At 70.9% G+C, this 56,365-nt stretch carries 51 protein-coding genes, 1 tRNA gene and 1 pseudogene (2 of these 53 cut by a window edge); 27 read left to right on the top strand and 26 right to left on the bottom strand.

Translation table 11 applies throughout. The annotated features are described in order from the left end of the window. A protein-coding gene (locus RIC31_RS06610) for an Ldh family oxidoreductase (RefSeq protein ID WP_350104508.1) crosses the window boundary here: on the top strand, positions 1-220 show its 3' portion. Its footprint begins 812 nt before the window's first position; the window shows 220 of its 1,032 coding nt (coding positions 813-1,032); the start codon falls outside the window, past its left edge; its stop codon occupies positions 218-220. A 9-nt stretch (positions 221-229) separates the two neighbouring features. On the opposite strand, the gene RIC31_RS06615 is transcribed toward RIC31_RS06610, so the two are convergent. Then, positions 230-1,219, bottom strand: a complete 990-nt coding sequence (locus RIC31_RS06615) for a S1C family serine protease (RefSeq protein ID WP_350104511.1) — start codon at positions 1,217-1,219, stop codon at positions 230-232. A 127-nt stretch (positions 1,220-1,346) separates the two neighbouring features. Between RIC31_RS06615 and RIC31_RS06620 the strand changes: the two genes are divergently transcribed. Then, entirely contained in the window at positions 1,347-1,721 is a 375-nt protein-coding gene (locus tag RIC31_RS06620) for a hypothetical protein (protein WP_350104513.1), read from the top strand. 115 nt (positions 1,722-1,836) lie between these two features. On the opposite strand, the gene RIC31_RS06625 is transcribed toward RIC31_RS06620, so the two are convergent. From RIC31_RS06625 to RIC31_RS06645, 5 genes are all read right to left on the bottom strand, one after another. Continuing rightward, positions 1,837-2,478, bottom strand: a complete 642-nt coding sequence (locus tag RIC31_RS06625; protein ID WP_350104515.1) for a hypothetical protein — start codon at positions 2,476-2,478, stop codon at positions 1,837-1,839. Between the two features lie 181 nt (positions 2,479-2,659). Then, positions 2,660-2,995, bottom strand: a complete 336-nt coding sequence (locus RIC31_RS06630; RefSeq protein WP_350104517.1) for a hypothetical protein — start codon at positions 2,993-2,995, stop codon at positions 2,660-2,662. A 58-nt stretch (positions 2,996-3,053) separates the two neighbouring features. Next, positions 3,054-3,590 (bottom strand): transcriptional regulator, encoded by a 537-nt coding sequence (locus tag RIC31_RS06635; RefSeq protein WP_350104519.1) that lies wholly within the window; start codon positions 3,588-3,590, stop codon positions 3,054-3,056. A gap of 9 nt (positions 3,591-3,599) precedes the next feature. Then, positions 3,600-4,094: a response regulator gene (locus RIC31_RS06640; protein WP_350104521.1), complete on the bottom strand. Its 495-nt coding sequence runs from the start codon at positions 4,092-4,094 to the stop codon at positions 3,600-3,602. A gap of 150 nt (positions 4,095-4,244) precedes the next feature. After that, positions 4,245-5,168, bottom strand: a complete 924-nt coding sequence (locus RIC31_RS06645) for a DMT family transporter (RefSeq protein WP_350104524.1) — start codon at positions 5,166-5,168, stop codon at positions 4,245-4,247. Positions 5,169-5,249: 81 nt separating this feature from the next. Between RIC31_RS06645 and RIC31_RS06650 the strand changes: the two genes are divergently transcribed. The 3 genes from RIC31_RS06650 (at position 5,250) to RIC31_RS06660 (ending at position 7,956) form a co-directional block, all read left to right on the top strand. Continuing rightward, positions 5,250-6,248 (top strand): D-2-hydroxyacid dehydrogenase, encoded by a 999-nt coding sequence (locus tag RIC31_RS06650; protein WP_350104526.1) that lies wholly within the window; start codon positions 5,250-5,252, stop codon positions 6,246-6,248. A gap of 77 nt (positions 6,249-6,325) precedes the next feature. Next, the gene (locus tag RIC31_RS06655) at positions 6,326-7,162 is read left to right on the top strand and encodes a DUF1194 domain-containing protein (RefSeq protein ID WP_350104528.1); all 837 of its coding nucleotides are present in this window, start codon (positions 6,326-6,328) and stop codon (positions 7,160-7,162) included. 80 nt (positions 7,163-7,242) lie between these two features. Next, the gene (locus tag RIC31_RS06660) at positions 7,243-7,956 is read left to right on the top strand and encodes a gamma-glutamylcyclotransferase (protein WP_350104530.1); all 714 of its coding nucleotides are present in this window, start codon (positions 7,243-7,245) and stop codon (positions 7,954-7,956) included. A 116-nt stretch (positions 7,957-8,072) separates the two neighbouring features. On the opposite strand, the gene RIC31_RS06665 is transcribed toward RIC31_RS06660, so the two are convergent. Continuing rightward, complete coding sequence (locus RIC31_RS06665) at positions 8,073-10,121, bottom strand: hydantoinase/oxoprolinase family protein (RefSeq protein ID WP_350104532.1); 2,049 nt, start codon at positions 10,119-10,121, stop codon at positions 8,073-8,075. Further along, complete coding sequence (locus RIC31_RS06670; protein WP_350104534.1) at positions 10,118-11,779, bottom strand: hydantoinase B/oxoprolinase family protein; 1,662 nt, start codon at positions 11,777-11,779, stop codon at positions 10,118-10,120. The genes RIC31_RS06665 and RIC31_RS06670 overlap by 4 nt, the downstream gene beginning before the upstream one ends. A gap of 168 nt (positions 11,780-11,947) precedes the next feature. On the opposite strand from RIC31_RS06670, the gene RIC31_RS06675 reads away from it, so the two are divergent. After that, positions 11,948-12,481: an isochorismatase family protein gene (locus RIC31_RS06675; RefSeq protein WP_350104537.1), complete on the top strand. Its 534-nt coding sequence runs from the start codon at positions 11,948-11,950 to the stop codon at positions 12,479-12,481. Positions 12,482-12,636: 155 nt separating this feature from the next. Here RIC31_RS06675 and RIC31_RS06680 read toward each other — a convergent pair whose 3' ends face one another. The 4 genes from RIC31_RS06680 to RIC31_RS06695 form a co-directional block, all read right to left on the bottom strand. Further along, positions 12,637-13,722: a mandelate racemase/muconate lactonizing enzyme family protein gene (locus tag RIC31_RS06680; protein ID WP_350104539.1), complete on the bottom strand. Its 1,086-nt coding sequence runs from the start codon at positions 13,720-13,722 to the stop codon at positions 12,637-12,639. Positions 13,723-14,156: 434 nt separating this feature from the next. Further along, on the bottom strand, positions 14,157-14,873 hold the full coding sequence (locus RIC31_RS06685; RefSeq protein ID WP_350104541.1) for an SDR family oxidoreductase: 717 nt from the start codon (positions 14,871-14,873) through the stop codon (positions 14,157-14,159). Between the two features lie 4 nt (positions 14,874-14,877). Further along, a complete protein-coding gene (locus RIC31_RS06690; protein WP_350104544.1) occupies positions 14,878-16,290 on the bottom strand; it encodes a dipeptidase in 1,413 nt (470 codons plus the stop codon). Between the two features lie 53 nt (positions 16,291-16,343). After that, entirely contained in the window at positions 16,344-17,273 is a 930-nt protein-coding gene (locus tag RIC31_RS06695; protein WP_350104546.1) for a hypothetical protein, read from the bottom strand. A 357-nt stretch (positions 17,274-17,630) separates the two neighbouring features. Here RIC31_RS06695 and RIC31_RS06700 point away from each other — a divergent pair, with 357 nt between their 5' ends. Beyond that, a complete protein-coding gene (locus RIC31_RS06700; protein ID WP_350104549.1) occupies positions 17,631-20,669 on the top strand; it encodes a DUF4347 domain-containing protein in 3,039 nt (1,012 codons plus the stop codon). Between the two features lie 409 nt (positions 20,670-21,078). Here RIC31_RS06700 and gltB read toward each other — a convergent pair whose 3' ends face one another. Together gltB and RIC31_RS06710 are read right to left on the bottom strand one after the other, a co-directional pair. Then, entirely contained in the window at positions 21,079-25,620 is a 4,542-nt protein-coding gene (gltB, locus tag RIC31_RS06705; RefSeq protein ID WP_350104551.1) for a glutamate synthase large subunit, read from the bottom strand. A gap of 69 nt (positions 25,621-25,689) precedes the next feature. After that, positions 25,690-27,135: an NAD(P)-dependent oxidoreductase gene (locus RIC31_RS06710; protein WP_502990072.1), complete on the bottom strand. Its 1,446-nt coding sequence runs from the start codon at positions 27,133-27,135 to the stop codon at positions 25,690-25,692. 303 nt (positions 27,136-27,438) lie between these two features. Between RIC31_RS06710 and RIC31_RS06715 the strand changes: the two genes are divergently transcribed. Further along, the gene (locus RIC31_RS06715; protein ID WP_350104553.1) at positions 27,439-28,239 is read left to right on the top strand and encodes an undecaprenyl-diphosphate phosphatase; all 801 of its coding nucleotides are present in this window, start codon (positions 27,439-27,441) and stop codon (positions 28,237-28,239) included. Between the two features lie 13 nt (positions 28,240-28,252). Here RIC31_RS06715 and RIC31_RS06720 read toward each other — a convergent pair whose 3' ends face one another. Further along, on the bottom strand, positions 28,253-29,206 hold the full coding sequence (locus RIC31_RS06720; RefSeq protein WP_350104555.1) for a complex I NDUFA9 subunit family protein: 954 nt from the start codon (positions 29,204-29,206) through the stop codon (positions 28,253-28,255). A gap of 198 nt (positions 29,207-29,404) precedes the next feature. Between RIC31_RS06720 and RIC31_RS06725 the strand changes: the two genes are divergently transcribed. The 8 genes from RIC31_RS06725 to ptsN all read left to right on the top strand — a co-directional run bounded on the left by RIC31_RS06725 (position 29,405) and on the right by ptsN (position 35,491). Further along, positions 29,405-29,491, top strand: a tRNA-Leu gene (locus tag RIC31_RS06725). 23 nt (positions 29,492-29,514) lie between these two features. Then, the gene (locus RIC31_RS06730) at positions 29,515-30,126 is read left to right on the top strand and encodes a ribonuclease D (RefSeq protein ID WP_350104557.1); all 612 of its coding nucleotides are present in this window, start codon (positions 29,515-29,517) and stop codon (positions 30,124-30,126) included. Positions 30,127-30,276: 150 nt separating this feature from the next. Then, a complete protein-coding gene (gene lptC, locus RIC31_RS06735) occupies positions 30,277-30,939 on the top strand; it encodes an LPS export ABC transporter periplasmic protein LptC (protein ID WP_350104559.1) in 663 nt (220 codons plus the stop codon). Further along, the gene (locus tag RIC31_RS06740) at positions 30,936-31,763 is read left to right on the top strand and encodes an LptA/OstA family protein (protein ID WP_350104562.1); all 828 of its coding nucleotides are present in this window, start codon (positions 30,936-30,938) and stop codon (positions 31,761-31,763) included. The genes lptC and RIC31_RS06740 overlap by 4 nt, the downstream gene beginning before the upstream one ends. Positions 31,764-31,830: 67 nt before the next feature. Continuing rightward, a complete protein-coding gene (gene lptB, locus RIC31_RS06745; protein WP_350104697.1) occupies positions 31,831-32,601 on the top strand; it encodes an LPS export ABC transporter ATP-binding protein in 771 nt (256 codons plus the stop codon). Between the two features lie 12 nt (positions 32,602-32,613). Then, complete coding sequence (gene rpoN / locus RIC31_RS06750) at positions 32,614-34,182, top strand: RNA polymerase factor sigma-54 (protein ID WP_350104564.1); 1,569 nt, start codon at positions 32,614-32,616, stop codon at positions 34,180-34,182. 203 nt (positions 34,183-34,385) lie between these two features. Beyond that, positions 34,386-34,967, top strand: coding sequence for a ribosome hibernation-promoting factor, HPF/YfiA family (hpf, locus tag RIC31_RS06755; RefSeq protein WP_350104568.1), 582 nt, complete (start codon positions 34,386-34,388; stop codon positions 34,965-34,967). A 59-nt stretch (positions 34,968-35,026) separates the two neighbouring features. Then, on the top strand, positions 35,027-35,491 hold the full coding sequence (ptsN, locus tag RIC31_RS06760) for a PTS IIA-like nitrogen regulatory protein PtsN (RefSeq protein ID WP_350104570.1): 465 nt from the start codon (positions 35,027-35,029) through the stop codon (positions 35,489-35,491). 30 nt (positions 35,492-35,521) lie between these two features. Here ptsN and RIC31_RS06765 read toward each other — a convergent pair whose 3' ends face one another. From RIC31_RS06765 to RIC31_RS06795, 7 genes and pseudogenes are all read right to left on the bottom strand, one after another. Then, positions 35,522-35,728, bottom strand: a complete 207-nt coding sequence (locus RIC31_RS06765; protein WP_350104573.1) for a DUF1150 family protein — start codon at positions 35,726-35,728, stop codon at positions 35,522-35,524. Positions 35,729-35,813: 85 nt separating this feature from the next. Further along, positions 35,814-36,260 carry an Hsp20 family protein gene (locus RIC31_RS06770; RefSeq protein WP_350104575.1) on the bottom strand — a complete coding sequence of 149 codons (447 nt, stop codon included), beginning with the start codon at positions 36,258-36,260 and terminating at the stop codon, positions 35,814-35,816. A gap of 162 nt (positions 36,261-36,422) precedes the next feature. Next, complete coding sequence (locus RIC31_RS06775; RefSeq protein WP_350104578.1) at positions 36,423-37,118, bottom strand: trypsin-like serine peptidase; 696 nt, start codon at positions 37,116-37,118, stop codon at positions 36,423-36,425. Positions 37,119-37,182: 64 nt separating this feature from the next. Beyond that, entirely contained in the window at positions 37,183-38,010 is an 828-nt protein-coding gene (locus tag RIC31_RS06780) for a phosphodiesterase (protein ID WP_350104580.1), read from the bottom strand. Between the two features lie 80 nt (positions 38,011-38,090). Continuing rightward, entirely contained in the window at positions 38,091-39,410 is a 1,320-nt protein-coding gene (locus tag RIC31_RS06785; protein WP_350104583.1) for an ABC transporter substrate-binding protein, read from the bottom strand. A gap of 12 nt (positions 39,411-39,422) precedes the next feature. Continuing rightward, positions 39,423-40,271 (bottom strand): annotated as a pseudogene (locus RIC31_RS06790) (carbohydrate ABC transporter permease). Beyond that, entirely contained in the window at positions 40,261-41,193 is a 933-nt protein-coding gene (locus tag RIC31_RS06795) for a carbohydrate ABC transporter permease (protein ID WP_350104586.1), read from the bottom strand. Before RIC31_RS06795 ends, RIC31_RS06790 begins: the two are co-directional and overlap by 11 nt. A gap of 333 nt (positions 41,194-41,526) precedes the next feature. On the opposite strand from RIC31_RS06795, the gene RIC31_RS06800 reads away from it, so the two are divergent. After that, complete coding sequence (locus RIC31_RS06800; RefSeq protein WP_350104589.1) at positions 41,527-42,579, top strand: ABC transporter ATP-binding protein; 1,053 nt, start codon at positions 41,527-41,529, stop codon at positions 42,577-42,579. A 65-nt stretch (positions 42,580-42,644) separates the two neighbouring features. Continuing rightward, on the top strand, positions 42,645-43,061 hold the full coding sequence (locus tag RIC31_RS06805) for a RidA family protein (RefSeq protein WP_350104591.1): 417 nt from the start codon (positions 42,645-42,647) through the stop codon (positions 43,059-43,061). A 210-nt stretch (positions 43,062-43,271) separates the two neighbouring features. Here the strand turns inward: RIC31_RS06805 and RIC31_RS06810 are convergent, their stop codons facing one another. Then, complete coding sequence (locus tag RIC31_RS06810; protein WP_350104593.1) at positions 43,272-44,165, bottom strand: sulfurtransferase; 894 nt, start codon at positions 44,163-44,165, stop codon at positions 43,272-43,274. An 80-nt stretch (positions 44,166-44,245) separates the two neighbouring features. Here RIC31_RS06810 and RIC31_RS06815 point away from each other — a divergent pair, with 80 nt between their 5' ends. Continuing rightward, positions 44,246-45,190, top strand: a complete 945-nt coding sequence (locus tag RIC31_RS06815) for a DMT family transporter (RefSeq protein ID WP_350104595.1) — start codon at positions 44,246-44,248, stop codon at positions 45,188-45,190. A gap of 60 nt (positions 45,191-45,250) precedes the next feature. Here the strand turns inward: RIC31_RS06815 and RIC31_RS06820 are convergent, their stop codons facing one another. From RIC31_RS06820 to RIC31_RS06830, 3 genes are all read right to left on the bottom strand, one after another. Continuing rightward, on the bottom strand, positions 45,251-46,330 hold the full coding sequence (locus tag RIC31_RS06820; protein WP_350104597.1) for a hypothetical protein: 1,080 nt from the start codon (positions 46,328-46,330) through the stop codon (positions 45,251-45,253). 165 nt (positions 46,331-46,495) lie between these two features. Further along, a complete protein-coding gene (locus tag RIC31_RS06825; RefSeq protein ID WP_350104599.1) occupies positions 46,496-46,996 on the bottom strand; it encodes a MarR family winged helix-turn-helix transcriptional regulator in 501 nt (166 codons plus the stop codon). Further along, positions 46,959-47,456: a flavin reductase family protein gene (locus tag RIC31_RS06830; RefSeq protein WP_350104601.1), complete on the bottom strand. Its 498-nt coding sequence runs from the start codon at positions 47,454-47,456 to the stop codon at positions 46,959-46,961. Before RIC31_RS06830 ends, RIC31_RS06825 begins: the two co-directional genes overlap by 38 nt. A 124-nt stretch (positions 47,457-47,580) precedes the next feature. Between RIC31_RS06830 and RIC31_RS06835 the strand changes: the two genes are divergently transcribed. The 8 genes from RIC31_RS06835 to RIC31_RS06870 all read left to right on the top strand — a co-directional run. Beyond that, positions 47,581-48,627, top strand: a complete 1,047-nt coding sequence (locus RIC31_RS06835; RefSeq protein WP_350104604.1) for a 2,5-dihydroxypyridine 5,6-dioxygenase NicX family protein — start codon at positions 47,581-47,583, stop codon at positions 48,625-48,627. After that, complete coding sequence (locus RIC31_RS06840) at positions 48,624-49,400, top strand: alpha/beta fold hydrolase (RefSeq protein WP_350104606.1); 777 nt, start codon at positions 48,624-48,626, stop codon at positions 49,398-49,400. Before RIC31_RS06835 ends, RIC31_RS06840 begins: the two co-directional genes overlap by 4 nt. 156 nt (positions 49,401-49,556) lie before the next feature. After that, positions 49,557-50,849 carry an acyl-CoA dehydrogenase family protein gene (locus tag RIC31_RS06845; protein ID WP_350104607.1) on the top strand — a complete coding sequence of 431 codons (1,293 nt, stop codon included), beginning with the start codon at positions 49,557-49,559 and terminating at the stop codon, positions 50,847-50,849. Further along, a complete protein-coding gene (locus tag RIC31_RS06850; RefSeq protein WP_350104608.1) occupies positions 50,849-52,372 on the top strand; it encodes an AMP-binding protein in 1,524 nt (507 codons plus the stop codon). The genes RIC31_RS06845 and RIC31_RS06850 overlap by 1 nt, the downstream gene beginning before the upstream one ends. A 31-nt stretch (positions 52,373-52,403) precedes the next feature. After that, on the top strand, positions 52,404-53,435 hold the full coding sequence (locus tag RIC31_RS06855) for a TRAP transporter substrate-binding protein (protein WP_350104609.1): 1,032 nt from the start codon (positions 52,404-52,406) through the stop codon (positions 53,433-53,435). Beyond that, positions 53,432-53,944, top strand: coding sequence for a TRAP transporter small permease (locus RIC31_RS06860; RefSeq protein WP_350104610.1), 513 nt, complete (start codon positions 53,432-53,434; stop codon positions 53,942-53,944). The genes RIC31_RS06855 and RIC31_RS06860 overlap by 4 nt, the downstream gene beginning before the upstream one ends. Before the next feature lie 187 nt (positions 53,945-54,131). Next, positions 54,132-55,421: a TRAP transporter large permease gene (locus RIC31_RS06865; protein ID WP_350104611.1), complete on the top strand. Its 1,290-nt coding sequence runs from the start codon at positions 54,132-54,134 to the stop codon at positions 55,419-55,421. An 88-nt stretch (positions 55,422-55,509) separates the two neighbouring features. Further along, positions 55,510-56,365 carry the 5' end (the start) of a multicopper oxidase family protein gene (locus tag RIC31_RS06870; protein ID WP_350104612.1) on the top strand. The gene runs 860 nt beyond the window's last position, so only the first 856 of its 1,716 coding nucleotides appear in the window; its start codon is at positions 55,510-55,512; the stop codon falls past the right edge of the window.

Here is a 56,365-nt window from a genome sequence, read left to right on the forward strand (position 1 = left end):
GCCGTCGATCGGCCACCTGATCCTGGTGATCGACCCCGCGGCCTTCGGCGGCGGTGCCGGCACCGCCGCCCGTGCCGAGGAGATGTTCGCGGAGATCCTCAAGCAGCCCGGCACACGGCTGCCGGGCGACAGCCGCCTCGCCAGGCGGGCCGCCGCGCCGCAGGGAATCGTGATCCCCGACGCCCTGGCCGCCGAGATCGAGCAGCGCGCCGCAGGCTGACCGGTCGGGTCAGTAGGTCCGGTCCAGGCGCAGCCAGCCGCGCCGGTCGCGCGACTTCACGGTCACATCGCGCACCGCGCCGCCCGACAGGATCTTCAGCGGCACCTCGACCCCGGCCGGGCCGAGCGCCCGGACCCCGCGCCACAGCGCCTCCATCCGCCGGACCGGCTGGTCGCCGATCCCCAGGATCACGTCGCCCGGGCGGATCCCGGCGGCGGCGGCCGGCCCGCCGGGCGATACCCGGGCCACGACCAGCGCGCCGTTCGCCGGCTCCGGATACAGGCCGATCCAAGGGCTGGCCGGCGTGGTGGACTTCCCGAAGGCGAGCAGGTCGGAGAGGATCGGCGGCAACAGGTCGATCGGCACGAACATGTTGCCGGGCGGTCCGACCCCGTCGCCGGCGGCGTCGCCGACGATCAGCGAGCCGATGCCGACCAGCCGGCCTTCGGCATCGAACAGCCCGGCGCCCCCGAAATTCGGGATCGGCGGCGTCGTGAACAGCGCTTCCTCGAGCAGGTATTCCCAGCCGCCGGCGAAACTCCGGCGACCGACCACCAGGGTCTGCCCGCTGATGCCGGGGGCCGCCGCCACCGCGCGCTGCCCGGCGACCAGGCGGTCGGCGCTGCCGAGCCGGGCCGCCGTGCTGCGCAGCGGCCGCAGGGCCCGCAGCAGGCCGAAGCCGGTGTCGTGGTCGTAGGCGACGATCTCGGCCGGGACCGGGCCACCGCCGCTGTCGGCCACCGTCACCTCGATCGCCTCCATGATCAGGTAGCCGATGGTCAGGACCAGCCCGCCCTGGTCGATGACGACGCCGCCGCCGCGCCGCTCGGTGCCGAGCGAATCCGCGGTCCGGGAGTCCGCGGGCACGCGCGCCGCCACGGTCACCACGGAGTCGGCCGGGCGCGCGGCCGCCGCCGTCCCGTCATTCGCGGACAGCGGCAGAAACGTCAGGCAGAAAGCCAGGAACAGCAGGCGCGGGAACCGGGACGCAGCGGCCATGGCTGACCTCCGGTTAGATGGTTAACATCGCAGATGGTCCCGGCCGTCGCCGGAATCCAGCCCCGACGTGGCGGATTCCCGCCAAGTCTGGTAGCCTAGCATCAGGGAATGGCGACGGGTATCGACGATGGCGCGCGGACAGGAATACGTAAGGGCCAAGGCCCAGGAGGCGCTCGACGCAACCGACGGGAACCGCCACGAGGCAAGCCTCCTGCTGCGGGTCTGGGCGGAAGCGGACGCCAAGCTCTACAAGGCCCTGACCGCGCCCCTGCTGGGCAACCTTGCGGCCCTCGCTGTCCAGCGCGTGGTGGCGCCGCAGACCCAGGTCGGGCGGCAGCGCAAGCCGATCCGCGAAGCCGAGTTGCTCGCCGCGATCGGCTCCCGCAACGGCCAGTCGATGGCGAGCACCCGTACGGTCGGGGCGCCGCCGCAAGGCAGCGTGCGCCACAAGCAGGCGGTCACCCTGCTGGCCTCGGCCTACCGTCGCAAGCCGGCGGGCTGACCCTTCGCGCCCGCACGTCGTGCGGCACCTCAGGACGGGGGAGCGAATGACCGAAGCGATTGTTATTCTGTCATCCTGAGGTGCCCGCCGCCCCGCGGCGAGCCCCGAAGGACGCTCACTTCGGCCGCGCCACCAGCATGTTCTCGTAGAGCTTGGCGATATAGGCCGGGTCGGCACCGATCTGCTGGTTCGTCCGCGAGCGGTGCTCGGCGGTCTCGGCGACGCCGGCCGACACCATGATCGGCGCCGGCTCGTCCGGGACCACGGCCAGCCCGGTCTTCTCGAGCCCGCCGAGAATGTCCTGGCTCTGCTTGCGGAACCGCTGGAACGACGCGTCGAACATCGAGGAATCGCGCCGCGAGCCCGGGTTCGAGGCGCGCGACAGCGCCATCGAGAAGATGTCCAGGATCAGGTTGGAATTCCGGCTATCCAGCCAGGCCGCGATCATGGCGTTCCAGACCGCCGTGACATAGGTCCGCGAGCCCGAGCCCATCAACCCCTTCGACAGGGTCTGGTCGGCCGCCGCGACCATCGCGTCACTCGGCATCTGCGGAACGATCACGAAGCCCGCGAGTTCGAGCGACTCGATGACGTCCTTGGCGTCCTTCTGATACTTCTCCCACTCGTTCTCGATCAGGAACGAGCCGAGGATGTCGACCTCGTTGTTCTGGACGTTGTTGAGGAACTTCGCGAACTCCTTCGCGAAGTGCTCAATGATCGAGGGCTGTGGGCGTGGAGCCTGTGTCCTGCCGCGCATGCCGTGTTTCCTCTTCGAGAGCGATCACCGGATCGCCACTCACATCACTGAAAAGCTGCCGGCGTGTCCGCGATACCGTCGCCCGACGGCACACCGGCCATTCCACTCACTATAGACGAAAGCCGTTGTTTTTAAAATGCCAACGCGGCGAAACCATGGCAGCCACAGATCGCTTCGCCGGTCAGCGCTGGGGCTTCGGGCGAAGGAAGCGCGGCGGTGTCGGGATCGTGATCCGTTCGTCGCCGCCCGGCAGCTCCCGCCAGTCGCGGGCCGTGCCCTGCAGCAACCGGGCCTTCAGGCGCCTGGCGCGCCGCGCCGCGTCGCCCCCGATCCGGTCGCGCTGCCACCCCGGCAGGGCGTCGAAAGCCGCGCTGGCGGTGCGCAGATCGGCCTGCCGGCCCGACTTGTAGGCCCGGTTGACCTCGCGCGCGACCACGCTGGCCGGACCGAGTTCGGCAGTGACGGTCTCCGAAAGCAGTCCAAGGGCCTGGCGGTCCCGCCCATCGATCTCGGTCATGCTCGCCCCGTCCGACACCTGTCCGACCTCGAATAGATAATGCAGCCGCGGACCGCTGTCATGCTTCTCGCTCATGGCCGTCCGCCGGCTCCCCGTCGCCCGGTTCCGCCCGGAACTTGCGGCGGGCCTCGCCGAATGCCTGCACGATCGCGCTCTCGACGATGCCGCCGCGGCCGGTGATGCGGTTCGCCAGCACGGCGTACAGCGCATCGATGTGCAGCCCGACGACGCGTGCCTGACGATCCTCCAGCGTCTCCAGTCCGGAGACGAAATCGTTGAGAGACTTGCCGATCTGGCTCAGCAGATCGTAGCCGATGGTCCCGCCGGCCCCCTTGATCTCCAGCGAGTTGTCGTAGATCTCCGCGATCATCGCCCGCTGCTGCTCCGGCTCCGGCCGCGACTCGCGCAGCAGGCGCCGCATGGCCACCAGCCGCTCGGCGATGTCCGCGGTGAACGCGTCGCGCGACTTGTGGACCACCTCCTCGAGCTTGCGGACCACCTCGGGCGTGAGCCGCAGGTCGAAGCCGTCGCGGAAGTTGACCGCCTTCTGCTTGAGGTCGGCACGGGGCGGAATGATCTTGGGACGTCGCGCCACGGTGCCGCCTCAGCTGTCTGTCCGGCGCCGGTCCGGCCCGGTATACGGCACCTGGCGGCGCCGCCGGTCCGGCCCGAAATAGCCCTCGGCGCTCACGAAGGCCCGCGGCCGCGCGATCACCGCCACCAGCCGCCGGTACAGCCCCTCCACGTGGAACGGCTTCGCCAGGAACTCGGTGACTCCCATGTCACGCGCCTTGACCACGTAGTCCTCCTCGGAATTGGCGGTCAGCATGATGATCGGGACCATGCGGTCGTCCGATTCCGGCGAGTTCCGGACCCAGTCGATCAGGACCAGCCCGTTCTCCGGTACCAGGTGATAGTCGGTGATGATGACGTCGGCCGGCGAGCGCCGGAGCTCCTTGCAGGCATGCTCCACCGACCCCGCGATCCGGATCGCGGTGGCCCCCAGGACGTGGAGGATGTCGCGGATCAGCTGGCCCGACAGCGGGCTCCTGTCGACGACGAGGAAGCTCACCTTGGAGAAGTCGATCTTCTCGGGCATTCGCCTCCATCCCCCGCCGCGGCACCGCGCGCTCTGCTTTCACCGAAGGAAGCCGAAGTGCGGCTCCCAAATCGTCACGCGTACATCCCATGCATCAACGATGCCATGGTTGTCCACAGCGGCATACCCCGCGGTTTCCGCGCCTCCCGGTCACGCTCCGTGCCGCACCCGCTCGCGCAGCGAGATGTAGATGCCGCTGGCGACCAGGATGGCGATGCCGACCCAGGTCCAGCCGTCCGGGAAATCGCCGAACCAGTAGTAGCCGATGATCGTCGCGGTCACGATCTCGGCGTAGCCGAACGGGGCGATCAGCGCCGCCGGCGCCTTCTCGAAGGCGCGGATCATCAGGTAGTGGCCGCCGGCCCCGATGATGCCCATGGCCGCCATCTTGGCAAGCTGGACCGGCTCCGGCGTCACCCAGACCATCGGCATCGCGAGGCTGCTCGCCGACAGGCAGACCAGCGAGGTCCAGGCCAGGGTGACCAGCGGCGGCGCCGCATGGCTCAGCCGTCGGGTCAGGAGCACGTAGCCGGCGAAGCTGACGCCGGCGCCGAGCGCCAGCAGGGCGCCCGGCTGCAGCACGGTCAGCCCGGGCCGCAGCACCACCAGGGCGCCGGCGAAGCCGACCAGCACCGCCGACCAGCGGCGGACGCCGACCGCCTCGCCCAGGACCAGGGGCGACAGCGCGGTGACGATCAGCGGGGCGATGAACAGCAACGCCAGGGCGTCGGCGATCGGCATGGTGCGGATCGCCCCGAAGAACAGGAAGGTGCCGCACAGGATGCCGAAGCCGCGCGCCACCTGCAGCGGCAGCCGGATCGGCCGCAGCATGGCCCGCGGGCTGGTGGCCAGCGCCAGCGGCACGATCAGCATCGACTGGAACAGGAAGCGCGCCCACACCAGCTGGGCCGCCGCGAACACCTCGGTCATCGACTTGGCGAATCCGTCCATCACCGGCAGCAGCGCCACCGAGGCCAGCATCAGCCCGATGCCCAGCAGCGGCCGGTCGGGCGGCGGCGCGGCCGGCGCGGCCGGGTCCGGGGCGTTGGCGAGGGCGGCGGCGGGACGGGTCATGCTGTGCCAGCGTTCTTCTTGTGGTTTGCGGCACCGCGTCCCGGCGGCCTAGCATGGCCGGCCACGGTGGGGAGGATGCGGGTGTCCGGTCTCGAACGGGTGCGGCTGCACGTCAAGAACAATCGCGCCGGCGAGGACATCTTCCGGATGACCGAGGCGCTTGTCGCCGAGGCGGCGGCGCGCCGTCCCGAGGTCGCCGGGCGGGTCGACACCCTGATCGACTTCGACCTCGACCGGTTCTCGGAATCGATGCGGACCGCGCACGCCCTGGTCACCTGGGACCTGCCGACCGAGGACCTCCGGCGACGGGCGCCGGCCCTGCGCTGGATCCATATCATCGGCGCCGGGGTCGAGCATCTGCGGCCGCTGGACTGGCTGCCGCCCGGCGTGGTGCTGACCAACAACCGCGGCGTCCATGCCGAGAAGACGGCGGAGTCGGCGCTGATGGCGGTGCTGATGCTGAACAACCGGATCCCGGCCTACGTCACCGACCAGCGCGCCCGGCGCTGGGCGCCGGTGTTCGCCACCCCGGTCGCCGGCAAGACCGTCGCGGTGGTCGGGGTCGGCGAGATGGGCCACGCCGCGGCCCGCGCCTTCAAGCGTGCCGGGCTGCGGGTGCTCGGGGTGCGGCGCGGCGGCCGGCCCCGGCGCTCGGTCGACCGCATGGTCGGGCCGGACCGCCTGCACGAGGTGCTCGCCGAGGCCGATTTCGTGCACGTCGCCACGCCGCTGACCGAGGAGACCCGGCACCTGATCGACGGCCGCGCCATGGACGCCATGAAGCCCGGCGCCGGGCTGGTCAATTTCGGCCGCGGCCCGGTGGTCGACGTCGACGCGCTGGCCGAGCGGCTGCGCGACGGCCGGCTGGGCGGCGCCGTCCTGGACGTCCACGACCCGGAGCCGCTGCCCGCAGGTTCGCCGCTGTGGGACGTGCCGAACCTGATCCTGACCCCGCACGTCTCGTCCGACGACGACGTCAGCTACGTCCCGAAGACCCTGGACCTGGTGTTCGACAACCTGGGACGGCTGCTGGCCGGGCGGCCGCTTCGCAATCGCGTGAGACCGGCGCTGGGATACTGAGCCGGGGCTGCGACGCGGACCCGACCGTCTGCTACAGTCGTCGCAGGGGCCGGCATGGGCTGCGTCGGAGGTGACGGATGCGACCTCGAGGATGGCTGTGGGCCCTGCTGGCCCTCGTGGCATGGCCGGGCCCCCAGGCCCTCGCCCAGGCCCAGGTCGCGCCCGGCGCGCCGCCCGGCCGCACCCCCGTCGACCTGGAACTGGTGCTGGCGGTCGACGTGTCGCGCTCGATGGATGCCCACGAGCAGGCGCTGCAGCGCGCCGGCTACGTCAACGCGTTCCGTGACGCCGAGGTGCTGCGCGCGATCCGGTCGGGTCCGATCGGGCGGATCGCCGTCACCTATGTCGAATGGGCGGGTGCCGGCCTGCAGCACGTGGTGGTGCCGTGGATGCTGGTCGAGGACGCCGCCTCGGGCGACGGCGTGTCGCGCGCCCTCGAGTTCGCCCCCTACGACGCGAGGCGCCGGACCTCGATCTCCGATGCCCTGCTGTTCTCGGCCGCGCTGTTCCAGACCAGCGGCTTCGCCGGGTCGCGCCGGGTCATCGACGTGTCCGGCGACGGGCCGAACAACCAGGGCGTGGCGGTGGCGCTCGCCCGCGACCGCGTGCTGGACCAGGGCATCGTCATCAACGGCCTGCCGATCATGCTGAACCCGCGCCAGCCGTCGGGCTTCTTCGACGTCGCCGAGCTCGACCTGTACTACGAGGATTGCGTGATCGGCGGGTTCGGCGCCTTCATCGTGACGGTGACCGACCCATCCGAGTTCGTCTCGGCGATCCGCCGCAAGCTGATCCTGGAGATCGCGGGGCGGGTGCCCCGGGTGATACCCGCGCAGGCCAGCGGGCCGCTCGCCCCCACGGACTGCATGATCGGCGAACGGCTCTGGGAGATGTGGCTGCAGGGCCTGGAATGACGTGATGCCCTCGCGTCACCAATCCGTTTCCGGCCGACCGGCTCGCGCCGCCGCGCCGATCCCCTATATTGCATAGCGACATGTCCAGCGACCGCCCGATACCGCCTCCCGACGACATTATCCCCCTGACCAGGGAGAACATCCGCTCCGGCCGCATCCGCGACTGGGTGTCCAGGCATGACGGCAGCTTCAAGCCGCTGAGCGACGACGAGCTGCGCCGCACCCGTGCCGCCATGTTCCCGCCGGACGGCCGGCCCGACGGCCCGGTCTGGCTGTTCGGCTACGGCTCGCTGATCTGGAACCCCGCGATCGAGTTCGTGGAGAAGCGCCCGGCGACGGTGCACGGCCTGCACCGCCGGTTCTGCCTGCAGACCTATCTCGGCCGCGGCTCGCGCGAGCGCCCGGGACTGGTGCTGGCGCTGGACCGCGGCGGCTGCTGCCGCGGCGTGGCGTTCCGGATCGCGCCGGAGCATGTCGAGAGCGAGCTCGACATCGTCTGGCGCCGCGAGATGATCAGCCACGCCTACCTGCCGCGCTGGCTGACCGCGACGACCTCCGACGGCCCGGTCAGGGCGATCGGCTTCGTGATCAACCGCGGGCACGAACGCTATACCGGCGCCCTGTCGGAGGAGGCGGTGGCCGACACCATCGCCCACGCCGCCGGCTTCCTGGGGCCGTGCTGCGACTACCTGTTCAACACCGTCGAGCATCTCGACGAGTTGGGCATGCCCGACGCCGGGCTGTCGCGCCTCGCCCGCCGGGTGAAGGAGATCCGGGCCGACGGCCCGGCCTGAGCGGGCCGGAATGACGAGGGACGGGACGTGCGGACGCGCTCGGGCATACCCCCCTTTACCGTCATTCCGGACGGACGCGCCGCCCTCGGCGCGGCCGATCCGGAACCCCCGGTCCCTCAGCCCTCCCTGACCGCGATGTCCAGCCAGCCATGCACGGTCGCCGTCGCGCGGTCGCCGGCCCGCAGCAGCACCGTGGTGGTCTCCGACTCGACCAGCGCCGGCCCTTCCAGGGCCTGGCCGGCGGCCAGCTCCGGGAAGGCGTAGACCTCGGCCGCCGTCCAGCCGCCCAGATAGACCTCGCGGCGGCCCTTCGGCGCGGCCGGCCTGCGGTCCTCGACCGTCGGCTCGCCCGGCAGGCCCGGCAGCACGCCGACCGTCGCGACCCGGGCGTTGACCAGCACCGGCTGCTGCTCCGGCAGGCTGTAGGCATACAGCTCGTCGTGCCGGGCCTCGAAGGCGCGCTTCAGCTTCGCCATCGCGTCCGGCGCCTTCAGGTCGATGTCGCCGAGGGCCACGTCGATCTCGAACACCTGCTCGCCGTAGCGCATGTCGGCCGATCGCCGGGCGACGATCTCGCCGTCGAACCAGGTCTCCATGCGCGCCCTGCCGTCGCCGGCCATGCGGGCGTACAGCGCGTCAACCGCGTCGACGTCCAGGGTGTCGGCCTCGCCCAGGAAGGACTGCACGGCCTCCAGGCGCAGCGCCGTCGTCAGCATCCCCCAGGCCGACAGCACCGAGGCCATGCGCGGCACCACCACCCGCTTCATGCCGAGCATGCGCGCCAGTTCGGTGACGTGCAGGCCGGCCGCCCCGCCGAAGCCGAGCAGGCCGAACCGCCGCGGATCGACGCCGCGGCGCACGGTGACCGCGCGGATGCCCTCGGCCATCTGGGTGTTCATCACCCGGTGCACGCCCTCGGCCGCCGCCAGCGCGTCGACGCCGAGCGCCGCCCCGAGTTCCCCGAACGCCGCCAGGGCCGCGTCGCGGTCGAGCCGGCTGCGGCCGCCGGCGAAGTTGTCCGGGTCCAGGAAGCCGAGCACCACGCTGGCGTCGGTGACGGTCGGGCTGGTGCCGCCGCGACCGTAGCAGATCGGCCCCGGCCGCGAGCCGGCGCTCTCCGGGCCGACCGTCAGCAGGCCGCCGGCGACCGGCCGGGCGATCGAGCCTCCGCCGGCGCCAAGGGTGACGATGTCCAGGCTCGGCATGGCGATGCGCTCGTTCGCCATGGTCCGGTTGCTCGACAGCACCACCTCGCCGTTCATGATCATCGAGATGTCGGTCGAGGTGCCGCCGACGTCGAAGGTGATCAGGTCGGGCGCCTGCATCATCTCGGCGATCCGCCGGCCGCCGGCCAGCCCGCCGGCCGGGCCCGACAGCACGGTGCCGGCGGCGATCCGCACCGCCTCGCCGACCGGCGCCACGCCGCCATGGGAGAAGATGATGAGCAGCGGCCCGGCGAAGCCGGCCCGCTTCAGCCGCCGCTCCAGCCCCTCCAGGTAGCCCTTGATGAGCGGCGCCACATAGGCGTTCACCACCGTGGTCGAGACCCGCTCGTACTCCTTGATCTGCGGCAGCACGTCGGAGGACAGCGAGACGTTGACGCCGGGCATCGCCTCGCGGATCGCCGCCAGGGTCTCCCGCTCGTGCGCGTCGTTGCGGTAGGAGTGCAGGTAGGCGACCGCGACCGCCCCGACGCCCTCGGCCTTCAGCCCGGCGATCGCCGCGTCCAGCGAGGCGCGGTCGAGCGGGGTCTCGACCCGGCCGTCGGCGCGCATGCGCTCGCGCACCCCGAACCGGAGGTGACGCGGCACCAGCGGCGCCTGGCGCGCCAGCCGGAGGTTGTAGCGCTCGGGCTTCAGGCCCTCGCGCATCTCCAGCACGTCGCGGTGGCCCTGAGTGGTCAGCAGCCCGACCTTGGCGCCCTTGCGCTCGAGCAGGGCGTTGGTGGCGACCGTCATGCCGTGCAGCACCTGGTCGGTCTGCGCCAGCAGGTCGGCAAGCGGCAGGCCGACCGCCTCGCTCAAGCGGTCCAGCCCGTCCATGAAGCCGATCGCCTGGTCCTCGGGCGTGCTGGCGGCCTTGACGAAGGTGACCTTGCCGTCGCCATCGACCGCGACCAGGTCCGTGAAGGTGCCGCCGACGTCCACCGCGATACGATAGCTCATCGCCCGCCCCCGTTTCCGGTCACCAGGCCGTCCCGCCGGTCGCGCTCGCGCGCCGCCGGCTCCCGCTCGCCGGGCGGCCCCCAGCCGCCGCCACCGCCGGAATGGATCTCGAAGACGGAATGCGCAGGCACGGGGACTCCTTCGGACTTGCTGGCCAGGACAACCGGGTCGGCCCCGGGCGGGTGCATGAGGTAGTGGTGCGGTGCGCCGTCCGCGCCGCCCAGCATGCCGCGGGCGCCGTGGCGCAGGCCGTCGCCGGCGGTGTTGGCGACCGCCGGCTCGTCGGTCTCGACCGTCATCTCCAGGTCGACGCCCTCGCCGCCCACGAACCGGCCGTCGCCGCCGGAATCCGGACGGAACTCGTGGCGCCCGAAGAACAGCGGGAAGCGCGCCTCGGCGACCTCGACCGAGCCGAACTTCAGGCCGCCGGCGGAGTGCCACTCGCCGGCGTTGTGCCAGCCGTCGCCGCCGGACGAGGCGCCGCCGCCGGGCCGGGCGTGGAACATGTGCCAGATGAACGGCCGGCCGCTGCGCGGGTCGACGCCCTTCAGCGCGATCCGCAGCCGCCGGCCCCAGCCGCCCATGGCCCGCTCCGGGCAGGCGGCGGACAACGCCACCACCACGGCCTCGATGATCTCGTTGCTGCAGTGCGAGGTGCACATGGTGACCGGCGCGCCCGGCTCGGGATCGACGATGCTCCCGCGCCGCGTCAGGATCGTCAGCGGCCGCACCAGCCCCTCGTTCTTGGCGATGCCGGCGTCCAGCAGGAACGACAGGGCGATGATCACTGCCGAGCGGGTGTTGGCGACCGAGGAGTTGACGAAGCTGGTCACCTGCGGCGCGCAGTCGCGCAGATCGACGGTGATGTCGGAACCGCTGACCGTCACTCGGGCGCGGATCGGGATGTCGTCATTGCCGCGCCCGTCGTCGTCCAGCCAGGCCTCGCCGAGATAGGTGCCGTCCTTCCAGCCAGCGATGTTCTCGCGGGTCTGCGCCTCGGTCGCGTCGATCACCCGGGTAACCGCGCCCATGATGGTGTCGCGGTCGAACTCGCGGGCCAGCGCCTGCACCCGGCGCTCGGCCAGCAGGACCGAGCCGATCTGCGCCGACAGGTCGCCCTCGAAGTCGCGGGCGTGGCGGACGTTGGCCTTCAGCATGCGCAGCACGTCGCGGCGCATCACGCCCTTGTCGTAGAACCGGATCGGCGGCAGCCGCAGGCCCTCCTGCCAGATCTCGCGCGCCGCGGCGTTGTAGGCGCCGTAGGTGGCGCCGCCGATGTCGGAATGATGGGCCCGGTTGATCGCCCAGAACGCCAGCTCGCCTTCCAGGAAGATCGGCACGAAGGCGGTCACGTCCGGCAGATGACTGCCGCCGGCATAGGGGTCGTTCAGCAGGAACACGTCGCCCGGGTGGATGTCGCCGGCGAACGCCTCGTTGATCGCCTTGGCCGCCGGCTGCAGCGCGCCGACATGCACCGGGATGTGCTCGGCCTGCGCGACCAGCTGGGCGTCGGCGCCGCAGATCGCGGTCGAGAAGTCGCGGCTGGAGTTCAGGATCTGCGAGAACGAGGTGCGCAGCATCGCCTCGCCCATCTCCTCGACGATGCCGGTCAGGCGGTGGTGGATCACCGAGACCGTGATCGGGTCGCTGGCGCTCATGTTGTCGGTCCGTCAGGTTGGCGGGCGAGGCGTCGAGTCGGGCGCCCCTGGTCGCCGCCATGGTAGACGGCGGCGCGGCCGGAATGAAACCGCCGTGACGCGGTGCGGCGGACCGGCCGAACCGCTATGCTGGAGGTGCACACGCCGTCCGAACCGGGAGCGACCGCCATGCCCGCCCTCGACCGCGCGACCGCGCTGCTGCTGGTCGTCGACTTCCAGGCCCGGCTGATGCCGGCGATCGACCAGGGCGAAGCGGCGGTCGCCAACGCCCGCCGGCTGCTGGATGCCGCCGCCCTGTTCGAGGTGCCGGCGCTGTTCACCGAGCAGAACCCGGCTGGCCTGGGCCCGACGGTCCCGGCGCTGGCGCCCGATCCGGCCCGGGTGTTCGCCAAGATGACCTTCGATGCGACCCGTACCCCCGGCTTCCTCGACCGGGTCCCGGCCGACCGGCAGGTCGTGGTGGCCGGCTGCGAGGCGCATGTCTGCTTGCTGCAGACCGTGCTCGGCCTGCTCGACGCCGGCCGCCGGCTGTGGGTGGTGCGCGACGCCGTCGGCTCGCGCCGGGCCGAGAGCAAGGAGGCCGCCCTCGACCGCATGGCCCGCCACGGCGCCGAGATCGTGACCGCCGAGATGGTGGTGTTCGAGTGGCTGCAGTCGGCCGAGCACCCGCGCTTCCGCGAGGCGCTGCGGCTGATCAGATAGAGGGACGCGGTGGGTGGGTTCCGGCTCCGCCCCGCCTCCGGCGGTCCGGTCCGGAATGACGTTTGGGAAAGGGAGGCGCCGGTTCACCACCCCGACGTCATTCCGGACGGATGCGCCGCCCCGGCGCGGCCGAGCCGGAACCCACCCGCTGCTCCCTACCCGTCCGCGAAGCGCTCGACCGCGTCCGGGTCGAAGCGGAAGCCGAGGCCGGGGCGGTCGGGGATCAGCAGGTCGCCGTCGACCATCTCCAGCTTCTCCTGGAACAGCCCGTCGAACCACGGCATGTGCTCGGCATAGCTGACGTTCGACAGCGCCCCGCAGAGCTGCAGGCAGTGCTCGGTGAACAGGTGCGGGCTGACCGGCACGTCGTAGGCCGCCGCCATGTGCGCGACGCGGACCCATTCGGTGATGCCGCCGACCCGCTCCAGGTCGGGCATCAGCACGTCGGCCGACTTGCGCTCCAGCATGTCGCGGAAGCCGTAGCGGCCGTACTCGGTTTCGCCGCTGGCGACCGGGGTGTCGATCTCGGCAGCGACCCGGGCCGAGCCCTCCAGGTCGTAGGCCTGCACCGGCTCCTCGAACCAGGTCAGGTCGAAGGCCTCGAGCTTGCGCCCCAATCGGATCGCGTGGTCGACCGACAGGCCCTGGTTGGCGTCGGCCATCAGTTTGATGCGGCCGCCGATCGCCGAGCGCACGGCGGCGACCCGCTCCAGGTCCTCGCCGAGGTCGGGCTTGCCTATCCGCATCTTCACCGCCTTGAAGCCCCGGGCGACGAAATCCTTGGCCTGCGCCTCCAGCTCCGGGATCGTCATCGACGCCCACAGCCCGCCCGATGCGTAAGTCGGCACCCGGTCGCGCCGGCGCCCCAGCAGCCGCGACACCGAGGCGCCGAGCGACTGGCCGAGGATGTCCCAGCACGCCCAGTCGACCGCGGCGATCCCGAACAGCGACACGCCCTTGTGGCCGAGGAAGTTGATCTCGTCCCACATCTCGTCGAAGCGCGCCGTGGTGTCGCGCGGGTCCTTGCCGACCGCGCGCTCGCCGAGCATCCGGACCATCGCCTCCAGCACCGGCACCCGGTGCCGGCCGATCGCCCAGAGGTAGCTTTCGCCGGTGATGCCCTCGTCGGTATCGAGCCAGACCAGCAGCCCGGATACCCCCTCGATTCGGTGGATCGAGGTGCCGATCGGCTTGTCGAAGGGGATGTGGATGCGCCGGGTGCGCAGGCCGGTGATCTTCATGTGAGGCTCCGTGCTGCAGTTGCCGGATCGAGCGTCCCGAGCAAGCCCTTCGCGGCCCCGGCTGTTCGCCGGGGCACCTCAGGGCGACAGGATTGTGCTGATTCTATCGCCCTGAGGCGCGCCCGCGAAGCGGGTGCCGCGAAGGGCTTGCCGCGGAGGGACTCTGACGGCTGTGGAATGGCCAGGACTCACGATATCGCCGTTGGGTCGCTGCAGGAACGCGGGCACGGAGATGATCCAGGAGCCCCCACCTGACCAGGACGGGCCGCAACGGCCGGCGCCCCCGCCAGCGAAGCGCGACCGGAGGGGAAAACGGACCGGCTCCCTGGCTGACCACTTCGCGGCATCGCCGTTGCGCATCTCCGGCGTTCGGATCGAGCGCAGGCGCGACGGGACGCGCGACATCGAGCTGTAAGTCGCAGGGGTCCGCCCCCCTAGATCGGCTGCCCCGCCGGCAGCACCATGACTCTCGGCACGAGTACATGCGCCGGCTGCTCCACGGCGAACACCACGGCGCGGGCCACGTCGTCGGGCAGCAGCGGCTCGGGCACGTTCTGCACCACCTCGGGGCGGACCGCGTGATCGCGGTGCAGGTCGGTGCGGACCAGGCCGGGCTCGACCACCGAGACCTTCACGCCGCTGCCGGCCAGTTCCATGCGCAGCGCCTCGCACAGCGCCTCGACCGCGTATTTGGTGGCGGCGTAGCCGCCGGCGTTCGGGCGCACCTTGGTGCCGAGAACCGAGCCGGTCATCAGCAGGTGGCCGCTGCCCTGGGCCTTGAAGTGCTTCGCCAGGGTGTAGGCGAAGCGGAAGGCGGCGTCGACGTTGACCCGGATCATCTCCGACAGGGCGTCCAGGTCGATGTCCTCGACCGGGCCGCTGTGGATCAGCCCGGCATTGGCGAAGGCGATGTCGACCCGGCCGAACCGCTCGACCGCCAGCTCTACCAGCGCGCCCGGGGTCGCCGGGTCCGCCACGTCGCCGGCCAGCACCGCGCAGTCCGGCAGCCGGGCGGCGTGGCTCTCCAGCACCTCGCGCCGCCGGCCGTGCAGCACCAGCTTGACGCCGCGCGCCGACAGCGCCTCGGCCGACGCCAGGCCGATGCCGCTGGTGCCGCCGGTGATGACCGCGACCTTGCCTGCCAGTGTCATCGTCCTATCCCTTCGACTTGGTGATTCCGGCCATGCGGGCCAGCACTGCGGCGTTCGAGCGGATGCCGTTGTGGAAGCACACCAGCTCGAACTTCTCGTTCGGCGAATGCACCTTGTCGTCCTCCAGCCCGAAGCCGAGCAGGATCGAGTCGATGCCGAGATACTTGCGGATCGAGCCGACCGCCGGGATCGAGCCGCCGGTGCCGATCAGATAGGCCTCCTTGCCGAACACGTCGGCGAGGGCCTGGCGGGCGGCGCCGAGATAGGGCGAATCGGTCGGCACCCGGATCGCCGGCGAGCCGCCGATGTCGGAGAACTCGGCCGTGTAGCCGGCCGGCAGCCGGTCGGTCACGAACCTGCGGAAGTTCTCGGCGATCGCCTTCGGATCCTGGTCCGGCACCAGCCGGCAGGAGATCTTGGCCATCGCCTCGGCGGCAATCACGGTCTTGCCGCCGGCCCCGGTGTAGCCGCCCAGGATGCCGTTGACGTCGCAGGTCGGGCGCGCCCACTGCCGCTCGATGGCGCTGAACCCGGCCTCGCCGCCGTCGGCCGAGGGCAGGCCGATGTCGGCCATCGCCTCCTGCTCGTCGTAGCCGAGCGCCTCCCACTGCGCCTTCTCGTTGGCGCCGGCCGGGATCACGTCGTCATAGAAATGCGGGATCCGGATGCGGCCGTTGGCGTCGTGCAGCTCGCCGATGATGCGGGCCAGCAGGTTCAGCGGGTTGACGACCACGCCGCCGTACATGCCGGAGTGCAGGTCGCGGCTGGGCCCGCGCAGGATCACCTCCTGGTAGACCATGCCGCGCAGGCTGTAGGTGATCGCCGGCTGGTCGACGTCCCACATGCCGGTGTCGCAGACGATGCAGGCGTCGGCCTTCAGCTCGCCGGCGTTGGCCTGGATGAACGGGTCGAGCGACGGGCTGCCGCACTCCTCCTCGCCCTCCAGCAGCACGGTGACCCGGCAAGGCAGGGTGCCGTGGACGTCGCGCCAGGCGCGGAACGCCTCGATCCAGGTCATCACCTGGCCTTTGTCGTCGACCGCGCCGCGCGCCACGATGCGCTTGCCGCGCTCGGCGTCGACCAGCACCGGCTCGAACGGCCCGCTGTTCCACAGCTCAAGCGGATCGGCCGGCTGCACGTCGTAGTGGCCGTAGTACAGCAGGTGCGGGGCGTCCCCGCCCGGCCCCGGGTGCTGCGCCACCACCATCGGATGGCCGGTGGTCGGCCGCACCGCCGCTTCGAAGCCGAGGCCGGCCAGCTCGTCGGCCATCCATTGCGCGGCCCGCTGGACATCGTCCTTGAAGGCCGGGTCGGTGGACACGCTGGGGATCCGCAGGATGTCGAACAGCCGCTCGACCGAGGCGTCGAGATTGGCGTCGACGCGCTCCAGCACCTGGGCGACGGGAAGCTCGGGCATGGGGGACTCCGGGTTGGACCGGAGCCGAGGTTAACCGCGGAATCGTCCGCCCGTCACCCCGCCGCGTCGTACAGCGGGCCGCTGACCAGGTGCACCGCTTCCGCCGACGCGTCGATCAGGCCGGACGGCGCCGGGGCGGCGATCGTCTCGACGATCGTCTCGGCCAGGCGACCGGTTGCCGCGGCCGCCACGCCGGCCTGCCGCAGCGTCCCGGCGACCGCCTCGCCGCTCGGGTCCCGGTAGCCCGTCAGCCGCACCAGCGCATCGCGATCCATCTCCGGCACCCGGACGCAGTGCACCCGCCCGGCGATCGGCCGCGGGTCCGCGTCGTGATAGGCGAGGCCGCTCATCACACCGGTCAGCATCAGCGCCGGGGCGACCGGCGGACGGAACGACATGAAGATGAACATCTCGTCGGCGGCGTGCCGCAGCATCGCGCCGAGGCTACGGCCCATCCGCCGCAGCGGGCCCTCCAGCAGCAGTTCCCCGCCGGGCAGACGTTCCGCGTAGACCGCCAGCAGCTCGCCGTCGGGGCGGGACTGGAGAGTCAGCCCGCCGACGATCATCCGGCCGGCGTGCAGCGACGACCATGCCATGGAGAAGACCAGGTACTGGCCGGCGAGATAGCCGGGCAGGGCAGCCGCCGGCGGAGCCGGAACCGGCACCGCCCCGCCCCCCGGCAGCCGCGGCGGTGCTACGGCGGGCGCCGGGCCGTGCCGGGCCTCGACCAGCCGCCGGAACTCCTCGAATGAGCAGGTCCGGACCGTCTCGCCGGTCACCGGCAGTTCCAGCACCCGGGCCAGATCCTCGAAGACCGACGGATCCCGCGGGGCGGCCCGGTCCTGCACCCACTTGTAGGCCCGTTCCGGCTCGTATCCGGTCTGCGGGTTCACCTGCTTGAACCGCGCATGCAGCGCCTTCTGGGTCACGCAGCCGGTGACCAGCTGGGTGAGGCGGAGTTTAAGGGCCAGATCCCGGGTCATCGGCGATCGTCTTCCCGCTTCGGTTCGGAATTTCCAATCGGAAAACCCGGAATTCGAGCATCCCCAGCCGGTCCGGATTTACAAGCTCCAAATGAACCGGCACCCCGCCGGGGACCGGCAGAATCCCGCGATACCGGCAGATCCGTGCCGGTCCGGCTGCACCCCCCGTCCGCACAGCCGGCCGCCCTGTACGGCGACATCCGGAATCTTCGTCTTCTTTGGAAGCGGGATTTACGGCAACACCTCCCGCTCTGAAACTCGGGTGCCGCTCGGACGGCGAATTCGACAGGCTCAACCATCCATTTCGTTGCGGACAGATCGGGTTCGGCAATCAGGGCTTTCGACTTGGAAAGAGCGATGCAACGCGTACACGACGTCAGGCCCGCCACCGAACTGCTGGTCATCGGTTCCGACGTGCCCGAGGTTGCGGCCCTGGCGGCTTCCGCCGGCCGGCCGTGCCACGTCGTGCACCTCCCGCCGGCCGCCGACGGGCTGGCCGCCCTCGCCGCGGCGATCTCGGTCTTCAGCCCTGTCGCCGCCGTGCATCTGGTCGGGCACGGCGCCCCCGGCCGGATGAAACTCGGCGCCACCGACCTGACCCGCGAGGAGATCCGGCGGCGCCCCGGGCATATGGCGACACTGGCCGCGGCGCTCGCCGGCGCCCCGCTGCTTCTCTACGGCTGCGAGGTCGGGGCGGGCGAGGCGGGCAAGGCGTTTCTCGACACGCTCGCCTTCGCGCTGGACGCGCCGGTCCGGGCGTCGATCACCATGGTCGGTCACCCGGTCCTCGGCGGAAGCTGGAGCCTGGACGCGGGCCCCCGGGTCGGCGAGCCGCTGTTCGATGCCGGACGCGCCGCCGGATGGCGGCACCTGCTGGCCGTCGACGTCACGACCACGGCCGGCGACGCGAGCGCGGGGTCGTTCCAGGCGGCGGCGGCGTCGGGCCAACAGATCGTCAACTTCAGCAACCTCGGCGCGGGCGCCACGATCACCCTGACCGGCTCGCCGACCTTCACGCTCGGCTTCGCCGCGAGCTTGAACTTCACGGGGACCACGACCTCCCTCACGATCGGCGGATCCGACGTCGTCGCCGACTCGCACATCTATGTCAGCGTTGGCGCCGGCCAGAGCCTGACGCTCAACTCCGGGTTCACCTTCACCGGAGGCGCCAGGATCGTTGCGGCCCAGGGTGGCGGGACCGTCGCCTTCAACGGCTCGGTCAGCGGAACGAGCAAGCTCTGGGTCCTCGGCGGCTCGACCGCGGAGATCGGGACCACGACCTCGACGCCCTTGATCGATGTCGCGGGCAACTCGGGCGTCCGGTTCACCACGGACGCCACCTATACCTCCGCGCTCGAGATCGAAGACACCGCCACGATCGATACCGGCAGCCACGCCGTCACCCTGTCCGGTGCCGTGACCCAGGGCGGTGCGACGAACGTCCTGGCGAAGACCGGCACCGGCACGCTGACCCTGTCCGGGACCAACAGTGCCTCGGGCACCATGACGATCAGCCAGGGCACGCTCTCGGTCGCGGCCGACGCCAACCTCAGCGCCGGGGCGATCACGCTGAACGGCGGCACCCTGGCGGTGACCGGCGCCACCACCGTCGACAACGCGATCTCGCTCGGGGCGTCGAACGGCACCGTCAGCAACAGCGCCGACGCCACCTTCAGCGGCGCCATCACCGGCACCGGGACCCTGAGCAAATCGGGGACCGGCATCCTGACGCTGTCCGGCACCAACGCCTATACCGGGTCCACCACGGTCTCCGCCGGCACCCTGCGGCTGTCCGGCGGCAGCGCCATCGCCGACGGCGGCAGCGTCTCGGTCGCCGGCGGCGCCACCCTCGACCTGAACGGCACCAGCGAGACCATCGGCGGCCTCTCCGGGGCCGGCAACGTCACCCTCGGCGCCGGCACCCTGAGCGTCGCGCAGGGCACCGACGCGACCTTCTCCGGCGTCCTGTCGGGGACCGGTGGCCTGACCAAGACCGGGGCCGCCGTCCTCACCCTGTCCGGCAGCAACACCCTGACCGGCACCGTCAGCGTCGGCGCCGGCACGATCCGGCTGTCCGGCGGCAGCGCCATCGCCGACGGCGCGACCGTGAACGTCGGGGCCGGCGCCACGCTCGATCTCAACGGCACCGACGAGACGATCGGGGCCCTCAGCGGCTCCGGCACCGTCACCACCGGCGCCGGCTCGCTCACGCTTTCCGACCCGACCGCCAGCACCTTCTCCGGCAACCTCTCGGGCACCGGCACCTTCTCGGTCGCCTCCGGCGCGACCCTCCAGGGCACCGGCACCTACGCCATGCCGGTCCAGGTGATGTCGGGCGGCACCATCGCCCCCGGCAACAGCCCCGGCACGCTGTCGACCGGCAACCTGACGCTGGCCTCCGGCTCGACCGCCACCATGGAGATCGACGGCACGGTGGCCGGCACCGGCTACGACCAGATCGCCGTCACCGGCACCGTCACCATCAACTCGGCCACCCTGAACACCGTGTTCGGCTACAGCTCGGCGACCGGCGACAGCTACGTGCTGATCAGCAACGACGGCGCCGACGCCGTCACCGGCAGCTTCTCCGGCCTCGCCGAGGGCGCCGGCTTCAGTTCGGGTGGCCGGACCTACCGCATCAGCTACGCCGGCAACGACGGAAACGACGTCGTCCTGACCGACGCCGGCGCCGCCTCGAGCGGCGGCGACGGGGGCGGCGGCAGCGGCGGTTCCACCGGTGCCCTGCACCTGGTCGGCGGCACCGGTGACGAGACCTTCCTCGGCAGCGACGGCGCCGACACCGTCTCGGCGATGGCCGGCACCGACCAGGTCTATGCCGGCGCCGGGGCCGACCTGGCCTACGGCAACCAGGGCTCGGACAGCCTGTGGGGCAACGCCGACGCCGACATCCTGTTCGGCGGCCAGGACGCCGACCTGCTCTACGGCAACCAGGGTTCCGACGTCCTGTACGGCAACCTCGCCGCCGACACCCTGTATGGCGGCCAGGACGCGGACACCCTCTACGGCGGCCAGGGCGACGACGCCCTGCACGGCAACCTCGGCGACGATCGGCTGTACGGCAACCTCGGCGACGACACCCTGTCCGGCGGCGCCGGCGACGACCTGCTGTCCGGCGGCCTCGGCGCCGACCGCTACGCCGTCGGCAGCGGCGACGGCGCCGACAGCGTCGCCGGCTTCTCGACCGCCGAGGGCGACGAGATCGCGGTGGCAGCCGACGTCAACGGCACCGGCATCGCGACCGCATCCGACCTGCTGTCCCGCCTGACCGACGACAGGGACGGCAACGCCGTCCTCGACCTCGGCGCCGGCAACACCCTCACGCTGATGGGCGTGCGGTCGGCCGAGCTGGCCGCGGCCGACTTCCTTATCGTGTGAGCGCGCCCGATCCGGGACCCATGCGGGGCACTACGGTGTTCACACATCGCGAGAACGTCGGCTGCTCGAGGTATTTGGCAGTGCCCGTCACGCCGTGGATCCCGGAGCCGTCCCGGATCAAGTCCGGGACCCTCCGGGATGACGAAGTGAAGGTTGGATCCGGGAGGGAAAGCCGGCCAAGTCCTACCCACCTTCGTCATTCCGGAGGGGACGCGCGAGCGTCCGGCTCCGGAACCCACCCGCCGCCGAGAAATGTGTGAATACCGTAGGTCACGCCGTGGATCCCGGAGCCGTCCCGGATCAAGTCCGGGACTCTCCGGGATGACGAAGTGAGGGTTGGATCCGGGAGGGAAGCCGGCCGAATCCCGCCCATTTTCGTCATTCCGGAGGGGACGCGCGAGCGGCCGGTCTACGCCCGGACCTCGCGGACGCCCTGGGTCAGCGGCTGCGGCAGCCGGTGGATCATCTCCTTCGGGACGATCTGCCAGAACTTGCCGACCTCGCGCTGCCAGTCCATCAGCAAGCGCTCGGCGTAGCGCGACTGGGTTTCGCGGACATGCTCGGCGACCAGTCGGCGCAGGGCGTCGTCCCAGTACTCGGTCTCGACCCGCTGGTAGACCACGGTCTCCTGGTTGACCCGGTGCCCGAAGGTGCCGTCGGCGTCGTACACGAAGGCCATGCCGCCGGTCATGCCGGCCCCGAAGTTGTCGCCGACCGGGCCCAGGATCACCGCGGTGCCGCCGGTCATGTACTCGCAGCCGTTCGAGCCGCAGCCCTCGACCACCGCCTCGGCGCCGCAGTTGCGGACCGCGAACCGCTCGCCGGCCTGGCCGGCGGCGAACAGCTTGCCGGCGGTCGCCCCGTACAGCACGGTGTTGCCGATGATGGTGTTGTCCTGGCTGGCGAAGGCCGCCGCCGTCATCGGCCGCACCGCGATGGTGCCGCCCGACAGCCCCTTGCCGACATAGTCGTTGGCGTCGCCGAACACCTCGATCTTCAGCCCCTGCACCGCGAAGGCGCCGAGGCTCTGCCCGGCCGAGCCGCGCAGGCGGACGGTGATGTGGCCCGGCTGCAGGCCGGTCATGCCGTATTTGCGCACCAGCTTGGAGCTGAGCTTGGTGCCGATCGCCCGCTGGGTGTTGGCGATGTTGTAGGTGAACTGCATCTTCTCGCCGAGCTCGAACACCGGCTTGGCGTCCTTGATGATCTGGGCGTCCAGGGTCTCCGGCACCTCGTTGCGGCCCTCGACCGTGTTGTAGGGCGGGAAGCCGCCGGAATCGGCGCGCACCAGGATCGGGTTCAGGTCGAGGTCGTCGAGCGACGGGTCGCCGCGGCTGACCTGGGCCAGCAGGTCGGTGCGGCCGATCACGTCCCTGAGCGACTTGACGCCGAGCTCGGCCAGGATCTCGCGGACCTCCTCGGCGACGAAGGAGAACAGATTCACCACCCGCTCCGGCGTGCCCTCGAACTTGGCGCGCAGCGACTCGTCCTGGGTGCACACGCCGACCGGGCAGGTATTGGAGTGGCACTGCCGGACCATGATGCAGCCCATCGCCACCAGCGAGGCGGTGCCGAGGCCGTATTCCTCGGCCCCCAGCATGGCGGCGATCACCACGTCGCGGCCGGTCTTCATGCCGCCGTCGGTGCGCAGGGTCACGCTGTGCCTGAGCCGGTTCAGGGTCAGCACCTGGTGGACCTCGGACAGCCCCATCTCCCAGGGGATGCCGGCATACTTGATCGAGGTCTGCGGGCTGGCCCCGGTGCCACCACCATGGCCGGAGATCAGGATTGTGTCGGCCTTGGCCTTGGCGACCCCGGCGGCGATCGTGCCGATGCCGGTGGACGCCACCAGCTTCACGCAGACCCGGGCCTCCGGGTTGATCTGCTTGAGGTCGTAGATCAGCTGGGCGAGGTCCTCGATCGAGTAGATGTCGTGGTGCGGCGGCGGCGAGATCAGGGTGACGCCGGGGGTGGCGTGGCGCAGCCGGGCGATCAGGCCGTTGACCTTGATGCCGGGCAGCTGGCCACCCTCGCCGGGCTTCGCGCCCTGGGCGATCTTGATCTCGATCTCGCGGCAGTTGTTCAGGTATTCGGCGGTGACGCCGAACCGGCCGGACGCGACCTGCTTGATCGCCGAGCTGGCGTTGTCGCCGTTCGGGCGCGGCCGGAACCGCGCCGGGTCCTCGCCGCCCTCGCCGGAGTCCGACTTGGCGCCGATCCGGTTCATGGCGATCGACAGGGTCTCGTGCGCCTCCGGGCTGAGCGCGCCGAGCGAGATCCCGGGGGCGATCAGCCGGCGCCGGATGTCGGTGATCGACTCGACCTCCTCGAGCTGCACCGCCCCGGCCTTGGCCTTGAAGCGCAGCAGGTCGCGCAGGTTCACCGGCGGCTGTGCGTACACCGCCTCGGCGTAGCGCTTGTAGAGGTGGTAGCTGTCGCTCTCCACCGCGCGCTGCAGGGCGTGGATCATCGGGCCGTCGAAGGCGTGGCGCTCGCCGTTGCGGCGATAACGGTACAGCCCGCCGACCGGCAGCGGCACCGCCGCCTCGTCGTAGGCCTTGGCGTGCATGCGCAGGACCTTGGTCTGGATGCCGGACAGGCCGAGGCCGGAGATCCGCGAGTTCATGCCCGGGAAGAACCGGGCGACCAGGGCGCGACTCAGCCCGACCGCCTCGAAGTTGTAGCCGCCGCGATAGGAGGACAGCACCGAGATGCCCATCTTGGACATGATCTTCAGCAGGCCGTCCTGGATCGCCTTCTTGTACTTGCCGAGCGACTCCTCGAGGCTGTCGTCGCCGAACAGGCCGCGCTCGCGGCGGTCGGCGATCGCCTCCTGGGCCAGATAGGCGTTGACGGTGGTCGCGCCGACCCCGATCAGCACCGCGAAGTAGTGCACGTCCAGGCACTCGCCGCAGCGCACGTTGACCGAGGTGAAGGTCCGCAGCTGCTGGCGCACCAGGTGGCTGTGCACCGCCCCGGTGGCCAGGATCATCGGCAGCCCGGCCCGGTCGGCCGCGGTCGCCATGTCCGACAGGATGACGTGGGTGCAGCCGCCGCGGACCGCGTCCTCGGCCTCGCGCTGGACCCGCTCGATCGCCTCCTCGAGGGCCACCGGCCCGCCGTCGGCCGGAAAGGTGCAGTCGATCTCCGCCGCCGTGTCGGCCATGTAGTCGCGCATGGCGTGGAACTCGGCGTTGGTCAGTACCGGGCTCTCGAGCAGTAGGTGGTCGCACTGCTCGGAATCCTCGTCGAGGATGTTGCCGAGGTTGCCGAGCCGGGTCCGCAGGGTCATCACCCGGCGCTCGCGCAGGCTGTCGATCGGCGGGTTGGTGACCTGGCTGAAGTTCTGCCGGAAGAAGTGGTGCAGGCCGCGGTACTTGTCCGACAGCACAGCGATCGGCGTGTCGTCGCCCATCGAGCCGACCGATTCCTTCCCGGTCTCGGCCATCGGCTGCAGGATCAGTTCCATGTCCTCGAGCGTCCAGCCGGCGACCACCTGGCGGCGGCGCAACTCGTCGCGCGAGAACTGCGGCTTCTCCTCGTGCTCGGCCCGGATCAGGTCGTCGATGACCGTGCTTTCCTTGATCCACTCGCCGTAGGGCTTGCGGGCCGACAGCAGGTCCTTGAGCTCGCCGTCGTGGTACAGCCGGCCCTCGATCAGGTCGACGCCGATCATCTCGCCGGGGTCGAGCCGGCCCTTCTCGACGACATTGGCCTCGTCGACCCGGACCATGCCGGTCTCGGAGCCGGCGATCAGCAGGCCGTCATGGGTCACGGTGTAGCGCATCGGCCGCAGGCCGTTGCGGTCCATGCCGCCCAGCACCCAGCGCCCGCCGTAGGCGGCGATCGCCGCCGGGCCGTCCCACGGCTCCATCACGGCGTTGGCGTAGGCGTACATGTCGCGCCAGGTCTGTGGGGTCAGGCCGTCCTCGGTCCAGGCCTCGGGGATGCACATGGTCTTGACCATGGGCAGCTCGCGGCCGGCCCGCACCATCAGCTCGAACACCGCGTCGAGGGCGGCGGAATCGGAGGAGCCGGACTGCACCACCGGCTTCAGATCCTCGATCTGCTCGCCGAAGGTCTCGTGCGCCATCCGGGTCTCGTGGCTGGCCATCCAGTTGACGTTGCCGCGGACCGTGTTGATCTCGCCGTTGTGCGCCAGCACCCGGAACGGCTGCGCCAGCCGCCAGGTCGGGAAGGTGTTGGTCGAGTAGCGCTGGTGGTAGATCGCGAAGTTCGAGACGAAGCGCTCGTCGGTCAGGTCGGGATAGAACGACGCCACCTGCTCGGCCAGGAACATGCCCTTGTAGATGATCGACCGGCACGACAGCGAGCACAGGTAGAAATCGGTGATGTGCTCGGCCAGCGCCGCCTTCTCGATGCGGCGGCGGATGATGAACAGGTCGCGTTCGAACTCGGCCTCGGACTTGCCGGCCGGGCTCGAGAACATGATCTGCTCGATCTCCGGGCGGGTGGCGTTGGCCTTCTCGCCGATCAGCTCGATGTCGACCGGAACCTGCCGCCAGCCGTAGACGAAGCAGCCGAACTTCAGGATCTCCGACTCGACGATGATCCGGCAGCGCTCCTGGGCGGCCAGGTCGGTGCGCGGCAGGAACACCATGCCGACCGCCATGCGGCCGTCGTTCAGGGTGTGGCCGGTGTGCTCGATGTGCTCGCGGAAGAAGTCGACCGGGATCGCCAGGTGGATGCCGGCGCCGTCGCCGGTCTTGCCGTCGGCGTCGACCGCGCCGCGGTGCCAGACCGCCTGCAGCGCGGCGATCGCCGCGGTCACCACGTCGCGGCGTGGCGTGCCGTCGATCGAGGCCACGAAGCCGACCCCGCAGGCGTCGTGCTCCTGCGCCGGGTCGTAGGCGTGGCCGGCCTGCAGCCGGGCGGCGTTGTCGCGCCAGGCCTGGACGAACTGCTCGCCGGATTCGCGGATCTCGGTCATGTCTCGGCTCCTTGTCGAGCGACTGGGTCGAGCTGCTGGGCTCGGGAGTCTGGGCTCGGGCGTCTGGGCTCAGGCGGCGCTGCGGGCGGACGCGGTCTCGGCCTTGGCGGCCAGGTAGTCGTGGATGCGGTCGGCGACGTCGCGGCCGTCGCGGACGGCCCACACCACCAGCGAGGCGCCGCGGACGATGTCGCCGGCCGCGAACACCCCGTCCAGGCTGGTCATCATGGTGCGGAAGTCGATCCGCACGGTGCCCCAGCGGCTGACCTCGAGTTCCTTGGCGCCGAACATCGCCGGCAGGTCCTCGGGATCGAAGCCGAGCGCCGTGATCGCCATGTCGCAGTCGACGGTGTAGCTGGAGTCCTCGACGACCTGCGGGGCCTGGCGGCCGGTGGCGTCCGGCACGCCCAGCCGCATGCGGTGGCAGCGCACGCCGTCGACACGGCCGTCGCCGACGAACGCCTCGGGGGCCGACAGCCACTGGAAGTCGACGCCCTCGTCCTCGGCGTTCGCGACCTCGCGCTGGGAGCCGGGCATGTTGGCACGGTCGCGGCGGTACAGGCAGGTCACCGACACCGCGCCCTGGCGCACCGCGGTGCGCACGCAGTCCATGGCGGTGTCGCCACCGCCGATCACCACCACGCGCTTGCCCTGGGCGTTCAGGGTGCCGTCGTCGAACGCCGGCACGGCGTCGCCGAGGCCCTTGCGGTTGGACGCCGTCAGGTAGTCGAGCGCCGGATAGATGCCGTCCAGGCCGACGCCCGGGCACTTGATGTCGCGCGCCTTGTAGACGCCGGTCGCGATCAGCACGGCGTCGTGGCGACCGCGCAGATCCTCGAGCGTGACCGTGGACCCGATGTCGGTGTTCGGGTGGTAGACCACGCCGCCGTCAGCCAGCAGGGCGCTTCGGCGCTCCACCACGTCCTTCTCCAGCTTGAAGTTCGGGATCCCGTAGATCAGCAGCCCGCCCATGCGGTCGTAGCGGTCGTAGACATGGACCTGGTAGCCGCGCTTGCGGAGCTGCTCGGCGGCCGCCAGGCCGGCCGGCCCGCCGCCGATCACGCCGATCGACTCGTCGCGCTCGCGCGGCGGCTTCACCGGCTTCACCCAGCCGTTCTGGAAGGCGGTCTCGGTGATGTACTTCTCGACCGAGCCGATGGTCACCGACTCGAAGCCCTTCTCGATGACGCAGTTGCCCTCGCACAGCCGGTCCTGCGGGCAGATCCGGCCGCAGATCTCGGGGAAGTTGTTGGTGGCGCTGGCGACCTCGTAGGCCTCCTCCAGCCGGCCCTCGGCGGTCAGCATCAGCCAGTCGGGGATGTTGTTGTGCAGCGGGCAGTGCACCTGGCAGAACGGCACGCCGCACTGCGAGCACCGCCCGGCCTGCTCCTCGGCACCGGCCGTGTCGAACTCCGCGTAGATCTCGCCGAAATCGGTGGCGCGCTCCTCGGCCGCGCGCTTGGCCGGCATGCGCTTGGCGGTGCCCACGAATTTGAGCATGCGATCGGTGGTCACGGATGGCCTCCCTCGTCCCGGACGCTCTGGAAGTCGGAGGGCGGCGGCCGGGGACAGACTCTATACACAAGGCCCGGGTCCGAAGAAAGTCGTTTCCGGCATTTTAGGTCATGAATGTTGACTAATTCCCGCCCGACACCGCTGCCGTTCCGGCTGATCGCCACAGTCGCTCGTCGGGCGTCGGAATATTAGTACGATATCGAGACTATTTTCCCGACTGTCATGCCGGACGCCGAATGACTAATGTTTCCGACCGTCTGCAGGGGGGAGTCGCGGCGACTCCCATCGTCGGGAGCGTCGTTGGTGAGCATCGAGCAGTTGATCGTCCTGGCGGTCGTCCAGGGCATAACCGAGTTCCTGCCGATCAGCTCCTCGGGCCATCTGATCCTGGTGCCCTACTTCACCGGCGAGGTCGACCAGGGCCTGATGATCGACGTCGCCCTGCATGTCGGCACCCTGGGCGCCGTGATGCTCTATCTGTGGCGCGACATCGCGCGGATGCTGGTCGGACTGGGCCGGATGCTCCGCGGCCGGGCCGACCCGGGCGCCCGGCTGGCCCTGCAGCTGGTCGTCGCCACCCTGCCGCTGGTGGCCGCCGGCTATGCCGCCTCGCGCTATCTGGGCGACACGCTGCGGTCGGTCGAGGTGATCGGCTGGGCGACCCTCGGCTTCGGAATCGTGCTGTGGCTGGTCGACCGCGCCGGCATGACGGTGCGCCGGATCGAGCATCTCAGCTACGGCGGCGCGCTGTTCATCGGCTGCTCGCAGATCCTGGCGCTGATTCCCGGCACCAGCCGGTCCGGCATCACCATGACCGCCGCCCGGCTGCTCGGCTTCGAGCGCGCCGAGGCCGCCCGGTTCTCGATGCTGCTGTCGATCCCGGCGATCGTCGCGAGCGGGTCGCTGCAGGGACTCAAGCTCTACCAGACGGGCAACGAGCAGCTGACCGTCGATGCCTTCGTGGCCGCCGGCCTGGCGCTGGTCGCCGCCCTGATCGCCATCGTCGCCATGATGGGCTGGCTCCGGCGCGCCAGCTTCCTGCCGTTCGTGCTGTACCGGATCGCGCTCGGCGGCGGCCTGCTGATCTGGCTGTATTTCGGTTGAGCGCGAACCGGGCTCAGGCGTTGACGCGGCCGCCCGCGTAGCGCCCGCCGACCCGGAACTTGTCCAGATAGCTCGGCACGACGATCTCCAGCGGGGTCGCCTCGATGCCGAGGTCGGCGAGGGTCTTCGCCCCCGGCGCCACCACATTGTCGGACTTCAGCAACTCGACCTGATCGCGGGTCAGGGGCGGCACCGGCAGCAGTTCGAGGATCGCGCCCTGCAGCGCGGCCAGCCAGAACGGCAACGGCACCAGCATGCGCTTGCGGCGGATCTCCGCCAGCATCAGCTCCAGCAGCTGCCGGAAGGTATACACCGACGGCCCGCCGAGCTCGTAGTCGGCGCCGGCCGCCTCCGGGCGGTCGAGCGCCGCCATCGCGGCGTCGGCGACGTCGTCCACGTAGACCGGCTGGAACCGGGTGGTCCCGCCGCCGATCAACGGCAGCACCGGCATGACCTGGGCCATTGCCGCGAACCGGTTGAAGAACGAATCGTCCGGCCCGTAGACGATCGACGGGCGCAGGATCGTGGCGGCCGGGAACGCCGCGCGCACCGCCGCCTCGCCGGCCGCCTTGCTGTGGGCATAGGCCGACCGGCTGCCGGCGTCCGCGCCGATCGCCGAGACATGGACCATCGCGCGGGCCCCGGCCGCGGCGGCCGCCTTGGCGATGGAGCCGGGCGCGGTCGCCTGGACCGCGTCGAAGGTGTTGCGGCCGGACTGGTGGAGAATGCCGACCAGGTTGACGACCATGTCGGCGCCGGCGACGGCGCGCGCCACCGCGGCCGGGTCGGTGACGTCGGCACGCATCGGCGTGACCTGGCCGACGACGCCCATCGGCTTCAGGAACTTGGCGTGCTCGGCGTCGCGGCAGACCGCGTTCACCCGCACCCCGCGCGCGGCGAGTTCCCGCACGACGTTCCTGCCGATGAACCCGGAGGCTCCGAACACGGTGGCGAGCTGGCCCTGCATGGCACCTTCCCCTTCGGCGACGAGCGTCACGCAACGGCTTATAGTACAGGCCGGCGCCCAAGGGGGAGGACGAATTCGCCGCCGCGGCGTCCGAGATCTTCCGATTGCCGCGAGGGACGACGAAAACCCTTTGACAGGGGGGCGGCCCGACACTATTTCTCCGGTCCCGTGACGGCGCCCCTGGCGCCTCCGCACCTTGCCCAGGTGGCGGAATTGGTAGACGCGCTAGCTTCAGGTGCTAGTGGCCGAAAGGTCGTGGAAGTTCGAGTCTTCTCCTGGGCACCATTACTTCTCGTCGGGATGACGACATGACGGTGACGCTTCACAAGGGCGACCTGCCCGACGGCCTCACCCTCGGCCCGATCGTCGCCATCGATTCCGAGACCATGGGGCTGAAGCCGATCCGCGACCGGCTCTGCGTGGTCCAGCTGTCGTCCGGCGACGGCAACGCCCACCTGGTGCAGTTCGCCCCCGGCGCCTACCGGGCCCCGAACCTGGCGCGGCTGCTGACCGACCCGGATACTCTCAAGCTGTTCCACTACGCGCGCTTCGACGTCGCGGTGATGCAGGCGTTCCTGGGCGTCGACACGGCGCCGGTGTACTGCACCAAGATCGCCTCCAAGCTGGTCCGGACCTACACCGACCGGCACGGCCTCAAGGATCTGTGCCGCGAGCTGCTGGGCATCGAGCTGTCGAAGCAGCAGCAATCGTCCGACTGGGGGGCGACGGACCTGACGGCGGAGCAGCAGGCCTATGCCGCCTCCGACGTGCTGCACCTGCACGCCCTGAAGGAGCGGCTCGACGCCATGCTGGCGCGCGAGGGCCGCAGCGAGATCGCGGCCGACTGCTTCCGGTTCCTCGGCACCCGCGCCGCCCTCGACCTTATCGGCTATCCGGACGAGGACATCTTCTCGCACTGACCGGTTCCTGGTCCGGCCGGCCTCGCGCCGCCGGGTCCGCGTCCCCATATCGCCCGGAATGCCGCGCCGGCTACACGGCAGTGCCGCGACGCGGTATAACCCAGTCATACGGCTTCACCGACGCCCAAGGATCAGCGAGCCCGATCGACCGTGGCCAGCACCGACCCGACAGTGATCGCCCCTCCCGAGCGCCGGCCGCGACCGCGCCTCCGGCGGCAGTTCGCGGCCGCGCAGTCGAGCCGGCTGGTGGCGGCGATGAAGATGCTGCTGCCGGCGATCGCGCTCTGCCTGATCGCGCTGGTGGTGATCTGGCCGCAGCTGCTGCAGGTCGGCGACTCGTTCAAGGGCCCTAGAATCGCCGCATCCGACGCCGATACCCTGCGGGTCGCCAATCCGCGGTTCGTCGGGGTCGACGAGAAGGACCGCCCCTACGAGATCATCGCCATTGCCGCACGCCAGGAGAGCGAGTCCGCCGACGACGTGCATCTCGACGGCCCGCAGGCCGACATGATGACCGAAGCCGGGACCTGGATGACCCTGACCGCCAGCACCGGGGTCTGGCACAAGCGCGCCGAGTCGGTCGATCTCGGCGGCGGGGTGGCGGTGTTCCACGAGGCCGGCCATCAGCTGGCCACCGACACCGCGCGCATCGACCTCGGCGAAGGCACGGCGGCGAGCGACGACCCGACCACCGGCCAGAGCCCCGGCGGCAACGTCTCCGGCGAGGGCTTCAGGCTGTACGACCGGGGTGCGCGCATCGTGTTCACCGGCAAGGCGAGGGCCGTCCTGTACGGGTCCGGGACCGGCGGATGAGCATTCGCCTGTCACGATTGCCAGGGCGCCTGGGTCTCGCCTTGCTGCTGGCGGCGTTCGCGCTGCTGCCGCCGGCGCCGGCCGCCGCGCAGCTGCTGCAGGGCGACGACAACAACGTCCCGGTCACGGTCGAGGCCGACAACGGCATCGAGTGGATCCGCGACAGCAAGACCTATGTCGCGCGCGGCAACGCCAAGGCGGTTCGCGGCGACACCCAGGTGACCGCCGACACCCTGCGGGCGCGCTATCGCGAGAAGCCGGACGGCACCTCGGAGATCTTCCGGCTGATCGCCGAGGGCCACGTGGTGATCACCACCCCGCGCGAGCGCGCGACCGGCGACAAGGCCGTGTACGACCTCGACAAGTCCAACATGCTGCTGACCGGCCGGGACCTGCAGTTCCGCAGCGGCCAGGACCTGATCACCGCGCGCGAAAGCCTGGAGTACTGGCAGGAACGCGAGGTCGCGGTCGCCCGCGGCGATGCGGTCGCCACCCGCGAGCGCCAGACGATCCGGGCCGATACCCTGACCGCGTTCTTCGAGAAGTCGAAGAAGGGCGGGACCGCGCTGAGCCAGGTCGAGGCCGACGGCAATGTGGTGATCACCACGCCGGAGGAGGTCGCCCGCGGCCGCGAAGGGGTCTATAATGCCAAGCAGGGGACGGCCACGCTTACCGGGGATGTGCGCATTACGCGCGGAAAGAACCAGTTGAACGGCGAGCGCGCGGTTGTGAACCTCAATACCGGCGTCAGCCGGCTCCTGCCGGCGGGCAAGGACGGTGGCCGCGTGAAGGGATTGTTCACGCCGGGGACCGTGCCGCAGTGAGCGGCGGTCGCGACGAGGCATAAGGAGCAGTGCACGCATGACCGGTCGCGAGGAGGATACGACAGCCATGTCGGGCATGCGCCCGCGGCTGGTGAAGACCTCCGACGGCCGGACGACGGACGGCCTGTCCGCCCGGAACATCGGCAAGCGCTTCAAGAAGCGCCCGGTGCTGCGCGACGTCTCGGTGAACGTCCGTCGCGGCGAGGCGGTCGGCCTGCTCGGCCCGAACGGCGCCGGCAAGACCACCTGCTTCTACGTCATCACCGGCCTGATCTCGGCCGACTCCGGCTCGGTGACCCTGGACGGCCACGACATCACCGACCTGCCGATGTACCGCCGGGCCCGTCTCGGCATCGGCTATCTGCCGCAGGAGGCCTCGATCTTCCGCGGCCTGACGGTCGAGCAGAACATCCGCGCAGTGCTGGAGGTGGTGGAGCCGAACGCCAACCGGCGCGACGCCATGCTGGACGACCTGCTGGCCGAGTTCTCGATCAGCCACCTGCGGCGCACGCCGGCGCTGGCGCTGTCGGGCGGCGAGCGGCGGCGCGTCGAGATCGCCCGGGCGCTGGCCTCGCAGCCGCATTTCATCCTGCTCGACGAGCCGCTGGCCGGCATCGACCCGATCGCCGTATCGGAGATCCGCGACCTGATCTCGCACCTGACCGACCGCGGCCTCGGGGTCCTGATAACCGACCACAACGTCCGGGAGACGCTCGATATCGTCGACCGCGCCTACATCCTGCACGACGGGATGGTGCTGATGGAAGGGGAGCCGGGGGACATCGTCGCGCATCGCGACGTCCGGCGCTTCTACCTCGGAGAGCGGTTCAGTCTCTAACGGATGAGGCCGATGGCGCTTTCGCAACGGCTCGACCTTCGCCACTCGCAATCGCTGGTCCTCACGCCCCAGCTGCAGCAGGCCATCAAGCTGCTGCAGCTGAACAACATGGAGCTGTCCGAGTACGTCGAGGGCGAGCTGTCGCAGAACCCGCTGCTCGAGCGCGACGACGGCGACGGCCCGGCGACCCTCGAGGCGGTGTCCCAGGACAACCTGCTGCGCCACGAGACCGAGGACGCGCCGCCGGAGCGCGGCCAGGACACCGCCGAGCGGGCCGCCACCGAAACCCTGCCGTCGGCCGGCGACGACCCGAGCGACGTCGACTACGACAACAACTGGGGCAGTGCCGGAATCGAGGAGACCGAGGGCGTGGCCGCCATGGGCGCCGGCGCCGGCGAACTGGCAGGCTGGCGGACCACCGGTGGACACGGCGGCGACGGCGACGAGTTCGGCCTCGAGCATACCCTGTCGGAGACCAAAACCCTGCGCGAGCACCTGCTCGCCCAGACCTCGATGGAGATCGCCGACCCGGCCGACCGGCTGATCGCCGCGCATCTGATCGACATGGTCGACGCCGCCGGCTACCTGGCGGGACCGATCGAGCCGGTCGCCGAACTGCTCGGCTGCCCGGGCGAGGCGGTGCTGCGGGTGCTGGACCGGCTGCAGAAGCTGGACCCGGCCGGCGTGTTCGCCCGCGACCTCAAGGAGTGCCTGGCCCTCCAGCTGCGCGACCGCAACCGCTACGACCCCTGCATGGAGGCCTTGCTGGCGCATCTGCCGATGCTCGCCCAGCGCGACTTCGCCGGGCTGCGCCGGGTCTGCGGGGTCGACGACGACGACCTCGGCGAGATGATCGCCGAGATCAAGGCCCTGAATCCGAAGCCGGGCGAGGCCTTCGAGCCGCCGGTCGACCAGCCCGTGGTGCCCGACGTCATGGTCAGGCGCGGTCCGGACGGCAGCTGGCTGATCGAGCTGAACACCGACACCCTGCCGCGGGTGCTGGTCAACAACGCCTATTTCGCCGAGGTCTCGCACCGCACGGCCAAGGACAAGAAGGCCAAGGAGTACCTGTCCGACTGCCTGCAGTCGGCGAACTGGCTGGTCCGCTCGCTGCATCAGCGCGCCACCACCATCCTGAAGGTCGCCACCGAGATCGTGCGCCAGCAGGACCGCTTCCTGGAGCATGGCGTCCAGCATCTGCGGCCCCTGGTGCTGCGCGACATCGCCGACGCCATCGGCATGCACGAGAGCACGGTCAGCCGGGTCACCAGCAACAAGTTCGTGGCCACGCCGCGCGGAATCTTCGAGCTGAAGTATTTTTTCACCGCCTCGATCGCGTCGTCCGGCGGCGGCGAGGCGCATTCGGCCGAGGCCGTGCGCGACCGGATCAAGCGGCTCATCGACGCCGAACCGGCATCTGCCGTATTATCCGACGACCGCATCGTCGAGCTGTTGCGCGCCGATGGCGTCGACATCGCCAGGCGAACGGTCGCCAAGTATCGGGAAGCGCTGCGCATCCCGTCGAGCGTCCAGCGTCGGCGCGACAAGGCCATGCTGGTCGCCCTGCCGGCACGCGGATGAAGCCCCGATGGGGACGCATGACAGACCATGGAGGGTGGCATCTATCGCGACTTGACGCCGTTCAGCCCCGCGACTAGGTTCCGCGGCCTCGCGCGCGGGTTCTCGCAAGGGACGCGCGGCCGCCTCCATGGGGGAGAGCGCCTCTTTCGGCCGGGCCACCACGACCCCATGTCGGAAAGTGGGACAACCACACGGACAGGACGATGAAGATTTCGGTCCAGGGCAAGCAGCTCGACGTGGGCGACGCCTTGCGCGAGCGCATCGAGTCGACGGTCGAGCAGATCGCCGCCAAGTATTTTTCCAACCCGATCGACGCGACGGTGACCCTGTCGCGGCAGGGCCCGGGCTTCAAGGCCGACATCAACGTGCATGTCGGCAAGGGCATCTCGGTCACCTCCGAGGGCACCAACGGCGACGCGCATGCCGCGTTCGACGGGGCCGCGGAGCGGATCGACAAGCAGCTGCGGCGCTACAAGCGGCGGCTGCGCGACCACCATCGAGGTCACTCCGAGGAGGCGGCTCCGGCGGCCCAGTACGTGCTGGCGGCCGAGGCTGACGACACCCCGGAGCCCGAGACCGTGGACGGCTGGGAGCCGGTCGTGGTCGCCGAGATGGAGACCACCATCGAAGTGCTTACCGTGGGTGAGGCCGTGATGCGCATGGATCTCGCCAGCGCGCCGGCCCTGATGTTCCGCAACCGGGGGCATGGCGGCCTGAACATGATCTACCGCCGCCCGGACGGCAATGTCGGCTGGGTCGACCCGCCGAGCCGCACCCAGAGCTGACGACGACATGGAACCGCCGGCGTCGGGACGCGCCGGGCGGCGAAAGGACGACTGCAGCGATGGACATCACGGATTTGATCTCGAGTGACGCCATCATCCCGACCCTGCGCGCGCCCAGCAAGAAGCAGGCGCTCCAGGAGTTGGCCCGCAAGGCCAGCGAGCTGACCGGCATCGAGGCTCGGGAGATCTTCGACGTGCTGCTCGAACGCGAGCGGCTGGGCACCACCGGAGTCGGGCACGGCATCGCGATCCCGCACGGCAAGCTGGCCAAGCTCGACCGGCTTTACGGCGTGTTCGCCCGCATGGAGCAGCCGATCGACTTCGACTCGATCGACGACGAGCCGGTCGACCTGCTGTTCCTGCTGCTGGCGCCCGAGAGCGCCGGGGCCGACCATCTGAAGGCCCTGGCCCGGGTCTCCCGGCTGCTGCGCGACCGCACCGTGTGCAACAAGCTGCGCGGCTGCGAGAGCCGGGACGCGATCTACGCGCTGTTCACCGACACCACGGCCAGTCACGCCGCCTGAGCGGATCGCAAAGGCGGCGCAGCGGCCCGTTCAGTGCACGCTGACCGGCTGCAGGTCGTTCTGGCGGATGGCGAGTTGGGCCAGCTCCAGGCTGGGGAACACGGTTACGCCGGTCCCGTCCGCGGCATGCACAGCGAACCGCATCTCCTGCTCGATCTCGACCGGCTTGACGTAGGCGATCTGGTCGACGCCCAGGGTGGCCAGGGCCTGCGGGCTGATCTGGCGGATATCGTTCATCGTCACCTCCTGCGCCCCGGCCATCGCGGCCCGGAGCCTTGGGTACGGGTTGGTCGGGCCCCGCTCGAGCGGCAGCCCCTGTGGGTCATTCGGGCTTGACGTCGATCGTCCTGCCCTGCTTTCCGCCTCCGCGGATCTCGATGGTGTGCACCTTGGTCTCCGGCACCGGCCGGACCAGGTCGATATGCAGCAGGCCGTTGTCCAGTTCCGCGCCCTCGACCTTGATGCCCTCGGCCAGGACGAAGGTCCGCAGGAACTGCCGGGCGGCGATCCCCCGATGCAGGTAGATGCGGTCTTCCTCCTCGGCCTGCCGGCCGCGCACCACCAGCTGGTTGTCCTCGATCTGGACGCTGAGGTCGGCCATCGAGAAACCGGCGACCGCCAGCGTGATCCGCAGCCCGTTCTCGGAGGTCTGCTCGATGTTGTAGGGCGGGTAGCCGTCCGCCTGGGCCTTCTGCACCCGATCCAGGGCGCGCTCGAAATGATCGAAGCCCAGCAGCAGCGGCGAGTTGAAAAGCGACATGCGCGACATCGGCCTCTCCTCAGGCGAGCGAGAACCCCAAGCATCGGCCCGCGGCATGCGGCGCCGAGTGCGGACCGCCCCGTCAGGCCGCGGACCGCACGCCATAACGTGGTGGGTGCGGGAGCACCGGTCAAGAGACGGTAACGGCCGACCGCCGGCGGCTCCGGCCGGTCATCGGCGGGCGAGGCGCGGCATCCGCTCGGGATCAAGGGGTTCGGCCAGGCCGACGCTGCCGCGCCGGCCGACATGGATGGCCGCCACCGCCAGCCCGGCGCCGGTATCGATCAGGATCGGCGCCCCGGAATCGCCGCCGATCGCCTCGCAGTCGTGGTTCCACAGGCCGTCGTCCGACCAGCCGAGGAACCGGCAGGCCGGGTCGACGGTCAGGACCTGGCCCTTGTCGCGGCTGTAGCCGGCCTGGAACAGCGCGGTGCCCGGCACGGTGCCCCGCCTGGCGATCGGCACCGACGCGATCATCGCCGGACCGTCGAGCCGCACCAGCACCGCCTCGTTGCCGACCGGCTCGTAGCCGACCGCCTGGCGGTGCTCGATGTAGCCGCCACGGCTGTAGCCGGGCAGGAAATGCACGAGGTCGGGCGCCACCCATTCCTCGCCGCGGAAACCGCCCAGACAGTGCCGGGCGGTCAGCGCCAGGTCGGGGGCGACCAGGGTGGCGGTGCAGTGCCGGCGGATCCGGAAGCCGGCGACGTTCAGGCGCCCGACCGCCTGCCAGGGCGCGGCATCGGGTGCGACGATGACCCGGCCGCCGATCGCCGCGCCGGTGGCGTCGGCGTCGCGCGCAACCGTTCCGGACAGCGCCAGCCCAAGCAGGAGCAGCAGACACGGGGCGAGGCGCCGCACAATCATGCAGGATATGTAGCGGCTCCGCCGCGCCGCGCCAGTGTCAATTCGGTGCCGGGTCGGCGAGGCGTCAGGCGCCGCCGGGGTAGTCCGGGTCCAGGACGAACGGATACGGGCCGTCGTAGCGCTCGACATAGACCTGGTGGGTCACCACGCCGGTGCCCTCGATCCAGGCATGCACCAGGAAGGCCGGCGGCTCCATGACGAACAGCCCGTCGGCACCCGGGTCCAGCCGGTACTCGACCTGATGGGCGACCGACGGCGCCACCTGGGCGAGCGTGCCGGCCCAGCGCGCCTGGATCGGGCGGTGGTGGTGGCCGCACAGCACCCGCTCGATCTGCGGGTTGTCGGCCACGATCGCGGCCAGTTCCGCGGCGCCGTCGAGCAGCCGGATCGCGTCCATGTGCTCGATGCCGCAGGCGAAGGGCGGGTGGTGCAGCGCCAGCAGGGTCGGCCGGTCGGCAGCCTCGGCCAGCGTGGCCCGCAGCCTGGACAGCCGGCGCTCGCACAGCGCGCCGTGGCCGTGGCCCGGCACCACGGAGTCGACGCCGATCAGCCGCAGCGGGCCGTGGTCGGCGACGAAGTCGACGAACACCGGGTCGTCGCCGAGGGTCGGCCAGCCGGCGAATGCGTCGCGCAGCGGGCCGCGACGGTCGTGGTTGCCGGGGATCAGGTAGACCGGCATCGCCAGCGGCTCGAGCATCCGGCGCAGCAGCGCGTATTCCGAGGCGAGCCCGCAGTCGGTCAGGTCGCCGGACAGGATCAGCGCGTCGGGCCGGGGATCGAGCGTGCGCAGGGTGGCCAGCGCGCGGGCCAGCAGGGTGTTGACCTCGACGACACGGTAGGCCGGCGTGCCCGAGGGCCGGACGTGCAGGTCGGTAATCTGGGCGATCAGCATGACGTTGGTCCCGGAGCAGGATCGAAAAAGGCGGAACGGCCCGCCCGAAACCGGCGGGCCGTTCCCAAGGGGGGAATGCGTCAGTTCGGCAGGCTGAGCGCGGTCTGCTCCACATACGGGCGCATGATCTCGTCGGCCTTGGCCTGGGCGGCCTTCAGCGCCTCGGCCGGCTTCTTCTTGCCGGCGATCACCGCCTGGACCTCGTCCTCCAGCGCCTTGCGGACCGCGACCGTGTTGTAGGTCGCGAACCAGGACTGGGCGTACTGCAGCTGATCGAGAGCGACCTTGGCGTCCGGGTTCTCGGCGATGAAGGACTTCATCTCCGGCAGGTCGTAGGCGCCCTTGTTCGGGGCGAAGTAGCCGGTGAAGCGGCTCCAGTGACCGGAGATCTCGGGGCTGGTCAGCCACTTGATCAGGGTCCAGGAGGCCTGCCTGCGCTCGTCCGACAGGCCCTTCGGCATGATCAGCGAGGCGCCGCCGATGGCGACCGCGTTGCGCAGGTTGCGCGGCACGAAGGCGACCCCGTAGTTGCCCTTCATGTTCTGGCGGATGAACGACAGCGAGCCGGTCGAGAGCACCACCATCGAGGCCTGGCCGGCGAAGAACGCGGTCGACACCGCCTTGCCGTCGGTCACGCCGTCCGGCATCACCTTGTGCTTGTGGGCCATGTCGCCCACCAGGGTCAGGGCGCCGAGCATGCTCGGGGTGTCGTAGTACACCTCGCCGCCGAACGCCGGGTTGTAGTACAGGCCGCCGTTCGACATGGTCAGCGCGGTCATCACCCAGCCGAGATAGTCGTAGTTGCCCGGCAGCATCAGGCCGTAGCGCTTGATGCTGTCGCCGTCGCGCACGGTCAGCTTCTTCGCGGCGTCGACCCACTCGGCCCAGGTCTTCGGCGGGTTCGCCGGGTCCAGCCCGACCTCCTTGAAGTGGTCGGCGTTGAAGTACAGCAGCGGCGTGGAGTTGTGGAACGGCGCCGCCCAGATCTTGTCGGCGAAGCGGGCGTTGCCGTGCAGCGCCGGCCAGAACCGGTTCATGAAGGCGTCCGGGGTCTGGCCGTCGGCCACCACCATCGGATCCAGCGGCTGGATCTCGCCGTTGATCTGGTACTCGAGCACGAAGTTCGCGCTCATGATGACCGCCGCCGGCGGCTGGCCGGCCTTGATGGCGGCGCGGGTCTTGATGTTGGTCTCGTCGTAGGACCCGGTGTATACCGCGGTCGCCTTGATCTCCGGATGCTCGGCGTTGAACCGGTCCATCAGGGACTTCATCTCCTTCGCCAGCTTGCCCTCGACCGGGACCGGGAAGAACATCTCGATCTCGGTCGCGGCCGACGCCGCTCCCGATCCGAGGCCGAGGGTGATCGCCGCGGCGAGCGCAGCGGATGCGAGACGGGACATCGCCGTAACCTCCTATTTGACGCCAGAGAACAGGAACGAGTTGACGAACTGCCGCTGGAACAGCGCGAACGCCGCCAGCAGCGGGGCCGCCACCAGGAAGGTGCCGGCCGCGATCACGCCCCATTGCGAGGCGCTCTCGGCCCCCATGGTGAAGGAGGCGAGACCGATGGTGAGGGTCTGGTTGTCGGGCGAGGCGATGACCATCAGCGGCCACAGGAACTCGTTCCAGTGGCTCACCACCGAGACGATGCCGAAGGCGATCATGCCGGGGCGCGCCAGCGGCACCAGCACCCGCCACACCAGCTGCTACCAGGTGGCGCCGTCGACGATCGCCGCCTCCTCGAAGTCCTTGGGGATGGTCCGGAAGGTCTGGCGCATCAGGAACACCCCGAAGGCCGACGCGAAATACGGCGCCATCACGCCGAGCAGGCTGTCGTACAGGCCGAGCCGGGTGATCGTGATCAGGTTCGGCACGATCAGGATCGGCGGCACCAGCATCAGCTGCAGCAGGAAGCCGTAGAACACCAGTTCCTTGCCCGGGAACCGCAGCCGCGCGAAGGCGTAGCCGGCCAGCGTGACGGTGGCGAGCTGGACGGCCAGCGTGCCCAGGCACACCAGGGCGGTGTTCAGGTACAGCAGCGGGAAGTCGGCGGAGTCCAGCGCCTCGACGAAGTTCGCCAGGGTCGGCGCGAAATCCGGCCACAGCGACGCCATGTCGAGCCCGCCGAAGTTCTGCGGCCGGAACGACGCGATCGCCATCCACAGCAGCGGCGTCGACCACACCAGCACGATCGCCGACAGGGCGAGCAGCGCCAGCAGCGCCGACGGGCTCGGGCCACGCATGGCGCGCTCAGGCTTCATAGTGGATGCCCCGCTCGAGCGTGCGCAGCGACAGGAAGGACAGCGCCAGCAGGCCGGCGACCGACAGCACGGTGGCGGCGGCCGCCTTGCCGTAGTCGTAGTTCTCGTGCGCCTGCTGGTAGATGTAGAACAGCAGCAGGTTGGTGGAGTCCGACGGCCCGCCCTCGGTCAGCACCACCACGTGGTCGACCTGGGTGATGACGTTGACCAGCGCGATCACCAGCACGAAGGCCAGGGTCGGCCCGAGCAGCGGCAGGGTGATGCGGCGGAACCGCGCCCAGGCGCCGGCGCCCTCGATGCGCGCCGCCTCGTACAGGTCGAGCGGGATCGCCTGCAGCCCGGCCAGGAAGAACAGCATGTAGTAGCCGGCATTCTTCCACACCGTCAGCACGACCAGCGACCAGAGCGCGATGTCCGGATTGCCGAGCCAGTTGGTGCTGCCGGCGCCCAGCTTGGCCAGGTAGTAGTCGAGCAGGCCGATCCCCGGCATGAACACGAACAGGAACAGCGCGGCGGCCGCCACCAGCGGCAGCAGGACCGGGAAGAACACCACGGTCCGCAGGGCCGCGTTGAAGCGCGTGGCGTCCTGCAGCCCGACCGCCAGCGCCATCGCGACCGCCACCGACGGCAGGATGGTGCCGAGCGCATAGAGCAGGTTGTTCGACACCGCGCGCCCGAAGCTGGCGTCGGCCAGCAACCGCTCGAAATTGCCCAGGCCGAAGCTCACCAGGTCGGAGCCGAAGGTCTCGATGGTCAGCGACTGCACCAGCACCTGGCCGATCGGCCAGTAGGTGAAGGCGAACAGGAACACCAGCGACGGCGCCAGCAGCAGGGCGGCGCGGCCGGCCTGGGTTCGACGGCCGGCCGATCGCCGTGCAAGCGTCGCCGGCATGCCGATCCGGCCCTCGACCTCCGCTACCACCCCCGGCCCTCCGCCGCCGTATTTCGGAAGCGGGAAAGTGGCGGCGTCGCGTTACCGGGGCGTGTCGGTTCGCGGTCCGGACGATGAAGCTTCGACGTCGGATCGGCGGCTTCGGGCGGGGAGGCCCGTCGCGCCGTGGGTTCCGGATCGGCCGCGCCGGGGCGGCGCGCCCGTCCGGAATGACGGCAAGGGAGGCCAACCTTCTTCTTCCGTCATTCCGGACCGGTCCGCCGCAGGCGGAGTGGAGCCGGAACCCACGACGCGACGGGCGCTCTCATCAAACCGTCACGCAAACCCGCTAAGGGACGCCGATCCGAGCAACGGGGGTGCCGCATGGCCGAGATCGAACTCTCCGACGTCCGCAAGTCGTTCGACGCCCACGAGGTGATCCACGGCGTCGACCTGACGGTGGCCGACCGCCGGTTCGCCGTGGTGGTCGGTCCGTCGGGCTGCGGCAAGTCCACGCTGCTGCGCATGGTCGCCGGGCTGGAGGACGTCACCGGCGGCAGCATCCGGATCGGCGGCCGCGACGTCACCGGGGTCGAGCCGAAGGACCGCAACGTCGCCATGGTGTTCCAGAACTACGCGCTGTACCCGCACCTGACGGTCGCCAGGAACATCGCCTTCGGGCTGGAGTTGCGCGGCACCCCGCGCGACGAGATCCGCCGTCGGGTCGCGCGCGCCGCCGGCATCCTGCACCTGGACGGCCTGCTGGAGCGCAAGCCGCGCCAGCTCTCGGGCGGCCAGCGCCAGCGGGTCGCCATGGGCCGGGCGATCGTGCGCGAGCCCGACGTGTTCCTGTTCGACGAGCCGCTGTCCAACCTGGACGCCAAGCTGCGGGTGACCATGCGCCTGGAGATCCGGCGGCTGCACGAGGAGCTCGGCGCGACCTCGCTCTACGTCACCCACGATCAGGTCGAGGCGATGACCATGGGCGACGTGCTGGTGGTGATGAACGACGGCCATGTCGAGCAGATCGGCGCCCCGCTCGAGGTCTACGAGCGCCCGGCCTCGACCTTCGTCGCCTCGTTCATCGGCTCGCCGCCGATGAACTTCCTGGACGCCGAGATCGCCGGCCGCGAGGCCCGGTTCGGCGCCGGCAGCCTGGCCCTGAACGGCCACGACGCGCCGCACGGCCGCGCCACCCTGGGGATCCGGCCCGAGCATCTGAGCGTCGATCCGGAGGCCGCCGCCTTCACGCTGTCGGTCCGCATGGTCGAGCCGCAGGGCGCCGAGACCATCGTGCACGGGGTCGCCGGCGACAGCCCGGTGGTGGTCCGCCTGCCCGGCATCCACCGCGTCCGCCCGCACGAGACCCTGCCGCTGGCCGCCCGGCCCGAGCACCTGCACCTGTTCGACGCCGGCCACGGACGGCGAATCGGGTGACGCACAAGTCCGCTGGCGCCTGCTAAGCTGGCCGCGTCCTCGACCCGCCTGGAGCCCCGACGCCGATGGTCGCCCACACCCGCATCCGCCAGTTCAACACCGCCGACACCTACCCGGAGCAGAAGCTCGACAACGACCTCTGCCAGGTGGTGGTGGCGCGGGGCGCCATGGTGTTCGTGCGCGGCCAGATCGGCCAGGACCTGGACAGCTCCGCCAGCGTCGCGGTCGGCGACGCCGCCGGCCAGGCCGAGCAGGCGATGGCCAACATCGCCATGCTGCTGAAGGAGGCCGGCGCCGAGCTCGAGCACGTCACCAAGATCACCATCTACCTGGTCGACCCGCGCTACCGCGAGGCGGTGTACCGGGTCGTCGGCCGGTGGCTGAAGGGGGTGTTCCCGGTGTCGACCGGCATCGTGGTGTCGGCGCTCGCGCGGCCGGAATGGCTGGTCGAGATCGACGCCATCGCGGTGATCCCGGACTAGGCAGGGCGGCGGGAACGCTGCGCCGCCCTTCGCTTCATGGGTTCCGGATGCGCCCCGCCGCCGGCGGTTCGCTCCGGAATGACGACGGGGGCGCATTTGCGACTGCGGGTCAACGATGCGGCTCGCGCCGCTTCAGCCCCCTCCTGTCGTCATTCCGGACGGGCGCGCCGCGCCGGCGCGACCGAGCCGGAACCCACGGCGCGACGGGCCTCAGCCGGTCTGCATCGGCAGGTCGGGGTCGGTCACCCATTCGCCGAGCGAGTTGTCGTACAGCGCCACGTTGCGGTGGCCGAGCCGGGTCAGCCAGAAGGTCGTCACGCTGGCGGCGATGCCGCCGCCACAGTAGGGGACCACGCGCTCGGCATCCAGGGCCCCGGCCTCGCGCATCGCCGCGGCGATCTCCCCGCGCGGAATGAACGCGTTGGTCGACGGGTCCAGGAGATCGCGCGAGGCGACGTTGACCGAGCCGGCGATCCGCCCGGGCCGGCCGTAGTGCACGCCCTCGCCGCGGTGCTGCTCGGGCGACAGGGCATTGATCACGCAGGCGCCGCCGGCCAGCGCCTCCAGCACGCCGTCGCGGCCGACCACGAGGTGCGGGCGCGGGTCCGGGGTCAGGGTCGCCGGCGGATGGCGCTCGGCACCGCTCTCGACCGGCCGGCCCTCGGCCGTCCATTTCTTCAGCCCGCCGTCCAGCACCGCGGCGTTGTCGTGGCCGGCGACCTGCAGCATCCACCAGAACCGGGTGGCCCAGCTCGGGTTGTCGGCGGCGTACAGCACCACCGCGGTGTCGTCGCCGATGCCGTGGGCGCCGAACGCCTCGGCCAGCCGTTCCGGGCTCGGCATGGTGAACCGGAATCGCCCGGCCGGGTCGGAGAATTCGTCGCCGGTGATGTCCAGGAAGGCGGAACCCGGGATATGCGCCCGCTCGTAGCTGGACCGGCCGCTCTCGGCGCGCAGCGTGGTCTGCGGGTCGGGCACCAGGAAGCAGGTGGTGTCGAACACCCGCAGCCCCGATGCACCGAGATTTGCCGCCAGCCACTCGGTTGAAACCAGGCTGTCCGGCAACCGGGCGGTCGACGGGGCGATCGGGCTTGATCCGGTCATGACTGCGTGCTCCCTTTGTTTTCTCCAAGGCGCTGGCCTGTGCTTCCCCACCGGCGCCGAGCGTCTCCGGAATTCACTATATGCCGCCCGTCGCCCAATGGCGTGCCGCCCTGGCGGCGGTCTCGCCGAACGTCCAGGGGATGTTCTGGATCGCCCTGTCCGGGCTGATCTTCTCGAGCTTCATGGCGCTGGTCCGGTATGTGGGCGCCACCATGGACCCGATCCAGACCTCGTTCCTGCGCTACGGCTTCGGGCTGCTGTTCCTGGCGCCGTTCTTCGTCAGGGTGCGCTGGGCCGACGTGGTGGCGGCCAACTGGAAGCTGCATACGGTGCGCGGCCTGATGCACGGCACCGGCGTGATGCTGTGGTTCTACGCGATGAGCCGGATCCCGCTCGCCGAGGTCACGGCGATCGGCTTCACCAATCCGGTGTTCGCGACCATCGGCGCCGCCCTGTTCCTGCGCGAGGTCATCCGCCTGCCGCGGATCTCGGCGGTGGTCGCCGGGCTGTTCGGGGCGCTGCTGATCGTGCGGCCGGGCTTCGCCGAGGTCGATCCGGGCGCCATCGCCATGCTGATCGCCGCGCCGATCTTCGCGGCCTCCGACCTGATCGCGAAGGTGCTGACCCGGCACGAGACCGGACCGGCGGTGGTCGCCTATCTCTCGGTGTTCGTGACCCTCGTCACCTTCGTGCCGGCGATGATGATCTGGCGGGCGCCGACCCCGGAGGAATGGCTGCTGACCATCGCCATCGCCGGGCTGGCGACCCTCGGCCACCTGGCGATGATGCAGGGCTTCAAGGTCGGCGAGATCTCCGCGGTGTCGTCGGCCCGCTTCCTGCAGCTGCTGTGGTCGGCGCTGATCGGCTACGCGATGTTCGGCGAGGCGCCCAGCATCTACACCTGGATCGGCTCGGGCATCATCGTCGCCAGCGCGCTGTTCATCGCCCACCGCGAAGGCAAGGCCCGGCAGACCGGCCGCGCGACCGTCGAGGCGGCGCGCACCACGCGGACCACACCGAGCTGAGCGACCGCGCCGGTCCCTGATCCCGGTGACATTCCGGCAACTGCCCGGAAAAGCGGGATACTAGGCCCGTCCGGCCATCCGCACGGTGACCGCGAAGTCCGGTTCGCCCGGGGTCTCGTCCTTCGGGCCTGTGAACAGGCGCTCGGCATCCTTCAGGGTCGACATGATGTTGCGGCCGACCGGGCCGCCGTCGTCATCGATACGGTGGCGCAGCGCCGCCGAGACCCCGTCGAGATGGGCCCGCAGGAAGCCCACCAGCCGCGGGCCGAGGCCGTGCCGCCCGGCGCTGTAGCGCGCCAGCGACCCGGTGATCGCCGCCAGCAGCAGCAGGCCGCGCTGCGACGACAGCTCGTAGGACTGCACCGCCTGCCGGTTCAGCCTGGTCAGGGCGCCCGGCGCCAGGGTGGCCTGCAACTGCCGCCAGGTCTCGCCCATGGCGCCGGCCTGGCGGACCAGCGCGCCGAGGCCCTCGCGCTTCTTGACGGCGATATGCGCGAAGGCCGGGTTGACCGTGGCGCGGGTCAACCCGTTGCGCAGGCGCAGGGCGGCGGAGTTGCCGCTGCTGCCGGCCGGGAACCGTTTGAAGCGGAACGCCGTGGTCTCCGGCGCGATATCGTAGAGCCGGGCGGTCGAGGCGATCGACTGCTCGGTCGGGGCTGTGCTGCGGCGTTCGCCGGGCGGCCGCTCGCCGGCGCGCCGGCGCTCCGGCCCGACATAGGCGCCGCCGACCAGGAAGTCGGCACGGTCGAGCGGCCAGCGCTGCACCGCCGCCGCGATCGCCGGCAGGCTGAACGGCCGGCTGAGGGTGAAGACGCAGCCGGCCTGGGTGGCCCGCCGGACGTCGACCTCGGTCACCTCGGTGCCGATCAAGGCGATCGCCAGCCCGGGATACGGGCTCGCGGGGTCGCGGCGCAGATGGTTGAACAGCATCGGCGCAGGCCCCGGCGCGATCTCGCGGTCGACCAGGACCAGGGCGAACGGGTGGCCGGGATCGTCCAACCGCTCCCTGGCCTCGTCCGAGGACTGCACCCACTCCACGGAATCCTCCGGCAGCCAGTGCACGCCCTCGCGGATGCGGAACAGGTCGTCACGCTGGCCACTGGCGACCAGGATGCGCTCCTCCGGTCGTATCAGGTTCATCGGTTCTCCCCCGTTGCGAGTCAGGCAACGGAGTCCGGGTAGCAAGCGGCGTGCCGGACCGGGCTTAACCAATGAGAGTCCTGAGTCGCCGGCGATCGCGCATCGGGCGGCGTTCAACTGCCGGGCGAGCCCGGCACCGGATGTGCGGCGCCGGGACGATTCTGCCTAGCAATCGCTGCCGGCGCTTGCGATCAGGCGTTGCAGGGCGTCGACCAGAATCCGGCTCTCGCCCAGGCCCATGGCCCGGACCAGCCGGTCCTGGTGCGCCTTCGCGTCGTCGATCAGCTCGTCGACCAGCATCTCGCCGGCCGGGGTCAGGCGCACGAACACCCGGCGCCGGTCGCCGGCGTCGGTGATGCGAACCACCAGCCCCCGCGCCTGCAACCGGTCGACGGTCTTGGTGATGGTCGGCTGGTTGGCCAGGCAGCGCGCCGCCAGTTCGCCGACGGTGACGCCGGCAGTGCCCCTCAGGACCGCCAGGATACGCCATACCGGGACCGGCACGCCGCGCGCCTTCAGGCGGTCGTGGAACTCGGCGCTGGCGATGCCGGAGGCACGGGCCAGGAGATACAGCAGATAGCCGTCGACGAACCGTGCCGGCCGGCCGTCGTCGCCGGCTGCCGCCGGGTCAGCCCCGGGCGGCCGGGGTGCCGTAGCGTCCCGCATGATAGATCAGCGGCTCCCTGTCGGCGTGGCGGAAACGGGCGACCCGGCCGAGGAAGATGACGTGGTCGCCGCCCTCGATGCTGCTGTCGGTGGCGCATTCGAAGCTGGCGACAGTGCCCGGCAGCACCGGCACGCCGGCGGTCCCGGCCTCCCAGTCGACCCCGGCGAAGCGGTCGCCGGCCGGCCGCGCGAAGCGGTCCGACAGCGCCCGCTGGTCGGCCGCCAGCACGTTGACGGCGAAGTGGCCGGCCTCCAGGAAGACGGGCAGGTTCAGCGAGCGGCGCGCCAGGCTCCACAGCACCATCGGCGGGTCGAGCGAGACCGAGTTGAACGAGTTGGCGGTCAGGCCGACCGGCCGCCCGGCGCCGTCCAGGGTCGTGACGATCGTCACCCCGGTGGCGAACCGGCCGAGGGCATCGCGAAAACCCCGGCTATCCGACGGATCGGCAGCGGTAGCCATGCGCCCCACCAATCGTTCAGACATCAAAATATGCCATTTCATGAAATACCAGCCGTTGCTAGGCTTCGCCAGATCTTTCGGCGGCCGGACGAAGCGGGCGGTCGCCAACAACAGGGATACGCCCATGCTCGCCGACCGGATCGAGGCCAAGTGGATCGACGCCTTCGCCCGGGTCTTCGCGCTCTGCAAGGTAACCGAGGGCGAAACCGTCGCCCTGCTGTCCGAGACCCAGTCGCGCGTCCTGAACGTCCGGCTCGCCGAGCTGGCGCTGCAGCGGCTCGGAGCCCGGCCGTTCCACGTGGTGGTCCCGACCCCGCCGCAGGACGCACCGGTGCCGGTACGATCGACCGGCGCCTCGGCCGCGCTCGGCGGGCAGGCGGCGGCGATCCAGGCGCTGAGAGCCTCCGGCCTGGTCGTCGACCTGACGGTCGAGGGCCTGCTGCACGCCCCTGAACTGCCCCAGGTGCTGGCCGACGGTGCCCGCCTGCTGATGGTCTCCAACGAGCATCCCGACGCGCTCGAGCGGCTGGTCCCGGCCGCCGGCGACGACCGCCCGGTGAAGGACGCGGTCAGGCGGGTGCGCGGGGCCGCCGCCATGACCGTGACCTCGGCGGCCGGCACCGACCTGACGGTCGACCTGCGCGAGGCCTCGACCGTCGGGGTCTGGGGCTGGTGCGACCGGCCGCGCACGGTGGCGCACTGGCCGGCCGGGCTGGTGGTCAGCTTCCCGCGCGCCGGATCGGTGAACGGCCGGCTGGTGCTGGACGCCGGCGACGCCAACCTGACCTTCAAGCGCTACCTGGACAGCGCGGTGACCCTGACCCTGGTCGACGACTACGTCACCGCGATCGACGGCACCGGCACCGACGCCGAGCTGATGCGCCGCTACTTCGCGGCCTGGGGCGACCGCGAGGCCTACGCCACCAGCCATGTCGGCTTCGGGATGAACGCCCGCGCCCGCTACGAGGCGCTGGCGATGTATGACCGGCGCGACACCAACGGCACCGAGCTGCGGGCCTACGCCGGCAACTTCCTGTACTCGACCGGGGCCAACGAATTCGCCGGCCGCTTCACCAAGGGCCATTTCGACCTGCCGGTGCGCGGCTGCACGATCGCCCTGGACGGCGTCCCCGTGGTGGTCGACGGCGAGCTGGCGGAGGACCTGCGATGACCGTCACCTATCTTCGGCAAGGCCGCGCCGGCCGACGGACCGTCGTGCTGCTGCACGGCATCGGCGGCGGCGGCGAGACCTTCGCGCCGCAGCTCGAGGCCCTGGCGGACGGCTTCGACGTGGTCGCCTGGAACATGCCCGGCTACGGCGGCAGCCGGCTGGACGGCGAGATGACCTTCGCCGGCCTGGCCGAGGCGCTGGAGGGCCTGCTCGACCGCCTGAAGGCCGAGCGGGCCGATCTGGTCGGCCACTCGATCGGCGGAATGGTCGCGCAGGAATTCGTCGCCACCCGCCCGGCGCGGGTCCGCTCGCTGGTGCTGTCCGGCACCACCGCCGCCTTCGGCAGCAAGGACGGCAGCTTCCAGGAGAAGTTCGTGCGCGACCGCCTGGCGCCGCTGGACGCCGGCCAGACCATGGCCGACCTCGCCAAGGTCGCGGCCGACCGGCTGGTCGGCCCGGACGCCGATCCGTTCGCCGGGCCGGCGATCCAGGCGGCGATGGCCGCGGTCCCGGCCGACACCTACCGGGCCGCCATCCGCTGCCTCGCGACCTTCGACCGGTTCGCGGACATGGCCGGGATCGCCACGCCCACCCTGCTGGTCGCCGGCGAGGTCGACCGGAACGCCCCGGCCCGGACCATGGAGAGCATGAGCCGCAAGATCGCCGGCGCCCGCTACGCCTGCCTGGCCGCAACCGGCCACATGGCGCCGCTCGAGCAGCCGGCGGCGTTCAACGCGCTGGTCCGGGAGTTCCTGGAACAGGTGCCGGGATGATCGGGCGCTGCGGCGGCGGGTGGGTTCCGGGCCGCGCTTCGCTTGCCCGGAATGACGAGGGGGAAATTGGGAACCGGGAAGCTCCCCCCCCCTTCCGTCATTCCGGACGGCTCCTCCCCAGAGGGGCCGATCCGGAACCCATGGAGCGACGGGCATATGACGCAGACGGAGGCCATCATGGACATCCTCGACCTCTCCGCCGTCCAGGCCGACCCACCGATCTTCGATCCGGCGGCGTTCCGGCTGACCGACCGCGAGGCCGAGCTCGGGCTGCTCGCCCGTCGGATCGGCAAGGGGCTGTTCGCCGGCCGCGCCGCCGAGATCGACCGCGACGCCCGGTTCCCGACCGAGAACTACCGCGACATGCACGCCGCCGGGCTGCTGGGGATCTGCGTGCCGGAGGCCGAAGGCGGCCGCGGTGCCGACTTCCGGGCCTACATGCTGACCGCCGCCGAGATTGGCCGCTACTGCGGCGCGACCGCGCTGACCTGGAACATGCATGTCTGCTCGTGCCTGTGGACCGGACCGCTGTCCGACGACCTGGAGATGACGGCGGATGACCGCGCCACCCATGTCGAGCGGCGGTCGGTGCACTATCGCCGGATCCTCGACGACGGCGCGATCTACGCCCAGCCGTTCTCCGAGGGCGGGGCGGCGGCCGCCGGGGTGGTGCCGTTCTCGACCAGCGCCAGGCGGGCCGACGGCGGCTGGGTGGTCAACGGCAAGAAGATCTTCGCCTCGCTGTCCGGCCACGCCGACTACTACGGGGTGCTGTGCGGCGAGATTCGCGAGGGCGAGCGGCCGTCGCGCCGCGACACCATGTACATCGCGGTGCCGGCCACCGCCGACGGCGTGAAGGTGGTCGGCGACTGGGACCCGCTCGGCATGCGCGGCACGGTCTCGCGCACGCTGCTGCTGGAGGACGTGTTCGTCCCGGACGACGCCCAGCTGATGCCGCGCGGCGTCTACTACCAGGCCGCCACGCGCTGGCCGCACATGTTCATGACCCTGTCGCCGACCTACATGGGGATCGCCCAGGCCGCCTACGACTTCACGGTCGCCTATCTGCGCGGCGAGGTGCCGGGCCTGCCGCCGGTGAAGCGCCGCATGTTCCCGACCAAGCAACTCGGCGTCGCCCAGATGCGGCTGATGCTCGAGCAGACCAAGGCGCTGTGGTTCCAGGCGGTCACCGAGGCGCGGCCGGACCCCAGCAAGGAGCAGGTGCTGCGCGCCTACATGGCGCAGTACACGGTGATGGAAAACGCCAACGAGATCTGCCAGCTGGCGATCCGGACCTGCGGCGGCCAGTCGATGCTGAAGTCGCTGCCGCTGGAGCGGCTGTACCGCGACAGCCGCTGCGGCTCGCTGATGCTGCCCTGGACCGCCGAGATCTGCCTGGACCGGGTCGGCCGCGAGGCGCTGTACGAGCCCGGCGAGCGGGACGACTGATGCCCTCGATCGCCGCCTGGATCGACCGCCACGCCGCCGAGCGTCCGGATGCGCCGGCCGTGCGGTTCGGCGACGCGACCCTGGACTATGCCCGGATGGCCGCGCTGATCGACGGCACCGCCGGATGGCTGCGCGCGACCCACGGGATCGGCCGCGGCGACCGGGTGGCCTGGCTCGGCACCAACCATCCCGACATGCTGGTGCTGCTGTTCGCGGTCGCCCGCCTGGGGGCGGTGCTGGTGCCGCTCAACTGGCGGCTGGCGGTGCCCGAGCTGCGCTACGTCATGCTCGACTGCGGCCCCAAGCTGCTGGTCGCGCAGCCGGCCTTCGCCGAAAGCGCGGCGGCGCTGCCGCACGACCCTGCGGCCTGCGCCGTCCACCTGGCCGACCCGGCCGCCGGCGGCCTGGCGGCGGTCGCCGGCGCAGCCACCGTCGAAGACACCGGCGGCGACGCCGACCCGCTGCTGGTCGTCTACACCTCCGGCACCACCGGCCGGCCGAAGGGCGCGGTGCTGACGCAGGGCGCGGTCGCCGCCAACGCCGCCAACGCCCGGGCCATGCACGCGATGACCGCCGGCGACCGCGTGCTGACGGTGCTGCCGATGTTCCATGTCGGCGGGCTGAATATCCAGACCACGCCGGTGCTGCAGGCCGGCGGCACGGTCACCCTGCACGAGCGCTTCGACCCCGGCGCGACCCTCGCGGCCATCGAGACCCTGCGGCCGAGCCTGACGGTGCTGGTGCCGGCCACCCTGAAGGCGATGATCGAGCATCCGCGCTGGGCCGCGACCGACCTGTCGTCGCTGCGGGCGGTGGCCACAGGCTCCTCCGACGTGCCGGTCGAGCTGATGGTTGCGTTCCGCGACCGCGGCGTCCCGGTGATCCAGGTCTACGGCGCCACCGAGACCGCGCCGGTCGCGGTGTTCCAGACCGTCGGCGACCCCGACGGCGAGCTCGGCTCGATCGGTCGGCCGGCGCCGGGCTGCTCGATCCGGCTGGTCGACGAAGACGGCGCCGAGGTGCCGGACGGCACGGTCGGCGAGATCCAGGTGAAGGGCGCCAACGTCGCGGCCGGCTACTGGGACGACGACGCGGCGACCGCCGCCGCGTTCCATGACGGCTGGTTCCGCACCGGCGACCTGGCGCTGCGCGACCGCAACGGCGCCTATTGGTTCCGCGACCGCCTCAAGAACGTGATCATCTCCGGCGGCGAGAACATCTACCCGGCCGAGCTGGAGCGCGTGCTGCGGACCCTGGACGGGGTGGCCGAGGCCGCCGTGGTCGGGCGGGCCGACCCGCGCTGGGGCGAGGTGCCGGTGGCGGTGGTGGTGCCGGCGCCGGGGGCGGCGCGCGACCGGGCGGCGGTGCTGGCCGGCTTCCGGGACCGGCTGGCGCGCTTCAAGCACCCGAAGGATGTTGTGTTCGTCGAGGAGTTGCCGCGCAATGCGCTCGGCAAGGTCAGGGTCGATCTGGTCAAGGCCCTGGCGAGCGGCCGACCGGGCACGCAGCAGGGAACCCGGTAGGGCTTCACCACAGGACAGAGGGGATCACGTCATGAGTCGCTTGTTTGCCGGTGTTCTCGGCGCCGGCCTCGGTATCGCCGTCTCGCTCGGCCTCGCGGCCGGCGCCCAGGCAGAAACCACCCTGAAGGTCTCCAACTGGCTGCCGCCGTCGCACCCGATCGTGCGCGACATCCTGAAGCCCTGGGGCGAACAGGTCGAAGCCGCGACCAAGGGCAGCGTGAAGGTCGAGATCATGGCGGCACCGATCGGCAAGCCGCCGGCCCAGTTCGACCTGATCAGGAGCGGTGCGGCCGACGTCGGCTACGGCGTTCACGGCTACACCCCCGGCCGCTTCAAGCTGACCCCGGTGGCCGAGCTGCCGTTCCTGTCCGACACTGCCGAGGCGCTGTCGGTCGCCTACTGGAAACTGCACGCCTCGACCCTGGCGAAGGCGGGCGAGCACGACGGCGTCCACGTGCTGACGGTGTTCACCCACGGCCCGGGCATGATCTTCACCAGCAAGACGCCGGTGACGAAGATCGCCGACACCGAGGGGCTGAAGATGCGGATCGGCGGCGGCGTGGTCGCCGAGGTCGCCAAGCGGCTCGGCATGGTCGGCGTGCAGGCGCCATCGCCGCAGGTCTACGAGATCCTATCGAACGGGGTCGCCGACGGCATCCTGTTCCCGGCCGAGTCGGTGCCGTTCTTCAAGATCGACACCATCGTCAAGCACGGCACCTCGGTGCCCGGCGGGCTCTACAACACCTCGTTCTTCGTGGTCATGAACCAGGCGAGCTGGGACAAGCTGTCGGCCGCCGAGAAGGCCGCGGTCGACGGGGTCTCCGGCGAGGCGATGGCGCGGCTCGCGGGCAAGGCCTGGGATGCCGCCGATGCCGCCGGCATGAAGACCATGGCCGGCAAGGGTGTCGCCTTCGTGGCCGCCGACGATGCCTTCGCCGGCGCGCTGACCACCCGGATGGCCGGCATCGAGGACGGCTTCCTGGCCGCCGCCAGAGACGCCGGCATCGACGGCAAGGCGGCGATCGCCCAGCTCAAGGCCGACGTCGCCGCGGCGACCAAGTGACCGACGGCGACGGCGGGCATCCGGGTTACCCGGGACGCCCGCCGCATCCCCTGGCCCGGGCCGGCGGGCTGGCGGCCGATGCGCTCAAGCTGGTCGCGGCGGTGCTGCTGTTCGCGATGATGCTGGTCACCTTCGTCGACGTGGTCGGGCGCTACTTCTTCGGGCGCTCGCTGAACGGCGCCTACGAGCTCACCGAGGTGTTGCTCGGGCTGATCGTGTTCGCCGGCCTGCCGATCGTCACCCGGCGCGGCGAGCACGTGACCGTCGACCTGCTGACCACAAGGCTGCCGGCGCCGCCGCGCCGCGCCCTCGCCCGCCTCGCCGCGGCCGCGACCGCCCTGGTGCTGGCGGTGCTGGCCTGGCGGCTGGGGTCGACGGCCCGCGACCTGCTCGGCTACGGCGACGCCACGGTGTTCCTCGGCATTCCCCTCGGCCCGGTCGCCGGCGCCATGGCGGCGCTGGCGGCGGCCGGGGCCGTGGCGGCGGCGGCGAAGGTAGCGCGGCCGTGAGATCGATGGACGAGGCGCCCGTCGCGTCGTGGGTTCCGGATCGGCCACGCTCGCGCGCAGCCGTCCGGAATGACGACATGAGTGCGAGGGCCGCGAGCAGCACTCCCCCCTATCGTCATTCCGGACGCGCGCAGCGCGATCCGGAACCCACCCGCCGCCTCCACCCGCGACGCCGAGGCACCGGGTGATGGAGTCCTGGCTGCCCGGCCTCGCCGTCCTGCTCGTCATCATGCTCGCCGGCGTGCCGATCGCCATCGCGATGGCGCTGGTCGGCGGCGCCGGGCTGGTGCTGGTCCTCGGCTTCGACGGCGCGATGTTCATCGTCGGCCAGACCGCCTTCGACACCGGGCTGTCCTACTCGCTGTCGGTGGTGCCGCTGTTCATCCTGATGGGCAACCTGGTCAACCGGGCCGGGCTGTCGGACGAGCTGTACGCCGCCTGCAACGCCTGGCTCGGCCACAAGCCGGGCGGGCTGGCGCTGGCGACCGCGGTGGCCTGCGGCGGGCTGTCGGCGGTGTGCGGCTCGTCGCTGGCGACCGCCGCCACCATGGGCAAGGTGGCGCTGCCGCAGATGCGCCGCTACCGCTACGACGACGCGCTGGCGACCGGGGTGATCGCCGCCGGCGGCACGCTCGGCATCCTGATCCCGCCGAGCGTGATCCTGGTGCTGTACGGGGTCGCCACCCAGACCGACATCGGCAAGCTGTTCATCGCCGGCATCGTGCCCGGCATCCTCGGCATCCTCGGCTACATGGCGGCGGTGCGCGTGGTGTGCTGGCGACGCCCGGAGGCCGGCCCGCGCGGCGAGCGGCTGGGATACCGCGAACGGCTGCGCGCCTCGACCGGCGTCGCCGGCATCCTCGGCCTGTTCGTACTGGTGATCGGCGGCATCTATCTCGGGGTGTTCACCGCCACCGAGGCCGCCGGGATCGGTGCCACCGGCGCCCTGGCGATCGCGCTGGTCCGTCGCCGGCTGTCCTGGCGCGACCTGCTGGAGACCCTGTCGGAGACCGCCGCCACCACCACCATGATGTTCATGGTGCTGATCGGCGCGCTGATCTTCTCGAACTTCGTGAACGTCGCCGGCATGCCGGGCGCGCTGCAGGCCCTGGTGGAGGCGAGCGACCTGCCGCCGATGGCGATCCTGGGGATCGTGCTGCTGATCTACCTGGCGCTCGGCATGGTGCTGGAGAGCCTGTCGATGGTGCTGCTGACGGTGCCGATCCTGGCGCCGCTGATGGCCGGGCTCGGCTTCGACCTGATCTGGTTCGGGATTCTCGTGGTGGTGGTGACCGAGATCAGCCTGATCACCCCGCCGGTCGGCCTGAACGTGTTCGTGCTGAAGACCGTGCTGCCGGACGTGCCGATCGGGACGATCTTCCGGGGCATCGTGCCGTTCCTGGTCGCCGACCTGTTCCGGCTGGCGCTGATCGCGCTGTTTCCCGCGGTGGTGCTGTTCCTGCCGTCGCTGATGTGACGGATCCGACAGTGCGCGTCCCGCACTTTGACCCGGTCCCGTCCCCATCGTTACAATGGCGGCACGGATCGCAGCGGGGGCTGGGAACATGAAGCGTCGCGATTTTCTACTGACGGGCGCGGCCGCCTGGGTCGTCGCGCCGGCCGTCGCCCACGGCCACAGCGGCCACGACCACGGCAAGGCAGGCATGCCGGCCAAGCCGGAGTTGCTGGAGGGAAACCCCTTCGAGGACCTGTCCCCGCTCGCCAACGAATCGGTCGCGCCGGGACTGTTCGAGGCGCAGCTGCGCGCCGGTCCGGCGACCGTCCGCTACCTGCCCGGCGTCGAGACCCCGGTGCTGGCCTACAACGACCTGTGCCCCGGGCCGATGATCGAGGCCACAGAGGGCGACCGCGTCCGCATCGATTTCCGGAACGGCATCCCGGACCAGCCGTCGACGATCCACTGGCACGGCATGCAGGTCCCGGCCGACCAGGACGGCAATCCGCAGGACATCGTCGCCAGCGGCTCCGGCCGGTTCTACGAGTTCACCCTGCCCGAGGGCAGCGCCGGCTCCTACTGGTACCATCCGCATCCGCACGGCCTGACCGCCGAGCAGTTCTACCGCGGCCTCAACGGCGTGTTCCTGGTCAAGCCGAAGGTCGACCCGATCCCGGCGGCCTACGGCGACACCGTGCTGTTCATGACCGACCTGCGGCTGGCGGCCGACGGCACCATGCCGCCGTCGACGCCGGCCGACATGATGAACGGGCGGGTCGGCGACCATGTGCTGGTGAACGGGCAGAAGAACCCGCTGCTCGTGGTGTCGGCCGGCACCCGGCGGCGGTTCCGGCTGTACAACGCCATGAACGGCCGCTACCTGCGCCTGACCTTCGGCGACGCCGCGATGACCGTCATCGGCACCGATGGCGGCCTGCTCGAGGCGCCGGTCCCCGGGGTCTCGG

The organism is Thalassobaculum sp., from assembly GCF_040219615.1.
GTDB lineage: Bacteria > Pseudomonadota > Alphaproteobacteria > Thalassobaculales > Thalassobaculaceae > Thalassobaculum_A.

Excerpts from the sequence above, each read along its gene's own strand:
- RIC31_RS06615 (WP_350104511.1), bottom strand. The coding sequence starts at position 1,219 with ATGGCCGCTGCGTCCCGGTTCCCGCGCCTGCTGTTCCTGGCTTTCTGC.
- RIC31_RS06620 (WP_350104513.1), top strand. The coding sequence starts at position 1,347 with ATGGCGCGCGGACAGGAATACGTAAGGGCCAAGGCCCAGGAGGCGCTC.
- RIC31_RS06625 (WP_350104515.1), bottom strand. The coding sequence starts at position 2,478 with ATGCGCGGCAGGACACAGGCTCCACGCCCACAGCCCTCGATCATTGAG.
- RIC31_RS06630 (WP_350104517.1), bottom strand. The coding sequence starts at position 2,995 with ATGACCGAGATCGATGGGCGGGACCGCCAGGCCCTTGGACTGCTTTCG.
- RIC31_RS06640 (WP_350104521.1), bottom strand. The coding sequence starts at position 4,094 with ATGCCCGAGAAGATCGACTTCTCCAAGGTGAGCTTCCTCGTCGTCGAC.
- RIC31_RS06645 (WP_350104524.1), bottom strand. The coding sequence starts at position 5,168 with ATGACCCGTCCCGCCGCCGCCCTCGCCAACGCCCCGGACCCGGCCGCG.
- RIC31_RS06655 (WP_350104528.1), top strand. The coding sequence starts at position 6,326 with ATGCGACCTCGAGGATGGCTGTGGGCCCTGCTGGCCCTCGTGGCATGG.
- RIC31_RS06660 (WP_350104530.1), top strand. The coding sequence starts at position 7,243 with ATGTCCAGCGACCGCCCGATACCGCCTCCCGACGACATTATCCCCCTG.
- RIC31_RS06665 (WP_350104532.1), bottom strand. The coding sequence starts at position 10,121 with ATGAGCTATCGTATCGCGGTGGACGTCGGCGGCACCTTCACGGACCTG.
- RIC31_RS06670 (WP_350104534.1), bottom strand. The coding sequence starts at position 11,779 with ATGAGCGCCAGCGACCCGATCACGGTCTCGGTGATCCACCACCGCCTG.
- RIC31_RS06675 (WP_350104537.1), top strand. The coding sequence starts at position 11,948 with ATGCCCGCCCTCGACCGCGCGACCGCGCTGCTGCTGGTCGTCGACTTC.
- RIC31_RS06680 (WP_350104539.1), bottom strand. The coding sequence starts at position 13,722 with ATGAAGATCACCGGCCTGCGCACCCGGCGCATCCACATCCCCTTCGAC.
- RIC31_RS06685 (WP_350104541.1), bottom strand. The coding sequence starts at position 14,873 with ATGACACTGGCAGGCAAGGTCGCGGTCATCACCGGCGGCACCAGCGGC.
- RIC31_RS06690 (WP_350104544.1), bottom strand. The coding sequence starts at position 16,290 with ATGCCCGAGCTTCCCGTCGCCCAGGTGCTGGAGCGCGTCGACGCCAAT.
- RIC31_RS06695 (WP_350104546.1), bottom strand. The coding sequence starts at position 17,273 with ATGACCCGGGATCTGGCCCTTAAACTCCGCCTCACCCAGCTGGTCACC.
- RIC31_RS06700 (WP_350104549.1), top strand. The coding sequence starts at position 17,631 with ATGCAACGCGTACACGACGTCAGGCCCGCCACCGAACTGCTGGTCATC.
- gltB (WP_350104551.1), bottom strand. The coding sequence starts at position 25,620 with ATGACCGAGATCCGCGAATCCGGCGAGCAGTTCGTCCAGGCCTGGCGC.
- RIC31_RS06720 (WP_350104555.1), bottom strand. The coding sequence starts at position 29,206 with ATGCAGGGCCAGCTCGCCACCGTGTTCGGAGCCTCCGGGTTCATCGGC.
- RIC31_RS06730 (WP_350104557.1), top strand. The coding sequence starts at position 29,515 with ATGACGGTGACGCTTCACAAGGGCGACCTGCCCGACGGCCTCACCCTC.
- RIC31_RS06740 (WP_350104562.1), top strand. The coding sequence starts at position 30,936 with ATGAGCATTCGCCTGTCACGATTGCCAGGGCGCCTGGGTCTCGCCTTG.
- lptB (WP_350104697.1), top strand. The coding sequence starts at position 31,831 with ATGTCGGGCATGCGCCCGCGGCTGGTGAAGACCTCCGACGGCCGGACG.
- rpoN (WP_350104564.1), top strand. The coding sequence starts at position 32,614 with ATGGCGCTTTCGCAACGGCTCGACCTTCGCCACTCGCAATCGCTGGTC.
- hpf (WP_350104568.1), top strand. The coding sequence starts at position 34,386 with ATGAAGATTTCGGTCCAGGGCAAGCAGCTCGACGTGGGCGACGCCTTG.
- ptsN (WP_350104570.1), top strand. The coding sequence starts at position 35,027 with ATGGACATCACGGATTTGATCTCGAGTGACGCCATCATCCCGACCCTG.
- RIC31_RS06765 (WP_350104573.1), bottom strand. The coding sequence starts at position 35,728 with ATGAACGATATCCGCCAGATCAGCCCGCAGGCCCTGGCCACCCTGGGC.
- RIC31_RS06770 (WP_350104575.1), bottom strand. The coding sequence starts at position 36,260 with ATGTCGCGCATGTCGCTTTTCAACTCGCCGCTGCTGCTGGGCTTCGAT.
- RIC31_RS06775 (WP_350104578.1), bottom strand. The coding sequence starts at position 37,118 with ATGATTGTGCGGCGCCTCGCCCCGTGTCTGCTGCTCCTGCTTGGGCTG.
- RIC31_RS06780 (WP_350104580.1), bottom strand. The coding sequence starts at position 38,010 with ATGCTGATCGCCCAGATTACCGACCTGCACGTCCGGCCCTCGGGCACG.
- RIC31_RS06785 (WP_350104583.1), bottom strand. The coding sequence starts at position 39,410 with ATGTCCCGTCTCGCATCCGCTGCGCTCGCCGCGGCGATCACCCTCGGC.
- RIC31_RS06800 (WP_350104589.1), top strand. The coding sequence starts at position 41,527 with ATGGCCGAGATCGAACTCTCCGACGTCCGCAAGTCGTTCGACGCCCAC.
- RIC31_RS06805 (WP_350104591.1), top strand. The coding sequence starts at position 42,645 with ATGGTCGCCCACACCCGCATCCGCCAGTTCAACACCGCCGACACCTAC.
- RIC31_RS06810 (WP_350104593.1), bottom strand. The coding sequence starts at position 44,165 with ATGACCGGATCAAGCCCGATCGCCCCGTCGACCGCCCGGTTGCCGGAC.
- RIC31_RS06815 (WP_350104595.1), top strand. The coding sequence starts at position 44,246 with ATGCCGCCCGTCGCCCAATGGCGTGCCGCCCTGGCGGCGGTCTCGCCG.
- RIC31_RS06820 (WP_350104597.1), bottom strand. The coding sequence starts at position 46,330 with ATGAACCTGATACGACCGGAGGAGCGCATCCTGGTCGCCAGTGGCCAG.
- RIC31_RS06825 (WP_350104599.1), bottom strand. The coding sequence starts at position 46,996 with ATGCGGGACGCTACGGCACCCCGGCCGCCCGGGGCTGACCCGGCGGCA.
- RIC31_RS06830 (WP_350104601.1), bottom strand. The coding sequence starts at position 47,456 with ATGGCTACCGCTGCCGATCCGTCGGATAGCCGGGGTTTTCGCGATGCC.
- RIC31_RS06835 (WP_350104604.1), top strand. The coding sequence starts at position 47,581 with ATGCTCGCCGACCGGATCGAGGCCAAGTGGATCGACGCCTTCGCCCGG.
- RIC31_RS06840 (WP_350104606.1), top strand. The coding sequence starts at position 48,624 with ATGACCGTCACCTATCTTCGGCAAGGCCGCGCCGGCCGACGGACCGTC.
- RIC31_RS06845 (WP_350104607.1), top strand. The coding sequence starts at position 49,557 with ATGACGCAGACGGAGGCCATCATGGACATCCTCGACCTCTCCGCCGTC.
- RIC31_RS06850 (WP_350104608.1), top strand. The coding sequence starts at position 50,849 with ATGCCCTCGATCGCCGCCTGGATCGACCGCCACGCCGCCGAGCGTCCG.
- RIC31_RS06855 (WP_350104609.1), top strand. The coding sequence starts at position 52,404 with ATGAGTCGCTTGTTTGCCGGTGTTCTCGGCGCCGGCCTCGGTATCGCC.
- RIC31_RS06865 (WP_350104611.1), top strand. The coding sequence starts at position 54,132 with ATGGAGTCCTGGCTGCCCGGCCTCGCCGTCCTGCTCGTCATCATGCTC.